The organism is Gemmatimonadota bacterium, from assembly GCA_030747075.1.
Taxonomy (GTDB): Bacteria; ARS69; ARS69; order ARS69; family ARS69; genus ARS69.
This window is the reverse complement of sequence record JASLLL010000008.1, coordinates 1-57,671: the sequence shown is the minus strand read 5'-3', so window position 1 is coordinate 57,671 and position 57,671 is coordinate 1. Positions and strand designations below refer to the sequence as shown.

At 65.9% G+C, this 57,671-nt stretch carries 45 protein-coding genes, 5 tRNA genes, 1 other RNA gene and 1 pseudogene (1 of these 52 running past the window's edge); 9 read left to right on the top strand and 43 right to left on the bottom strand.

Annotation, left to right across the window (positions count from 1 at the left end):
• The 17 genes from recJ to QF819_04325 all read right to left on the bottom strand — a co-directional run.
• A protein-coding gene (gene recJ / locus QF819_04405; protein ID MDP6802399.1) for a single-stranded-DNA-specific exonuclease RecJ crosses the window boundary here: on the bottom strand, positions 1 to 828 show its 5' portion. 831 nt of this gene lie to the left of the window's left edge; 828 of the gene's 1,659 nt are visible here — the first part of the coding sequence; its start codon is at positions 826 to 828; its stop codon lies off the left edge, out of view.
• Between the two features lie 78 nt (positions 829 to 906).
• Positions 907 to 1,273: RNase P RNA component class A (gene rnpB, locus QF819_04400), an RNA gene on the bottom strand.
• Positions 1,274 to 1,280: 7 nt separating this feature from the next.
• On the bottom strand, positions 1,281 to 1,862 hold the full coding sequence (locus tag QF819_04395) for a ribonuclease HI family protein (GenBank protein MDP6802398.1): 582 nt from the start codon (positions 1,860 to 1,862) through the stop codon (positions 1,281 to 1,283).
• Complete coding sequence (locus QF819_04390; protein ID MDP6802397.1) at positions 1,852 to 2,583, bottom strand: C4-type zinc ribbon domain-containing protein; 732 nt, start codon at positions 2,581 to 2,583, stop codon at positions 1,852 to 1,854. Before QF819_04390 ends, QF819_04395 begins: the two co-directional genes overlap by 11 nt.
• A gap of 151 nt (positions 2,584 to 2,734) precedes the next feature.
• Positions 2,735 to 2,812, bottom strand: a tRNA-Val gene (locus QF819_04385).
• Positions 2,813 to 2,889: 77 nt separating this feature from the next.
• A tRNA-Ile gene (locus QF819_04380) sits at positions 2,890 to 2,963 on the bottom strand.
• Between the two features lie 62 nt (positions 2,964 to 3,025).
• Entirely contained in the window at positions 3,026 to 5,329 is a 2,304-nt protein-coding gene (locus QF819_04375) for a hypothetical protein (GenBank protein MDP6802396.1), read from the bottom strand.
• A gap of 114 nt (positions 5,330 to 5,443) precedes the next feature.
• Positions 5,444 to 6,427, bottom strand: a complete 984-nt coding sequence (locus tag QF819_04370) for an NAD-dependent epimerase/dehydratase family protein (protein MDP6802395.1) — start codon at positions 6,425 to 6,427, stop codon at positions 5,444 to 5,446.
• A gap of 32 nt (positions 6,428 to 6,459) precedes the next feature.
• A complete protein-coding gene (locus QF819_04365; protein ID MDP6802394.1) occupies positions 6,460 to 6,942 on the bottom strand; it encodes a carbonic anhydrase in 483 nt (160 codons plus the stop codon).
• Positions 6,943 to 7,064: 122 nt separating this feature from the next.
• Positions 7,065 to 8,249, bottom strand: a complete 1,185-nt coding sequence (locus QF819_04360; GenBank protein ID MDP6802393.1) for an MFS transporter — start codon at positions 8,247 to 8,249, stop codon at positions 7,065 to 7,067.
• 53 nt (positions 8,250 to 8,302) lie between these two features.
• Positions 8,303 to 8,848, bottom strand: a complete 546-nt coding sequence (rfbC, locus tag QF819_04355; protein MDP6802392.1) for a dTDP-4-dehydrorhamnose 3,5-epimerase — start codon at positions 8,846 to 8,848, stop codon at positions 8,303 to 8,305.
• 10 nt (positions 8,849 to 8,858) lie between these two features.
• Positions 8,859 to 10,604 (bottom strand): RNA polymerase sigma factor RpoD, encoded by a 1,746-nt coding sequence (gene rpoD / locus QF819_04350; GenBank protein MDP6802391.1) that lies wholly within the window; start codon positions 10,602 to 10,604, stop codon positions 8,859 to 8,861.
• A 121-nt stretch (positions 10,605 to 10,725) separates the two neighbouring features.
• On the bottom strand, positions 10,726 to 12,510 hold the full coding sequence (gene dnaG, locus QF819_04345; GenBank protein MDP6802390.1) for a DNA primase: 1,785 nt from the start codon (positions 12,508 to 12,510) through the stop codon (positions 10,726 to 10,728).
• 4 nt (positions 12,511 to 12,514) lie between these two features.
• Positions 12,515 to 14,890 (bottom strand): endonuclease MutS2, encoded by a 2,376-nt coding sequence (locus QF819_04340; GenBank protein MDP6802389.1) that lies wholly within the window; start codon positions 14,888 to 14,890, stop codon positions 12,515 to 12,517.
• Positions 14,891 to 15,066: 176 nt separating this feature from the next.
• Entirely contained in the window at positions 15,067 to 15,375 is a 309-nt protein-coding gene (locus QF819_04335; GenBank protein ID MDP6802388.1) for a hypothetical protein, read from the bottom strand.
• A gap of 48 nt (positions 15,376 to 15,423) precedes the next feature.
• Positions 15,424 to 15,669 (bottom strand): hypothetical protein, encoded by a 246-nt coding sequence (locus tag QF819_04330; protein MDP6802387.1) that lies wholly within the window; start codon positions 15,667 to 15,669, stop codon positions 15,424 to 15,426.
• A 1-nt stretch (position 15,670) separates the two neighbouring features.
• On the bottom strand, positions 15,671 to 17,626 hold the full coding sequence (locus QF819_04325) for an oligopeptide transporter, OPT family (protein MDP6802386.1): 1,956 nt from the start codon (positions 17,624 to 17,626) through the stop codon (positions 15,671 to 15,673).
• A gap of 216 nt (positions 17,627 to 17,842) precedes the next feature.
• On the opposite strand from QF819_04325, the gene QF819_04320 reads away from it, so the two are divergent.
• Positions 17,843 to 18,340, top strand: a complete 498-nt coding sequence (locus QF819_04320; protein MDP6802385.1) for an Rrf2 family transcriptional regulator — start codon at positions 17,843 to 17,845, stop codon at positions 18,338 to 18,340.
• On the opposite strand, the gene QF819_04315 is transcribed toward QF819_04320, so the two are convergent.
• From QF819_04315 to QF819_04285, 7 genes and pseudogenes are all read right to left on the bottom strand, one after another.
• A complete protein-coding gene (locus QF819_04315) occupies positions 18,337 to 18,678 on the bottom strand; it encodes a histidine triad nucleotide-binding protein (protein ID MDP6802384.1) in 342 nt (113 codons plus the stop codon). The two genes, QF819_04320 and QF819_04315, sit on opposite strands and share 4 nt — an antisense overlap.
• Positions 18,679 to 18,680: 2 nt before the next feature.
• On the bottom strand, positions 18,681 to 19,433 hold the full coding sequence (locus QF819_04310) for an RsmE family RNA methyltransferase (protein ID MDP6802383.1): 753 nt from the start codon (positions 19,431 to 19,433) through the stop codon (positions 18,681 to 18,683).
• 5 nt (positions 19,434 to 19,438) lie between these two features.
• A complete protein-coding gene (locus QF819_04305) occupies positions 19,439 to 19,897 on the bottom strand; it encodes a hypothetical protein (protein MDP6802382.1) in 459 nt (152 codons plus the stop codon).
• Between the two features lie 43 nt (positions 19,898 to 19,940).
• Positions 19,941 to 21,098 carry a molecular chaperone DnaJ gene (gene dnaJ, locus QF819_04300; protein MDP6802381.1) on the bottom strand — a complete coding sequence of 386 codons (1,158 nt, stop codon included), beginning with the start codon at positions 21,096 to 21,098 and terminating at the stop codon, positions 19,941 to 19,943.
• Positions 21,095 to 21,799, bottom strand: a complete 705-nt coding sequence (locus QF819_04295; GenBank protein ID MDP6802380.1) for a nucleotide exchange factor GrpE — start codon at positions 21,797 to 21,799, stop codon at positions 21,095 to 21,097. The genes dnaJ and QF819_04295 overlap by 4 nt, the downstream gene beginning before the upstream one ends.
• Positions 21,800 to 21,827: 28 nt before the next feature.
• A complete protein-coding gene (gene hrcA / locus QF819_04290; GenBank protein MDP6802379.1) occupies positions 21,828 to 22,865 on the bottom strand; it encodes a heat-inducible transcriptional repressor HrcA in 1,038 nt (345 codons plus the stop codon).
• Positions 22,866 to 22,946: 81 nt separating this feature from the next.
• Positions 22,947 to 23,257 (bottom strand): annotated as a pseudogene (locus QF819_04285) (efflux RND transporter permease subunit).
• A gap of 197 nt (positions 23,258 to 23,454) precedes the next feature.
• On the opposite strand from QF819_04285, the gene QF819_04280 reads away from it, so the two are divergent.
• Both QF819_04280 and QF819_04275 read left to right on the top strand, forming a co-directional pair.
• The gene (locus tag QF819_04280) at positions 23,455 to 24,903 is read left to right on the top strand and encodes a nitronate monooxygenase (protein MDP6802378.1); all 1,449 of its coding nucleotides are present in this window, start codon (positions 23,455 to 23,457) and stop codon (positions 24,901 to 24,903) included.
• Between the two features lie 29 nt (positions 24,904 to 24,932).
• The gene (locus QF819_04275) at positions 24,933 to 26,405 is read left to right on the top strand and encodes a glycosyltransferase family 39 protein (GenBank protein ID MDP6802377.1); all 1,473 of its coding nucleotides are present in this window, start codon (positions 24,933 to 24,935) and stop codon (positions 26,403 to 26,405) included.
• 13 nt (positions 26,406 to 26,418) lie between these two features.
• Here the strand turns inward: QF819_04275 and QF819_04270 are convergent, their stop codons facing one another.
• From QF819_04270 to QF819_04260, 3 genes are read right to left on the bottom strand one after another with little or no spacing between them, the layout of a single operon-like run.
• Positions 26,419 to 27,867 (bottom strand): HAD-IG family 5'-nucleotidase, encoded by a 1,449-nt coding sequence (locus QF819_04270; protein MDP6802376.1) that lies wholly within the window; start codon positions 27,865 to 27,867, stop codon positions 26,419 to 26,421.
• Between the two features lie 26 nt (positions 27,868 to 27,893).
• Positions 27,894 to 28,937 (bottom strand): anion permease, encoded by a 1,044-nt coding sequence (locus tag QF819_04265; GenBank protein ID MDP6802375.1) that lies wholly within the window; start codon positions 28,935 to 28,937, stop codon positions 27,894 to 27,896.
• Positions 28,937 to 29,581 (bottom strand): DUF47 family protein, encoded by a 645-nt coding sequence (locus QF819_04260; protein ID MDP6802374.1) that lies wholly within the window; start codon positions 29,579 to 29,581, stop codon positions 28,937 to 28,939. Before QF819_04260 ends, QF819_04265 begins: the two co-directional genes overlap by 1 nt.
• Positions 29,582 to 29,845: 264 nt before the next feature.
• On the opposite strand from QF819_04260, the gene QF819_04255 reads away from it, so the two are divergent.
• Positions 29,846 to 30,967 (top strand): FlgD immunoglobulin-like domain containing protein, encoded by a 1,122-nt coding sequence (locus tag QF819_04255; GenBank protein MDP6802373.1) that lies wholly within the window; start codon positions 29,846 to 29,848, stop codon positions 30,965 to 30,967.
• Here the strand turns inward: QF819_04255 and hemW are convergent.
• From hemW to galE, 11 genes are all read right to left on the bottom strand, one after another.
• Positions 30,951 to 32,114, bottom strand: coding sequence for a radical SAM family heme chaperone HemW (gene hemW / locus QF819_04250; protein MDP6802372.1), 1,164 nt, complete (start codon positions 32,112 to 32,114; stop codon positions 30,951 to 30,953). The genes QF819_04255 and hemW overlap by 17 nt on opposite strands.
• Positions 32,115 to 32,214: 100 nt before the next feature.
• Entirely contained in the window at positions 32,215 to 34,017 is a 1,803-nt protein-coding gene (gene lepA / locus QF819_04245; protein MDP6802371.1) for a translation elongation factor 4, read from the bottom strand.
• Positions 34,017 to 34,850, bottom strand: coding sequence for a signal peptidase I (lepB, locus tag QF819_04240; protein ID MDP6802370.1), 834 nt, complete (start codon positions 34,848 to 34,850; stop codon positions 34,017 to 34,019). Before lepB ends, lepA begins: the two co-directional genes overlap by 1 nt.
• 93 nt (positions 34,851 to 34,943) lie before the next feature.
• Positions 34,944 to 35,408, bottom strand: coding sequence for a DUF5683 domain-containing protein (locus QF819_04235; GenBank protein MDP6802369.1), 465 nt, complete (start codon positions 35,406 to 35,408; stop codon positions 34,944 to 34,946).
• A gap of 22 nt (positions 35,409 to 35,430) precedes the next feature.
• Positions 35,431 to 35,528 (bottom strand) — tRNA-Sec (locus QF819_04230).
• A gap of 26 nt (positions 35,529 to 35,554) precedes the next feature.
• Entirely contained in the window at positions 35,555 to 35,938 is a 384-nt protein-coding gene (locus QF819_04225; protein MDP6802368.1) for a RidA family protein, read from the bottom strand.
• 71 nt (positions 35,939 to 36,009) lie between these two features.
• Positions 36,010 to 37,842, bottom strand: a complete 1,833-nt coding sequence (gene glmS / locus QF819_04220; GenBank protein ID MDP6802367.1) for a glutamine--fructose-6-phosphate transaminase (isomerizing) — start codon at positions 37,840 to 37,842, stop codon at positions 36,010 to 36,012.
• A 41-nt stretch (positions 37,843 to 37,883) separates the two neighbouring features.
• Complete coding sequence (glmM, locus tag QF819_04215) at positions 37,884 to 39,254, bottom strand: phosphoglucosamine mutase (protein ID MDP6802366.1); 1,371 nt, start codon at positions 39,252 to 39,254, stop codon at positions 37,884 to 37,886.
• Between the two features lie 50 nt (positions 39,255 to 39,304).
• Positions 39,305 to 39,380, bottom strand: a tRNA-Thr gene (locus QF819_04210).
• Positions 39,381 to 39,422: 42 nt separating this feature from the next.
• Positions 39,423 to 39,498 (bottom strand) — tRNA-Phe (locus QF819_04205).
• A gap of 125 nt (positions 39,499 to 39,623) precedes the next feature.
• The gene (gene galE / locus QF819_04200) at positions 39,624 to 40,607 is read right to left on the bottom strand and encodes a UDP-glucose 4-epimerase GalE (protein ID MDP6802365.1); all 984 of its coding nucleotides are present in this window, start codon (positions 40,605 to 40,607) and stop codon (positions 39,624 to 39,626) included.
• 319 nt (positions 40,608 to 40,926) lie between these two features.
• Here galE and QF819_04195 point away from each other — a divergent pair, with 319 nt between their 5' ends.
• The 3 genes from QF819_04195 (at position 40,927) to ispH (ending at position 44,621) form a co-directional block, all read left to right on the top strand.
• On the top strand, positions 40,927 to 41,085 hold the full coding sequence (locus tag QF819_04195) for a hypothetical protein (GenBank protein MDP6802364.1): 159 nt from the start codon (positions 40,927 to 40,929) through the stop codon (positions 41,083 to 41,085).
• Between the two features lie 147 nt (positions 41,086 to 41,232).
• Positions 41,233 to 43,668 (top strand): YfhO family protein, encoded by a 2,436-nt coding sequence (locus QF819_04190; GenBank protein ID MDP6802363.1) that lies wholly within the window; start codon positions 41,233 to 41,235, stop codon positions 43,666 to 43,668.
• A gap of 5 nt (positions 43,669 to 43,673) precedes the next feature.
• Positions 43,674 to 44,621 (top strand): 4-hydroxy-3-methylbut-2-enyl diphosphate reductase, encoded by a 948-nt coding sequence (gene ispH, locus QF819_04185; GenBank protein MDP6802362.1) that lies wholly within the window; start codon positions 43,674 to 43,676, stop codon positions 44,619 to 44,621.
• Between the two features lie 79 nt (positions 44,622 to 44,700).
• Here ispH and QF819_04180 read toward each other — a convergent pair whose 3' ends face one another.
• The 5 genes from QF819_04180 to arsS are packed head-to-tail and all read right to left on the bottom strand — an operon-like array spanning position 44,701 to position 52,167.
• A complete protein-coding gene (locus QF819_04180) occupies positions 44,701 to 46,950 on the bottom strand; it encodes a heavy metal translocating P-type ATPase (protein ID MDP6802361.1) in 2,250 nt (749 codons plus the stop codon).
• A 9-nt stretch (positions 46,951 to 46,959) separates the two neighbouring features.
• Complete coding sequence (locus QF819_04175; GenBank protein ID MDP6802360.1) at positions 46,960 to 48,375, bottom strand: hypothetical protein; 1,416 nt, start codon at positions 48,373 to 48,375, stop codon at positions 46,960 to 46,962.
• Positions 48,372 to 50,003 carry a glycosyltransferase family 39 protein gene (locus QF819_04170; GenBank protein ID MDP6802359.1) on the bottom strand — a complete coding sequence of 544 codons (1,632 nt, stop codon included), beginning with the start codon at positions 50,001 to 50,003 and terminating at the stop codon, positions 48,372 to 48,374. The genes QF819_04175 and QF819_04170 overlap by 4 nt, the downstream gene beginning before the upstream one ends.
• A 35-nt stretch (positions 50,004 to 50,038) precedes the next feature.
• Positions 50,039 to 51,121 carry a membrane dipeptidase gene (locus tag QF819_04165; GenBank protein ID MDP6802358.1) on the bottom strand — a complete coding sequence of 361 codons (1,083 nt, stop codon included), beginning with the start codon at positions 51,119 to 51,121 and terminating at the stop codon, positions 50,039 to 50,041.
• Positions 51,118 to 52,167, bottom strand: a complete 1,050-nt coding sequence (gene arsS, locus QF819_04160; protein MDP6802357.1) for an arsenosugar biosynthesis radical SAM protein ArsS — start codon at positions 52,165 to 52,167, stop codon at positions 51,118 to 51,120. Before arsS ends, QF819_04165 begins: the two co-directional genes overlap by 4 nt.
• A gap of 175 nt (positions 52,168 to 52,342) precedes the next feature.
• On the opposite strand from arsS, the gene QF819_04155 reads away from it, so the two are divergent.
• Both QF819_04155 and QF819_04150 read left to right on the top strand, forming a co-directional pair.
• Complete coding sequence (locus tag QF819_04155; GenBank protein MDP6802356.1) at positions 52,343 to 55,366, top strand: M6 family metalloprotease domain-containing protein; 3,024 nt, start codon at positions 52,343 to 52,345, stop codon at positions 55,364 to 55,366.
• A 203-nt stretch (positions 55,367 to 55,569) separates the two neighbouring features.
• Positions 55,570 to 57,671 (top strand): C25 family cysteine peptidase (locus tag QF819_04150; GenBank protein MDP6802355.1); only part of this gene is annotated, 2,102 nt, incomplete at its 3' end.

Below are 57,671 nucleotides of genomic sequence, written 5' to 3'. Positions count from 1 at the left end.
ACCCAGGCGACCCGCCGCGTTGATCCGCGGGCCGAGAAGGAACGCAATGTGCCACGGTTCCACCTGACCTTCGATCCCCGACTCCTGAAGAAGCGTATGAACGCCGACCTTCGCGCGACGGTTCAATACGCGCATTCCTTCGCGAACGAGCGCGCGGTTCTCGCCAACCAGCGGCACCACATCCGCCACCGTCCCGAGGGCCACCAGGTCCAGATCCGCGGTCGGGTCTGTGAAGTGGCCCGTGCGTGAGTTCAGTCCACGAAGAAGCTGATACACGACGCCGACGGCCGCGAGGTTCTTGTCCGGGTAGGGACAGCCAGGCTGCTTCGGGTCCACCACGGCCACCGCGGGAGGAAGCTCGGGGCCGGCTTCGTGGTGGTCCGTGACCACGACATCCACGCCCGATTCCCGAAGCGACGCCACTTCCTGAACAGATCGAATCCCGCAGTCCACTGTCAGAAGAAGTCCGGGTTTCCGCGCCAACACCTCCGGGAGGACACGCTCGGAGAGGCCGTAGCCGTGGTCCATGCGGCGCGGGAGGAGCCAGTCGACATTGGCGCCGACGGCGCGGAGCCCCAGATACGCCAGCGAAGTTCCGGTGACGCCGTCCACATCGAAATCGCCGAAGACGAGGATTCGCTCGCCGCTCTCTACCGCAGCAAGGAGACGCTCAATCGCGGCCTCGGCCCCGGCAAAAGCAAGGGGTGACGAAAGCGTGTCCAGCGTGGGGTGGAGGAAGCTCTCCGCATCCGTCGGGTCTATCATCCCGCGCCCGGCCAGCACACGAGCGAGAACGGGGCCGCATCCGATCGCTTCTTCGAGGCGCACGACGGCTGTGTCCTCGAGACCCCGAAGTTCCGACCAGTGCTTTTGCATCCCGGGCCTCGCTTCCTGCGCCGGTAAAGGACCGGGGGGAGATCCATAAGCCGAGTTCTGTACGGGTCCGAAGGACCCGTGGTGGCCATTTATCTAGGACCCGGGTTGCCCCGGGCCTCCAGCAACCTACCCGAGAATCATAACGAGGCGGGCGACCTCTCTTCTCCTATGTGGCCTTGCTCCAGGTGGGGTTTACCAAGCCGCCGAAGTCACCCCCGGCGCTGGTGAGCTCTTACCTCACCGTTTCACCCTTACCCCGGCCGAAGCCCGGGCGGTTTGTTTTCTGTGGCACTTTCCTTCGCGTTGCCGCGACTGGCCGTTAGCCAGCACCCTGCCCTGTGGAGCTCGGACTTTCCTCGGCCCTCCGAAGAGGGACGCGACCACCTGTATCTCCCCCACGAGATCTAGTTCCCCGATTTCGCGGCCTTCGCCGCCCGGTCCAGGGCCCGGTTTGCAAGACGGTCGGCCTCCGCGTTTTCCTTTCGCGGGATATGGCGAACTTCCACCGAGTCAAACGACACCAGAAGCCCGTCCACCTTGTTCTTCAACACGGCCAGCGCAGGCTGACGCACGCGATACTCGCCGCGGATCTGCCGAACGACCAGTTCGCTGTCGAGCCGCAGTTCCAGCGAACGCAGCCCCAGCTCGCGCGCGGACTCCAGCCCCGCGAGGACTGCCCGGTACTCGGCGACATTGTTGGTCGTCTTTCCGATGCAGAGGCCCTTCGCGAGAAGTTCCGTTCCATCATCCGCAAGAATCCGGACACCGATCGCCGCAGCCCCGGGGTTCCCGCGGGACGCGCCGTCGCTGTACACGACCGCGCTTCCCGTGCGTGACCCCGTCGGCGCCGGAGCGATCGTCTCCGCAAGCCCTTCCAGCAGCGACTCCACCTCCGCCCGGGCCGCGCCGCCCTCCGAAGACATTTCGTCCAGTCCCTTCCCGGCAAGCAACCCGTTCAGGAGACGCCGGGCGCTGTCAGAAATCAACGGCCTCCTCTTTCTCCTCGACCCAGATGAGAATCCGTCCGCACTGCTCGCAGGTCACCAGCTTCCGACCGAGGCGCACTTCCTGGTGGTGCTGCGGAGGAAGACGGAACCCGCACCCGGTGCACGCCCCCCGACTCAGCGAAGACACAAACGGGGGTCTTCCGGAGCGGCGCAGTCGCATGTAATACGACATGATCGGACGGCTCACCGCGTCGAGAAGAGGAGCACGCAATTCCGACGCTTCGTCATGGATGGTCTGGAGGCTGTGGGTCGTCTCGTCCAGCGTGGCGCGGGCGGCGGCTGCAATCTTCTCCTGCTCCTCCAGCGCGGACTCCAGTTCAGGAAGATCCGTCTTCGCCGCTTCGATCCGCTCGAGCGCGCTGATGCCCCGCTCTTCCAGAGAGTCCGCCCGATCCTTGAGCGCATCCATTTCGTGCTGGTAGGCCTCGGCCTCCACCGCATTTCGCACCATCATCTGCTGCGTCTGGAGCTTGCGGAACTTCTCGTTGTTGAGCATCAGATCCAGCTCGCACTGGCGGTGGCTCACCGTGGCGGACCGAAACTGCTCGTCCACGCGCTCCTTCGCTTCGCGAGCGGCGGCAAGGGGGGCCTCGATGGCTGCCACTCGAGCGGGAAGGACACTTCGGTGCACTTCGCATTCGAGAAGTTTCTTGTCCAGTTCCTGGAGTTCCAGCAGGGCCTTGACCTCTTCGGGTCTCACGGTTTCCTCCTCTGCCTCGTGCGCGCCGAGACCGAAAAAAGGGCGCCCCCGTTCAAGGAGCACCCGGCCAGAGCCATCCGCCAGCGGGATTCCGTGGAGTGGATCAAGGCTACCGGCTGAGTCAATGCTCCTTCTCGGGTTTCCCCGAACCTGGTGGGCGATACTGGACTTGAACCAGTGACCTCCCGCGTGTGAGGCGGGCGCTCTAGACCAACTGAGCTAATCGCCCCCGAGATCGAACTTCCGAACCAAGGGTCCGATCCGCGTTTTCCGGTTCTCTTTAGACCGCCGAAAAACACGGCCCGGTGGGCCCACCTGGACTCGAACCAGGGACCAACCGGTTATGAGCCGGATGCTCTCACCATCTGAGCTATGGGCCCTTCTTTCAAGCCTGAACCGTCGTTTCTAGCACGGTGGGAAGGGAGGGGTCAAGCGGGGGGAATCATCGAAGAACCACGAACCGCCGGAGGCAGATGCCGCGATCTCCCCTTGCAACCAGAAAGTAGACCCCGGAGGTGAGTTGCCCCGGGGGGATCGTCCAGTCCCGGGAGCCTGCCGGAAGCGTCCCGTCAAAGAGCGGATGGACGAGTCGTCCAGCGATGTCATGGACGCCGAGGGAGAGCCGGGAGACCCTTGCCAGCGTGACACGGACCGTCGTGCCGGACCACGCCGGATTGGGGTGAACGCTGAGTCCCGGAGCCAGAGCAGACACCGGCGGCTCCGGAGAGGCAAAGGTGGAGGCCTCCGGGATGGCGGCCTTGAAGGCATCCACGACCTGGATGTAGAGGTCCGGGTCCTCCCGAACACGGCGGGTCTGCTCGATGTGAATGAATGTCCCCGTCGTGGTGGCGGCCGGGGTGCCACACGGGTCTTCCGAACCATTCGTGTATCGTCCCTGCACATTCGTTCCGCCGGTCAGCGTGCAGGAGGATGTGCTGTCTCCGGAGACCGCGGCCGCCATGTCCCCGCCCGCAAGGAGCGAATCCCGGATCGCGAAGAGCATGGCGTGAGACGGGCCGGATCGACCGTTGCTCAGGAAGACATCTTCGCAACTCGCGCTGGAATGCCCGTGCACGCTGACCCCGATAACGCCCGGGTACCCGTCCACGATCTCCTCGTGTGTCGCCTGAAACGCGGTCTCCACGAAGTGCGCCGCGTCGGACACAGGGTATGCCCCGTCTCCACAGGAGTTGCCGGAACCGTCGCAAGGGGAGAGTTCAGCGTTGGCGCAACGATGCGTTCCAGCCATGAGGAAAAAGCGTGCACCCGCTTGTCGATAGATGTCGGCACCTTCGATATGTGTGTTGAAGTCGTAGCGCGGGTGAGGGACTTCAACAGCCATCGGACGAAGCGGCGACTCGGCAACGATCCATGTCCCCCAGCCCCGCGTCACCGGGAACTCTTCGCGAAGAATGTAGTGAACCGCACCCCCGAACCCCGTGTCCGTGTAGCGCCAGAGGTGATAGCCGGGGAAGTCCACACGCGCAAGACTGTCGGCAAGCGTCCACTCTGCGGCGAGCATCGCACGGAACATCCGCCGCCATGCGGCCAGCTCGGACGCGGTGGGCTTCACGAACCCTTCGCTGCCGGAGCCGGGCATGGCGGAGCGGATGGCGGCGACTTCATCAAGAAGGTCGCCGGATGCCTCGGGAATGGGCTCGGGCAGTGTGTACTCCACCGCAACTCCAGAGAGACGCGCATGGACAGACTCGCTGGACAGAACGCCGAGAGGAACACGCGCGTCCCCCGCGCCACCGGGAAGAAGGGCGTTGAACCCGTCTACCAGTGCCGACCCTGACGCCGTCAACGCGACGCCTGTCGTGAGGAACCCGGTCCACTCGTTTGTGCCGTCGGCAGCCAGGTCGAGCCGGAGTTCGTGCGGAAGCTGCGCGACGGGCACGCCGCGCGCCGACCAGGTGAGCCCTGCGTCGTTGCTTCGATAGACCGTGTCCGCAACCGCCGCGAAGACCGTGGATGTGGCGCCGGAACCACCGCATCCGGTCACGACCCCACCCGGTACGGGAGCCCCCCGCGCGGAGAAGGTCCAGGCTCCGTCGTTGCTCAGGTAGACGGTGTCGGCGGCTGCGGCAAACACGGTCTGGATGGCACCCGACCCGCCAATCCCGAACACCGCCACCCCGGGCTCCGGAACTCCACGCGCTTCCCAGGTCACGCCTCCGTCGCCGCTTCGGTAGATCTGCTCGGCAGCGGCTGCGTAGACGATGTTCACCGCGCCGCATCCTCCCACTCCGGAGACGACCTTTCCGGGAGCCGGCGTTCCGGCCAGTGTCCAGGTGGTGCCGGCGTCCTCGCTCACATGGACATGAGACCCGACCGCTGCGTACACGATGTGGGTGGCGCCACACCCTCCGCACCCGGTGACGGACAAACCGGGCGCGGGCGCGCCACGCGCCGACCAGGTGACGCCCGCGTCATTGCTTCGGTAGACCGTGTCCGCGACTGCGGCGAAGACCGTGGAGGTGGCGCCGGTTCCTCCCGCGCCCATGACCACCACGCCGCTTTGAATGTCGATGGAGGCCGTGTTGACCGTCGCCGCGGAAGGAAGAAGAAACGCCAGACCGGTGTCGGGAATGTCCTGCAACAAGAGAAGGTCCGCCGCGGCGCCCGCCCCTTCGAACTCCGTGAGCACTTCGGCGGAAGCCGGAGACGGCGCCAGAAGCCCCGCCCACACAACAAGGAGAGCGACCAGACGAGCCCGAAGGACCTTGCTGCTTCGATAAGCCACAACACCTCCCGGGCAGGCGGACTGTGACCAGTGTACCGACTCCGACCGGGGTGCCACAACCTTGACGCGCGTCGCGCCCGCTTCAAGAGCGGGCCGGGGCTTTCGGCAACGCTGTCACATCGACGACAGCAATCCCTCACTACGAAGCCAGGCGACGCTCTCTTCCAGCATTTCCGTCAGCGTGGGCGTGCGGTATCCGAGTTCGCGGCTTGCTTTTTCAGAACTGCACACCATGTGCGTGGAGGCGAGGCTTGCCTTTTCCGGTGTGATGGCGGGTTCCTTTCCGGTCAGGTGCGATCCCCACTCAAGGGCGCGACCGAGAATCCGAAATGCCCACAATGGCAGCGTGCGTTCCGGGATCGTCCGGCCGAGAATCCGCGCGGCCTCGCGCGCGACCACGGCATAGTCTGCGTCCGCGCCCCCCAGAAGATAGTGGTGCCCGGTGCGGCCGCGCTCGAACGCTCGCAGGTGCGCAAGGGCCACTTCACGCACATGACAGAAGGAACCGCGCCCGGGGGGAAGCCCGGGAAGGTGCCCCCTGTCCACCATCTGAAGCAGCTTCGCCCAGTGAGCGGAATCGCCGGGGCCGAGGATGTTCGCCGGGTTCAGGAAGACGGCATCCAGTCCGCGGTCCATTCCGCGACGAACCTCCTCTTCGGCAAGCGCCTTCGTCTGGAGGTACCGGATGTCGCTGGACGCTGCATTCGACGGGGTCGATTCGGTGATGATGCCGGCGTGCCGGCCGAACGCGGCAATGCTCGATGTATGGACGAAGCGGCCCGCGCCGGAGGCCAGCGCCGCCTCGACGACATTTCGTGTCCCGATCACATTCGCGCGCGTCTGTTCCTGATCGCGTCGCGACCAGAAGCTCACGACCGCCGCCACATGGAATACGGCGTCCACGCCTTCCGGCATGGCGCGCCGCAGCGAGTCCGCGTCCTCCAGCGTTCCTTCGACGGGCGTGACGGCAGCTGCGCGAAGCCGCGTCATCTCGGACGACGGCCGGTGAAGCGCCGTCACCTTCCAGCCGCCCCCCACAAGAAGGCGAACGAGTTCCCCGCCGAGGAATCCGGTGCCGCCTGTCAGAAACGCGTGCATGTGATGAACTCCGCAGGAAGGAGTGGCTGCCGTCAAAGTGATCGGTCGAAGAAGTCCACCACGCCCGTGGAAAGCGAATACTCCGCGCACGCGACAAGTAGTTCGCCTCGCCTGACACGCTCCCCGAGCAGCCCGGTGCGCGTTCGCAACTCTTCTGCGGATGCGCAAGTGTTGGCCCGGGGCGTTTGCGTGGCCCCGCAGTTCGTATGCCCCATGACAACGATCAGTGGCACATCAAACTGCCCGACCGCAAACTCGATGCTCTTGATCACGGAGGGCGCAGCGACATTCCCGGCCACGCGCACGACGAAAAGATCACCCAGTCCCTGATCGAACACGACCTCCGGGGGCACGCGCGAGTCCGAGCACCCCAGAACGACGGCGGACGGGGACTGCGCCGGGGCCACTTCCGTACGCCGCAGCGGAGTGATGACGGACCCGATCCTCCCTTCACCCGCGACGAAGCGCCGGTTTCCGTCTCTCAGTTGCTTCAGCACTTCCTGCGCACGGTCCATGAGCGTCTCCTCTCGCTCGGGCAATATAGCATGCCGGGGGAATGCCGCGCCGCAACCCGGGGCCCGCTTCGTGAACTCCCCCCGGCCAGCCCGATCACTCCAGCGGACGATCCTGCGCCTCCTTATCGAGGCGTCGGCACCGGCAGCCGGATCACCCTGCGGCTCCCGCCCCCGCGGCGAATCAAGAGCACACACACCAGCCCGGCAAAGGTCAACCCGGCGGCCACCCGAAACACCCCGTCCACGCCCACATGCCCTGCCAGCCATCCCCCGGCAAGCGGCCCCAGGAAGAAGCCGAAGATGGTTGCGGACGAAGCGAACCCCATCACCGCCCCCCGCATTCCCTCCGGCGTGCGCCGCCCGACGATCGAATGAAGCGTCGGGACAATCCCTGCCACCCCGACGCCGAGAAGCGCGCGCACGGCAAGCATCGTCCCCATGCCCGCGACATGCGGATGTGCGACCAGCGCGACCGTTGTCACCCCGAGCGACCCCGCCAGCACACCGCGCAGCCCGAACCGCGCCGACAGCCACCCCAGACGAACCGCCGTCAGCAGCGTCGCCAGCGCCACGGCCGCAAACCCGATCCCGGTCAGGAGTGTCGCCCCGTCCGTCCCGAAGAGATCTTCCACGAAAAGGGGGAATACGGGCATCGTCATGCTGGCGCCTGTCATCAGAAGAAGCAGCAGCGCAAGTGCGGCCAGCGTCCTACCGTCCCCGAGGATGTGCCGCACGCCCGCCCGTGCCGTGCCCCGGGTTGCCGTCTCCGCCCGCGGGGGCTCCTTCAGCCAGAGCACAATCATGACCGCCGCCGCTGCGGTCAGCCCCGCGACCAGGAGAAAGATCGACCGAAACGCGAGCACCGCCGCCAGCACCCCCCCCACCGCCGGCCCGATCAGCCGCCCCGCCGACGCCGCCGCCTGAAGCGTCCCCAGTGCCTGCGGGAGGTGGCGCGAAGGTGTCCCCGCCGAGGTGATCGCCAGCGCCGCGGGGATGAACCCCGACACGGCCCCCTGCACAAGACGAAGCACCCAGAACTCCATCGGCGTTCGCACGAACGCCAGCGCGAAGTTCACCAGCGCCAGCCCGGAAATCGCGCGAATCACCATGGCGCGATGGCCAAATCGGTCGCCCAGAAACCCCCACACCGGAGCCAGCAGCCCAGCCATCAGAAACGGACCGGAGAACACGACCCCCGACCATCGCTCCACGGCCGTCCGCTCCACGACCCCCAGCTCCCGCACGAAAAACGGGATGAACGGGATCACGATCGCCATCGCGGAAACCGCGAGAAGCTGGGCCGCCATGAGAACGCGGAGATTGGTCCGCCAGACGGGGGTCCCCTCCCCGGGGGCGTCTGTCACGGAAAGAGCGGCCCGTCGTAGTCAGCCAGTCGGGGGTTGCTCTGGTCCCGATCCGACAGAACCGGCGCGTCCGTGGGCCAGGGAATCGCCAGATCGGGGTCGTCCCACGCGATGCCCCGCTCGGTGGACGGCTCGTAGTAACTCCCGCACCGATACACAACATCCGCGATGTCGCTCGTCACGCAGAACCCGTGCGCAAACCCCACCGGCACGAGAATCTGCCGGTGGTTCTCGTCGGTGAGTTCCGTCGAGAACCACTTTCCGAAGGTGCTCGACGACCGGCGCAGATCCACCACCACATCCCAGACCGAACCGCGGGCGCAGCGCACGAGTTTCGGTTGGCCGGGCGAAATCTGGAAGTGAAGCGCACGGATGGTGCCCTTCATTGACCGGGAGTGGTTGTCCTGTACGAAGTCCGCCTCCACGCCCGCTTCACGAAGCGCAGAGTCTCGAAAAGTCTCCAGGAAGAAACCGCGGTCATCCCGAAAGACCCTTGGCTCCACCAGGAGCACGCCATCCAGTTCCGTGGATCGAAAGTTCAACGCGTCCTCCTCATGGCATTTCGATATAGCCCTGGAGCTTCCGCGCCCGGGACGGATGACGCAACTTCCGCAGCGCCTTCGACTCGATCTGCCTCACACGCTCTCGTGTCACATTGAAGATGGCGCCGACCTCCTCCAGCGTTCGGGGACACCCGTCACCCAGCCCGAAACGCAGCCGCACGACTTTCTCTTCCCGATGTGTCAGCGTCGACAGCACATTCGACATCTGCTCCTGAAGCATCGCAAACGCAGCCGAGTGCGCAGGATTGATGGCCGCGGTATCCTCGATGAAGTCTCCGAGGTTGGAATCCTCGTCTTCACCGATGGGACGGTCCAGCGAGATCGGCTCCTGTGCCGCCTTCAACACCGACTTCACCTTCTCCACCGGCATATCGAGTTTCTTCGCCACCTCTTCCGGCAGCGGTTCCCGGCCGTACTCCTGCACCAACCGACGGCTGGCACGCACCACCTTGTTGATGGCTTCGATCATGTGAACGGGAACACGGATCGTCCGCGCCTGATCCGCAATCGCACGCGTGATCGCCTGGCGGATCCACCATGTGGCATAGGTAGAGAACTTGTAGCCGCGCTTGTAGTCAAACTTGTCGACCGCGCGCATGAGTCCCGAGTTCCCCTCCTGAATAAGATCCAGGAACTCCAGACCGCGGTTCGTGTATCGCTTGGCGATCGAAATCACGAGGCGCACATTCGCTTCGATCATTTCCTTCTTCGCCTGATCGGTCATGCGCTCGCCGGCCCGGATGGAATCTCGCAGTTCGTGAAGGTCCGACGCCTTGCACATGGCCTCCTGCTCCACGCGTTTGATCTTGCGTCTCTCGTTGCGGATCTGCCGGGCGTATTCGTCCAGGTCCTCGATCGACAACCGCGCCTTCTTCTTCGACGGCGACTTCTTTCCCCCGTTCGCCTTCAGCAGAAGATTGATCTCCTCCGCCGTGATTCCAACGGCGTCCTCCACGCGCCGGATCTCCTCCTCCGACTCCCGCACGCGTGCCTCCAACCCCTTCATGCGCTCGGCGAACCGCTCCGCCTGGAACGGGTTGAGGCGCAGCGCGAGAAGTTCCAGGTTCATCCGATCGCGAAGCGTCGCGCGGCGCTTGTCGTATCTTTGCCGTTCCTTCTCCGTCCAGGATGCGCGAGGCGGAGACTCCGCCAGTTTCCTCAGTTCGTTGTGAACCCGACCGATCTTCCTCACACACTGGGCCGCCGCCTTGCGTTCCTTCTCTCCAGGAATCGCCGCCGCCCCGAAAGACCCTGCGTCCACTCGGACGAAGTCCTCCAGTTTCATCTTCTCGCGCGTGACCTTGGCGGAGGTCGCCTGAAGTTCCTTGATGGAACTCGCGCTTCGGAACACGGTCTGAAGCACCATGATCTGGCCCTTCTCGATACGCTTCGCAATCTCCACCTCTCCCGCACGATCCAGAAGCGGAACACGGCCCATCTCACGCAGGTACATACGAACCGGGTCGTCGAATCGGACGGCCGACGCGGGGAGCACCGTATCCGCCGCCTTCTTGCGACCCTTCTTCCGGGCGACGCGCTCCCGCCCTTCCTGCACGGTGTCCGCCACATAGAGCTTCAGCTTGTTGAGCGACTGGTAGATGTCGTCCATGTCCTCCAGGGATGCGTCGTCAGCCAGGCTTTCGTTGACCTGGTCGTATGTGACGAACCCCTGCTTGCCCCCCAGCGACTTCAGTGTCTCCAGGGTCTTTGCCTGACGCTTCTTCTTCGTTGCCATCAACCGATATCCTCCGGGTAGGTTTCGACTTCGTGTTCGGGTCTTCGGTCTTCTCCTCCACTGACGGTCTCGCTGCTCAGTCGCCGGCGAAGCCGGTCGGCTGAAGCGGCCAGGTCCCCCACTACCTCTTCTCCAGCGCTGCAATCCTCCGTTTCACTTCCGCGTGTCGGCCCATGATTTCGCGGACCTCCTCTTCCTGCCCGCAAGCCTCTGCGCGGCGCACTTCATCCAGAAGCCCCGAGGCTTCTCTCTTCAGCGAGCGCCGTTCCAGAACGCGCACGCAATCTTCCGCCTGTTGCTTTGTTTCCACGGCGTACTCCGGAGACACGGACAGCCGCCCCACAAGCTCCGCTGCGGCCTTGCTCTCCCGCAAGGCGTCCAGGAGATTCTCCACGGAGGGTTCCCTCCCGCCCGCGGCGATCTCCCCGGCCTCTTCCACCACATGACGAACGAGGTCGTCTTCAAAGTCCGATGGCGCAAGTCGTTCCAGAAGCGACTCCGCAAGACTCACATCGTGAAGCATGATCCCGAGCAGTGCGCGTTCCGGCTGGGAAGGCCGGGAGGGCGGCGCGTCCGGAGTCTCCCGACGAACAGGAGCGGCCTCGGCAGCCTCTCGCGACCGACGCTTCTCGGCGGCGCGATCCCGTGGCCGCGACTCCAGAAGGCCTACGGGAATCCCCGTCCGGCGGGACAGATCCTGCAGGTACACGCGGCGGCGAAGACGGTCTTCAATGCCGTCGAGCGCGTCCAGCACGCGACGCACCGCACGATCCCGGGCAGCACCCTCCGCAAAGGCGTCCTGGCCCAGAAGCGCTTCCACCGCACCGGGTGCCTCCTCCAGGCAACGCCGGAACTCCCCGACTCCGCTCTGGCGAACCATGCTGTCCGGGTCTTCGCCCGGGGGCATCTCCGCCATGCGGACCTCCAGCCCTTCGGCCAGAAGCGGCCCTGTGCCCGCGTGTGCGGCACGGCGACCGGCCTCGTCTCCGTCGAACACCACCGTCACGCGCTCCGCGTTTCGCGCCAGCACCTTCGCATGCTCCGCCGTGAACGCCGTGCCCAGAGACGCCACCGCATTCTCGACACCGACCGCCGCCAGCGCGAGAACATCCGTGTACCCCTCCACGAGCACCGCTTCCCGCGACTCCCGGATGGAGCGTGCGGCCTGCGGAAGCCCGTAAAGCGTGCGCCGCTTCTGGAAGAGCGGGGTCTCCGGGGTGTTGAGGTACTTCGGCTCCCCCTCGCCAAGAACCCGCCCGCCGAAGCCGATGATCTTCCCGCCGGGCGCTTCGATGGGGAACATGAGCCGGTCGCGGAATCGGTCGTAGTGGCCGGATTTCCCGTCCCGGGCGATCGCCAGCCCGGCCTTCGCCAGAAGATCCCCGGACAGCCCTTCACGCGCCGCCGCCTTCAGGAGGCAATCCCACGAATCCGACGACGCCCCCACGCGGTACTTCGCGAGGACTTCCTCGGGCAGCGCCCGTCGCTCAAGTTCCGCACGCGCCGGTGCGCCCTCGCGAGATGCGAGCACCTTCCGGAAGAGCGTCGCGGCGACCTCGTGTGCCCGGAACATGGCGTCGCGCTCTCCCGGCTTGCCCGGTCTCCCCTCGTAGCGGGAGAGATCCACCCCCGCGCGGCGGGCCATCTCGCGAAGCGCTTCCGGGAAAGACGACGACTCCTCTTCCATGTAGAACTGGAACAGGTCTCCGGTGACATTGCATCCGAAGCAGTGATAGATGCCCCGATCCGGGTTCACATGGAACGAAGGCGTCTTCTCCGAGTGGAACGGGCACAGCCCGACAAACGCCCGCCCGGAACGCTTGAGGTCCACATACTGGCCCACGAACTCGACAAGATCCACGCGGTCGCGGATCTCTGCGATGACATGGTCCGGCACGGTCGGCACGATGCTAACCCCCGTTCAGTACGGCGATGGTAACGCCGGTTCCGCCTTCCGCCGGTTCTCCCGTGCGAAAGCTCTTCACGCGAGCGTCCTGCTCCAGTTCCGCCGTGATGGCGGAGCGCAGTGCGCCCGTCCCTTTCCCGTGGATGATCCTCACCCACGACCCGCCCGAGACGACCAGTCCGTCGAGGACGCGATCCACTTCTCCCACGGCCTCGTCCACCGTCTTTCCCCGAAGGTCGATCTCCGAGACACTGTCCGAATCCTCCCGGCGCACGACGGGCACCGACTGCCGCTTCTCCGCGCGAGTCCGCGCCCGCAGCTCCAGATCCGCCAGCGGGACTTCCACGCGAAGAGACCCCACCGCCACATCCACCTTTCCCGACGAACCGGGTGCGCCCAGTGCGGTCCCCTTCCACCCCACACGGGAAATGAGCACCGGCGTTCCCTCCGTGATCTCCTCTGCGCGCGCCGGGCGTTCCGGTGCCCGACCGGCTTCCACTTGCCGGGAGAGCCGCCGCTCCAGGTCTCCTTCCATCTCCCCCAGTCGCGTGCGAGCGCGTCCGGCAGCCTTCTCCGACGCGGCGTCGGTCCGGGCCGCCCCGAGGATTTCGCCCAGTTCCGCTTTTGCCTGCTCCACCAGACGGCGAGCCTTGTCCAGCGCGTCCCGCTCCAGTTTCCGACGCTCCTGCCCAAGCCCCCGAAGCCGCTCCTCCGCTTTCTCCCGGGCGATGACCGCGCGTTGCTTCTCCGCGTCGAGATCCGCCTGTGCGTGGGCCAGTTCCGCCCGCCGATCCCTGAGATCCTGCAGCAGCCCCTCCACCGCCTCCTTCTCTTCGCCGAGCATCCGGCGTGCCGCATCCACCAGCGGTTCCGGAAAGCCGAGCCTTTGGGCGACAGACAGCGCCTCCGAAGACCCGGGAACTCCCTGCAGGAAGTGATAAGTGGGCGTCAGGCTCTCCCGATCGAACTCCAGCGATGCGTTCTCCATCCCCGCCGCCTCGTGCGCGAACGCCTTCAGCGATCCATAGTGGGTGGTCACCACCGTCCGTGCGCCGCACTCCGTCAGGTGCGTGAGAACCGCCTTCGCGAGGGCCGCGCCTTCTTCCGGGTCCGTGCCGACACCGATTTCGTCCAGCAGCACCAGCGTGTCTCCGTCCGCCTCCGACAGAACCTGGTTCACATGCGCCATGTGTGAGGAGAATGTCGACAGGCTGCGCTCGATCGACTGCTCGTCCCCGATGTCCGCATGAATCCGCCGGAAAACCGGAAACCTCGTCCCTTCGGCGGCAGGAAGTGGAAGCCCGGACTGGTTCATGAGCGCAAACAGGCCCACGGTCTTCAGCGCAACGGTCTTCCCGCCGGTGTTGGGCCCGGTGATCACCAGCGTCGGGGCGTGCCCGCCTCCCAGTGCGAAATCCAACGGCACGACCACCCCGTCTGTCTCCCGGAGCGCCAGAAGGAGCAGCGGGTGCGCCCCCCGGACGACCTCCAGGGCGCCATCCTCAGACGGCAGCGCGGGGACGCATTCCAGCTCCCGCGAGAAGCGACCCGACGCGTGGATGAGATCCAGAGCACAGAGGCAGCTCTCGTTCTCCTTCAGTTCCGGGAGAACCGCCCGGACCCGCACGGTGATCTCGGTGAGAATCCGGCGAACCTCCCGGGCTTCCGAGCCGCGCAGAGCCGCCAGCTCGTTGTTCATTTCCACCGCCGCCGAGGGCTCCAGATAGATTGAAGCCCCGCTGCCCGACTGGCCGTGGATGACCCCGTTCAGTTTTCCCGAGCGATCCCTCCGAACGCTGAGGACAAAGCGCCCGCTGCGCAGCGTGACCACGGGTTCATCTCCCGCTCCCGTGAGAGACCGCACGATCCCCCCCAGTCGCGAGAGCAACCGCTGCCGCACCACCTCCTGCTCCCGGCGAAGCTTGCGAAGCGCCGGGCTGGCCCCGTCCAGGACCTCTCCGGAGGAATCCACGCATCGGTCGATCTCCTCGCGCAGCGGCCCCTGCGGCGAAAGGCGGGCCGCGCGATCCGCCAGGCGCGGGGTGTCCTCCCGGCGTTCATGCAGAACGCGGGCCACTCGGCGCGCGACATGGAGATTCTTCCCGACCCGCGCGGCTTCCTCTCCCGTGAGCACAGCGCCGTCCGGGCGGATTCTCTCCAGAACGGACTCGATGTCCTCCAGCCCCTGCAGCGGAAGCCCCGAGTCCGCCATGAGGCGCAGGACCTCTGTGACGCACACCAGACGCTCTGCAACCTCCCCCGGGTCCGGGGAAGGAGTCAGCGCGCCCGCGAGACGGCGCCCCCCGTCGGACAGGGCCATGCCCGCAAGGAGGGCACGAATCCGGTCAAACTCCAGTATGCGCAGCGTATGAGCGTTCATGGTCCCCGGGGAAGACACGACAACCCGGGCTGCCGGTCCGAGGACGGGCGGTCCGGGCGTGTCAGGTAACTTGCTATGGGTCAATGGCTTGGGGGGTTTCGATCCGCCCGAAACCCGCGAGCTTGACAAAGGTATGGCGCAAAGAGCCGCTTGTCAAGCCCCCCGCGCCATCGTGGTCACGGAGAGTCACGCGTGTCGGTGGTTTCTCCGTAGGCGGGGATCTCGCTCTCCGGCTCCACACCCAGCGACTCCGCGATCCGGGTGATGTAGTGAAAGTACGCGATCACCTGGGTGGCGTCGTGGATGGCGACATCGTCGAACCCGGCATCTCGCAGCGCGTCAAGGTCTTCGGGCCCCGTCGCCGCCATGTGGTGCGTGAGCTTCGCCGCATGAGCGCACAGCGCCCGGTCGGCCTCCGAAAGCGGTGCCGCGCGCCAGTCGCGCGCTACCGCGTGCGCAAGTCGCTCCGCCTCGCCTTCCGCCACTCCCTCCTTCGCGACCTCTGCCCGGAGGTCGTGTGCATGGGCGCGGGTTCAGTACCGGCAGCCCACTTCGCTCGCGACCACCGTGGCGAGCATCTCCCTTCGGACGCGCGAGAGCGGCGACGAGCCGAGCATGATCGCCGCGTAGTGGCGAATGCTGGCGGAGAGCACGCGGGGGTTCGCGCTCATGATCCGGACGATGTTCCAGACGCGCCCGGAACGGCGCCGTGCGTCGTCGAACTCCTTCTTCAGAAGACCGGCCGCTTCGTCATCCTCCACCTGGGCGATCCAGGGCATCTCAGCCCCCCTTCCTGGATGACCGCAGCACGGGCACGGCAAGCGTCGCGGCCATGCCGAGGAACGCCGCCGTCGCCCAGTGCCAGACATGGGGCGCTGGCTCATGCAGCCCCGGGAAAGGCACGAACTCCTTGAATGCGAAGCCCGCAGCCAGCACGCCCACCAGCGCACCTCCGGCAATCAGTCCCGATGAGTACAGGACGCCCCGCTCGCGCCGCTCCGCACGGTCCTCCCCGGAGAAACGCTTTTCCACGACCAGCCGGATGAGCCCCCCCGCGATGATCGGAACCGCAAGATGCACAGGAAGATAGAGCCCGACGGCGAAGGCCAGTGTCGGCAGCCCCATGATCTCCACGCAGAACGCCAGGAACATCCCGGTGAAGACGAGTCCCCACGGGAGACTCCCCTCCAGCACGCCGTCGATCACGAGCCGGATCAGGTTCGCCTGGGGAGCCTTGAACGCGCCCGAGACAATCCCGTCGCGGAAGAGCGTCAGCACGGTGGACATCGCCAGCGCGGCGGTCACGACGCCGATGACTTCGCCGATCTGCTGCTTCCGGGGGGTCGCCCCGACGAGATGTCCCGTCTTCAGATCCTGCGAGGTGTCGCCCGCGATCGCCGCGGCAATGCACACCAGGGAGCCGATCGTCAGCACGGTGATCTTCGCGTCGAGTCCGATCGCGGTCCCGCCGAAGAGCAGCGCACAGACCAAAACGGTGGCGATCGTCATGCCGGAAATGGGGTTCGACGAAGATCCCAGCAGACCGACAATGCGCGAGGAGACGGTCACGAAGAAGAAGCCGAAAACCACGACGCAGACGCCCGCCACGATTCCGATATGCCCGCCCAGTACCTTCAGCGGGAGGAACGCGGCCAGAAGCGCCATCGCACCGGCGGCCGCCGCGACCCAGGTGATGGGAAGATCCCGTTCCGTGCGCGGGACATGAACCTCGCCCGATCCCCTGGACCGGAGGTTCTGGACCGCCATCCGGAAGCTGCGAACGATGACCGGCGAGGACTTCACCAGCGTAAAGAGACCCCCGAACGCCACCCCGCCCGCGCCGATGTAGCGCAGATACCGGCTCCAGATCTCGAAGGGGCCCATGTCGCGGATGAGGGCCGTGGTCTCGGGAGCGACCGGCGCGTTCACGCTATCGCCAAACAGGTAGATGAGAGGGATCAGCACTCCCCACCCGACCACCCCGCCCGCCAGCATCACCGCCGCGATCCTCGGCCCGATGATGAACCCCACGCCAAGCAGTTCAGGGGAGAGGCTGCCGCCGAAGGAGGTACGGTACCCGGAGCCGTGGATCTGAACATCCGGCTCCTCCGGCCACAGGCGAAGGAACTTGGTCGCGGCCATGTAGAGCGCTCCGACCCCCATTCCGGCGAAGAGCTGCCGCGCCTGCGAACCGCCCGCCTGCGACGCGACCAGAACCTCCGCGCACGCCGTCCCCTCCGGGTAGGTGAGCCGCCCGTGCTCCCGCACAATGAGATACCGACGCAGCGGGATCATGAAGAGAACACCCAGGAGCCCCCCCAGGAGCGCCAGCGGGAAGATCGGCCAGAAGCCGGGCGCCAGGCCCCACAGAAAGAGCACCGGCAGCGTGAAGATCACCCCCGCCGCCAGCGACTCCCCGGCGGAGCCGATCGTCTGGACGATGTTCGTCTCCAGGATCGTCCCCCGGCGGAGCACACCAAACACGGCGACGCCAATCACTGCGGCCGGGATGCTGGCCGAAACCGTCAGCCCCACCTTCAGGCCCAGATAGGCGTTCGCGGTCCCGAAGACAATCCCCACGAGAATACCGATGAGTGCCGCCTTGGCGGTGAACTCCCGGGGCGACTGCGAAGCCGGGACGACCGAAGGAAAGGACGCTCCCTCCGGCAGTTCCTCGTAGGCCTCCGGCGGCAGAGTCATCTGCGTGCGGCTCTCGGGCGCGGGGGATTCGGGCATCTGTGTCCTCCTGATGGGTGAGGCATCGGGGAAAACCGTTCGCGGGGGACTCTATCCCGGGCGATGACAGGCGGGCCAGCCCGGATTTTCCGCTCCGCCCACCGCGAGATCCCCGTAACCGCCCCCGGTCAAGGACCCTTGACGACCGCTTCCCCCGGGCACTAGTGTCTTCGGATCGAATCGCCCTTCCCCGGCAACCCCTCCAGTGAGGTACCCATGTTCTTCTCCACATCGTGTGAATACGCGCTGCGGGCGCTGACCCATCTGGCCCTCTACGGGAAGGATGCCCCGGTCCAGGTGAAGGACATCGCGGAGACGGAGGGCATTCCCCGACACTTCCTTGCGAAGATCCTCAATCAACTGACCTACAAGGGTATGGTGCGGGCGCTCAGAGGTCCCGGAGGGGGGTTCCTGCTGACGAAGCCTCCCCACGAAGTGCGGGTGGTCGAAATCGTGGATGCCATCGACGGGATCGACAACATCCGGAACCGGTGCGTCGTGGGGCTGGATGAATGCCGCGACGACGCCCACTGCCCTATGCACGACATCTGGAAACGCTTCCGGGAGACCTTCCTCGGGAATGTGGAGGAACTCGCGCTTTCCGACATGGCGGACACCATGGAAATGAAGCGCAACCTGCCCCCCACAGAGGAGGGCGGGGATCGGCCCGCGTCCGTCCAGCCGGGAGTCCCGGAACCGCCGTCGGAGGACTAGCCCGGAGGCCAGGTCATCGGGCGGCCGCCCAGCACATGGATGTGCAGGTGATCCACCGTCTGCCCGCCGTGGACGCCGCGATTGATCACGACCCGGTACCCCTCGTCCAGCCCGCGCTCCCCCGCGAGCCTTTTCGCAACCAGAAGCATCCGCGCCAGGAGCGCCCCGTGCTCTTCATCGGCGTCGTCCAGGCTGGCGAGGTGCTCTCTGGGGATGACCAGCAGATGCGTCGGCGCGGCGGGAGCGATGTCCTTAAACGCCACGCACTGGTCATCCTCGTGGAGCTTCGTGGAGGGGATGTTCCCCGCGGCGATTTCGCAGAAGATGCACTCGGCCATGCTCAACCCTCCCTGTGATGGGGGCCGCCGCGGGCCAGCGCCGCCACCGCAAGCGCCACCGCGACGATTCCCGCAGTCTCCGTCCGAAGGCGCGTGTCTCCCAGCGTGACGAGCGTCGCCCCCCGCTCTACAGCAACTTCCACTTCACCGGGAGAGAACCCGCCCTCCGGCCCGACGAAAATGCCGACCCCGACGGCCGCATCCCCCGGACCCAGCGCCTCGGCCACGGGAACCGCCCCCCCGGCAGCGTGCGCCAGAAGAACCACCCCGGCGGTCGAGAGATCCGCGAGGGCCGCTGCGAACGAACGAAACCGATCCACTTCGGGGACCGTCACGCCGCCGGACTGAACCGTGGCGGAGCGCGCGATCCGCTGCCACCGCCGCGCGCGGGCGGAATCGTCACGCGCGCGCACCACCGACCGTTCGCACTCGATGGGGATCACACGGCCCACACCGCACTCGACCGCCTTTTCGACTGCGGTGTCCATGCGACTTCCCTTCGGAGGGGAGATCGCCAGCGTCAGGAGGGCGCCCGGCCCGGGGACAGGCGTGCGCGTTTCCACCACGCGCGCGCAAAGGCGATGCCGCCCGGCGTCTTCGGTCTCCAGAAGAAACTCACGCCCCGCCCCGTCCGTCGCCAGGAAGCGATCCCCCGCGCGAAGACGAAGCGCACCCCCCGCGTGACGACGGGCCTCGCCTTCCAGCAAGGCCCGATCGCCGTCGATGGCCGACGCGGGAACGAAGACGCGGTCCACGCAGGCTAGAACGCGAACCCGACGAGGGGAACGCGAAGCTCCCGCACGGATTCGTCACGCGCGAAAGGTGCCAGCGGCGTACCGGAATCCGGCCGCACGACCGCCAGTTCCACGGTCGGCACCGCCACCGCCCAGTGTCCATCCTCCAGATCGAGGAGGGCCACCGGTTCCGGCCGGTGCATGATGTGGTAAACGCCGTATCCGAACCCGAACATCGTCCCGCCGATGAAGCCCCATCGCGCGGAGTCGGAGTGAATGTCCTCGCTGATGAGCTCGATGGCAGCCCCGAGAAGCCACCCGGCCAGCCCGCCATACGCGGTGGACTTGAAGACGGAGACCATGGGGTTGGCGTCGCCCTCGCGAACCTCGGTGATCCCCGCCTGCGCGGGAGAGAAGGTCACGAACATCATCGTGACAAGAAGAGCCGCCGCTACCGTGACGCGGCGAGAGATTCGAGTGTTCATTCTGTTCCTCCCATGTGAAGTGTCGAAGCGTAGCGTAGCCGGATCAGCAATAGGTGTCACGAATCCGATCGAAGAGTCCTCCACAGGGGGCGGGTGTCTTTTCGTTCATGATCTCCCCGAGCTTGTCGAGGATGAGCTTCTCCTCACGGGAGAGTTTCTTCGGGGTCCAGACGCGAACGCGCACATGCTGGTCTCCCTTCCGCGAAGAGTGCAGGTGCGGGAGGCCCTGTCCTCGAAGCCGGAAGACCTGATGCGACTGTGTTCCCGCCGGAATCGTGAGACTGGCCACTCCGCGCAGCGTAGGCACTTCCACATGCCCTCCGCGAACCGCCATCGGGAAAGAGACGGGAACATCGCAGACGACATCGTCGCCGTGCCGCTCGAAGAGTTCGTGCGGCTTCTCTTCAATCACCACGATGAGATCGCCCGCCGGCCCGCCATGCCGCCCGGCGTTCCCCTTGCCGGGGATGGGGATGTAGTTCCCCTCGGCGACTCCGGCAGGAATCTCCACGGAGATCGTCTCCCGAACTTCGCGGCGCCCCTCACCCCGACACGCCGGGCACGGATCTCCGACGGCGCGACCGGTTCCGCGGCACGCGCCGCACGGAGCCACCTGCACGAACTGCCCGAGGAGTGAGCGCTGAACGCGACGAATCTGGCCACTCCCGCCGCACTGTCCGCAGGCGGTGGGGCCGGCACCGGCTCTCCCGCCGGACCCATTGCAGTCGGAGCAGGAACCCATGCGCTTCAAACGGATCTTGCGCGACACGCCCTCCACGACATCTTCCAGCGAAAGCACAATCCGCACCTGGAGATTCCGTCCTCGGCCGGGTCCACTACCCCTGCCGAACACATCCCCAAACCCCCCGCCGGACCCATCCTCAAACCCGCCGAAGTCACGCATGAAGGCGCGAAGTGCGTCGGACAGATCAAAGCCCTGTCCGCCGAATCCGCCGCCGCCCGGCTGGCCGGAAACACTGGCGTGCCCGAACTGGTCGTACCGCTGCCTCTTCTCGGGATCGTGAAGAACCTCGTACGCCTCGGTGGCCTCCTTGAACTTCTCCTCCGCACCGGCGTCACCCGGATTCCGGTCCGGATGATGTTCGAGCGCCTTCTTCCGATACGCCTTCTTGATCTCCTCGACCGAGGCACCGCGTTCGACTCCGAGTACTTCGTAATAGTCGCGTTTCGTCGGGCTCATTCGTCTGCCGCCCCGTCTGCCGCCGCGTCCGCCGGCGCGTCTGCCGCCCCGTCTGCCGCCTCGTCCGCCGCCCCGTCCGTCGGCGCGTCCGCCTCGGTGCTTGCGCGCGCCACGATCACCTTGGCGGGCCGAAGAACTCGCTCGCCCGCGCGATACCCCGGCTGGACTTCGGAGAGCACCGTGTTGGGTTCACAATCGGAGGACGGCTGCTGGGCGAGAGCCTCGTGGACGCGCGGGTCGAAGGGTGCTCCCCCGGTCACGATTCGTTCCACCCCGCGTCGGTCGAGAATATCCCGAACTCCCCGCGCGATGAGTTCCATCCCTTCCAGAAAGGCGGCGGGCACTCCCTCTTTCGGCTGGTCCAGCGCGCGCTCCAGATTGTCCGATATGTCGAGCAGCTCACAGAGCACCTCCGCAACAGCCCGCTCCCGAATCGCGATGCGATCGCGCTCCGTCCGCTTTCGGAAGTTGTCGAACTCCGCGAGCGTCCGAAGGGAGCGATCGCGTGCCTCGGCAAGTTCCGCCTCCAACCGCGCGACGGCTTCCTCCGGAGTCTCGGGGGGCGCCTCCCCGGCCGGGGTCTCATCCTCTCTGTCCGGAGCGTCCGCGAGATTCTCCGCGGAGTCGCTCTTCGCGGGGGTCTCCACCGCGGCGGGCTCTTCCTTCGCGCCGGGTGCAGTGTCCGCATTCTTCTTCGCCAACTCTTCCTCTTTCCCGCCGGCAATCCGGCTACTGCGGCACCAGGATCCGCCCGACGGTCTGCGCCACATGATCCACGATGGACACCACGAACTCGTACGGCATCCGAGCCGGTCCGATCACACCGACCGACCCGCCGAACTCACCAAACCGATAGCTCACCGAGACGACACTGCAATCCCGGAGTTCCTCCACTTCGTTCTCCTCGCCGATCGTGATCGAGACGCTCCGCCGGTGCCGCGTCGGTTCAAAGAGCCCGTAGAGCGTCTGCCTCTGTTCCAGCGCGCGGAAGACTCCGCGCAGCCTCGACGGATCCTCAAACTCCGGCTGCGACAGCATGTTCGACGCACCCCACATGTGGAAGTGCTCGTTGGATTCGTCGTTCTCCAGTTCCCGCGCCCCGGCATACACCGAGGACGCCACGCGCAACCCGCGAAGCATGACGCGCACCTCTTCGTCATCGCGAAGGGCAACAAGGTCCGCCAGCGTCCGGCCCCTGGCGACGCCGTTCATGATCTGAAGCGTCTGACGCATATCGTCTTCGCCGATGTCGTCCGGCATTCCCGCAACGACGGTGCGCTCCAGCCCGGAGGCCATGCGGAATACCACCAGGAGGCGCCGCTCGTCCACCTGGTTCAGTTCAATGCGATCCACGCGGCTCTTGTCATACCGTGGGGACAGGACCACCGACAGTTGCTCCGAGATCTGCCCGAGAAGCGTACACGCCTGATCGAGCAGCGTTTCCAGACTCCCCGCGCGGCCCTCCCGAAGCGAGTCCTCCACCCGTCTCCGCGTGGCGCCGGGAAGCGTTCCTCGCCCCATGAGTTCATCCACGAAGACGCGGTACCCCGCGTGCGTCGGAAGCCGTCCGCCGGAAGTGTGGAGGTGCGTGAGAAGCTCCATTTCCTCCAGATCCATCATGCAGTTGCGGATCGATGCGGGCGACAGCCCCAGCCCGCAGCGCCGGGCCACCCAGCGCGAACCCACCGGCTGGGCCGACTCAATGTGCCCACGCACAATCGTCGCAAGGACGATCCTCTGCCTTGGATTGAGCTTTCCAGCGGCCATCAAGCCTCTCCCCCATGCGGTCTGGCACTCCCAAGGGTAGGAGTGCCAGCCGAGAGAAGATAGGGGCTTCCGCCCCCGAGGTCAAGGGGCGGAAGTCTCCGGTCCCTGTGGATGCGCCACAAACCACCGATAGAGCGCCGGAATCACCAGCAGCGTCAGCACGGTCGAGGTCGCCAGCCCCCCCACGACCACCGTGGCCAGCGGTCGCTGAACCTCGCTCCCCGTGCCCGTCGCCAGGAGCAACGGGATGAGGCCGAGAGCGGTGGTGCGGTCATGAGCACGGGCCGAAGCCGCAGACACGCGCCTTCAACGGAGGCCCGATCCACCGGCACTCCTTCGGCACGCAGCTGGTTCATGGAGGTCACGAGAACCATGCCGTTCTCCAGTGCAATCACGGAGAGTTCGAGAGTGGCGGTTCCGATCGCAAGCCGGCACTACACATCGAGCGGCTTCCCGTTCCCCCCGCTTGATCCGGGGACTTGTGGCGCCCCTTTCCGGTCCGTGATAGCCTCCGCGCGAGGTCGGAGGCGGGTCTTCGTCCTCTGCGCAATCCCTCTTTCCGGTCCACTCTCGCTACCCGGGAGAATGCATGCCTCGCATGTCGCTGCCGACGATTATTCAAGGCGGAATGGGGGTCGGCGTTTCAGGCTGGCGCCTGGCCCGCGCGGTATCCAAAGCGGGGCAGCTCGGTGTCGTGTCCGGGACCTGCCTGGATCTGGTGATGACGCGGCGGCTTCAGGTCGGCGATCCCGGCGGTCACATTCGCCGGGCGCTGGGGCACTTCCCGATTCCGGACGTCGCCCAGCGAATCCTCGACCGTCACTTCGTGCCGGAAGGGCTGCAGAAGAAAAGACCCTTCGGTTCCAAGCCCATGCCAGCCATGCGGCCCGGCAGGCATCTCGCCGAGCTACTGGTCACCAGCAACTTCGTGGAGATCTTTCTGGCCCGGGAAGGCCATCGGGGCCCGGTGGGGATCAACTACCTGGAGAAGGTCCAGCTCCCGACGCTGCCGTCACTCTACGGAGCCATGCTTGCGGGTGCGGCGTGGATCCTCATGGGCGCGGGCATTCCCAAGACCATCCCCGGCGTGATCGACCTTCTCGCGGACGGGCAACCCGTCGAGCTCAAGATGGATGTTCGAGGTGCAGCACGGGACGAAGACTTCTTCACCCGATTCGACCCGCAGGAGTTCTCCGAAGGAACGGTGGCGCCGATCGAACGACCGAAGTTCGTCCCCATTGTCTCTTCCGCCACTCTTGCGTCGATGCTGGCGAAGAAGTCCACCGGGCGCATCGACGGGTTCGTGGTGGAAGGACCGACCGCGGGCGGACACAACGCCCCGCCCCGAGGGCGAATGCAGTTGTGCGAGGAGGGTGCGCCAGTCTATGGCCGGCGCGATGTCCCGGATCTTCAGGCCATCGGTGCGCTGGGGTTGCCGTTCTGGCTCGCCGGATCCTGGGCAGACCCGGAGAGCGTGGCAGAGGCGCGTCAGGCAGGCGCCGCCGGAGTTCAGGTGGGGACCGCCTTCGCATACGCGGAGGAGTCGGATCTGGACCCGGAACTGAAGGCGCGCGTCCTTTCGGCCAGCAGGGCCGGGCAGGCGAAGGTCTTCACGGACCCGGTCGCCTCCCCCACGGGCTTCCCCTTCAAAGTCATGCAGATGGAAGACACGCTTTCGGACGGAGTCGCGTACGAAAACCGGACGCGCGTATGCGATCTCGGATACCTGCGCCATGCGTACAAGACACCGGGGGGATCCGTGGGGTGGCGATGCCCTGCGGAACCGGTGGAGGACTATGTGCAAAAAGGCGGCGATGCGGCAGACACGCACGGTCGCGTGTGTCTCTGCAATGCGCTCTTCGCGAACATCGGCCTTGCGCAGTTGCGGGCGGATGGCGGCCGGGAGATGCCGTTCGTCACCTCCGGAGACGATGTCGCCACGGTTGCGCGCTTCCTCCCGCCGGGTGCGGAATCCTACCGCGCCAAAGAAGTAATCGAGTCACTCCTGAAGCCGGTCAGGACGCCGGACCTCGGCTGACCCGAACCCGCGGCGGAGCGTGGTGAGCGATGCAGCCTGCATCCCATTTCGGCCGAAGCGCTCTCGGGGTGTTCCTCGTTCTAGCCGGAATCTACCTGGCCACGGCTTCGTTCCGAATCGACACCATCGACACCGGAGTCCGGCTGGAGGTCGCGCGCAGCCTGGTCCGTGAAGGCACCCCGGCAGTCGAGCCGATGCGTATGCAGACTCCTTTCGGCATCGTCGGCTCCTTCCCCGGGCAAGGCGGCCGACACTTTGCGGTATACGGAATCGGACAGTCGCTTCTGATGGTGCCGTTTGTGGCACTTGGCGGAGAGCACGACGCCACGCTCATCCCCATCATCAACCTCCTTGCGACGGCGCTGACCGCGGCGATGCTCGTCTTGCTGGCGGGCCGCCTTGGGTTCTCCGAAAGAGCGGGAGTTCGCGTCGCCCTCCTTTACGGCGTGGCCACGCTGGCGTGGCCCCATGCGAAGTTCACTTTCGAGGCGCCCCTTGAGTCCGCCGCCGGAGTCGCCGCGCTCTTCTTCGCGCTGAGAGAAGGCCGACGAAGTGCCGTGCTGGCAGGGCTGGCATTCGGCGCCGCACTGCTCGTCCGGCCCACCGCTGTACTCTTCCTCCCCGCCCTTGCGTGGCTCATCGCGACGGGGCCACACGGCAGGGGCCGCGCTGGGGCATTCGCACTCGCAGCCGCACCCGCAGTGGCGGTCGTTCTCGGATACAACGCCCTTCGATGGGGGGACGCTCTTTCGGTGGGATACGATCGGACGGAGTTTCGGTACTTTGCGCCGCAAGCCCGGGCGTTTTTCGGACTGGTGGCCAGCCCCGGCCGGAGTTTCTTCGTCTACAATCCGGCGCTCGTGCTCGCGTTCTCCGGTTTCCGCGGTTTCCGAAGGGCCGCTCCTCGCTTTGCTCCGGTCATCCCGCTGATCGCGGGGGCGTATCTCGCCTTCCTAAGCTTTGTGACCGTCTGGAGCGGCGACTGGACATGGGGGCCACGCCACCTTCTGCCTGTCGTACCGGTACTCGCGCTGGCGACGCTGCCCCTCCTGGAGCCGGGACGAATCCGTCGCAGCCTGCTCCTTCCTCTCGTCTCGCTGTCAATTGCGGTGCAACTTGTGGGGGTCTCTCTCAACTACGAGACCTACTACATCTGGTACAACCAGTGGGTGAGGCAAACCGGCGCGACAGAGACCGCCGACGACATCCACTTCGCCCCGTCTCGGTCGCAGGTCTATGTGGAATCGCGGCTTGCGTGGACCTTCTTCCGAAGCCTGCGCGAGAGGATGATCGCCTATGAGCCTTCGCGCGACGGAGCCCCCTATGCGCCGATCCTCCAGGGATCCCCCCGCGTCACCAGGAGAATGCCCGACTTCTGGTGGGTCTGGTTTCCGCTGGTCGGAGTTTCCCGGGTGGCGATGTTCGCGTTCGGTCTTCTCTGCGTGGCGTCCGCGGCCGCCGGGATGCTCCTCCTGCGCGAAAGGCGTGTGCGTGGCCCGTGAGAATGGCTCGCTCTCAGAGAGGGTCGTGCGGCAAGCTCCCGCGCGGGGCCCGCAGGAATCCGAACGGCGTCTGGAACAGGAAGTTGGACGCGCGGCTCGTGTAGACATCCGCGTAGCGCTCCACCTGCCTGGCGAAGAGGCTCTTGTCGTTGCCCGCGCGCAGAAGCGGCCCCCAGCTGGACCCGCCGATCTTCCCCGACGCCACCGCCAACGGCGCGATCTGCTCATCCAGTTCCGCGATTCGCCCGCGCAACTCCGCGAGCCTGCGCTCCACGGAGGACCGTGCGGCCCCGGGCGGACCGTACTTCCTCTTCCCGCGCTGCGCCGCCAGCCGAAGCCCGTAGAACTCGGTTTCGGCCTTCTCCTTTTCCGCCATCATGGCGGTCAGCTTCTCCTGCGATGGGCCGAACTCGTGAAGTTCCCCGACTTCTTTCTCCAGCTCTCTGAGTATCAGCGCCGTTCGCCACCGCAGCACCGCCTTCGACACATGGACATCGCTGAAGAGATGGTCCCCGACATAGAGGATCTCGTCTCCGTCCAGGCCCAGGTGCTCCTCGACCAGCGGCGCGTTCCCCCCGAAGAATACCGCGTGCTCGTTCAGCGTACGCACATCCGTCGCAAGAAGGCTGCGATCTTCATCGACCACCTCATACAATGGGTTTCGTCCGGTAAAGAACTCCGGCTTTCGCGCGCAGACGATGACCATGTCGAAGAGGTCGCGCCAGGTCGTGCCGTTCGGAAGGAAGCGGTCGAACGCCCACGACATCATCGAACGAGTGTAATCCCACTCGGAGTTGGTGATGAGCAGGAGTTTCTTGCCCGCATGGCGCTGATCGAGAAGCGCGAGCGGAAGGTCTTCGTCGAGCGCGACATATCGCTCCGGGTCCGCAATGATCCCGGCCTTCATCTTCCCTTCCAGGTGGGCCTCGTCGAGAGCGGCGCGGACGATACCGTGGAGATCGTCGTATCCCATGGCTTGAGGAAGGCGCCCGGCATCCAGCAACTCCACAAGCTGGCCGAAAATACACGCTTCCGACAGCGAGAACAGCGTGTTGAGAAAGCTGAAGCGCGAGCCGGACAGATCCACCGGGACGCGGGAGTAGGTGCGGCGTTGCTCGTCGAAGTCGAGGAACTTCGTTCCGTGCGCGGCCCGGATGACATAGCCGAACCGGTTCGCCTTCACAAGATTGCCGAGTTCGAGATCGATGGTGAGACCGCGGGTCACGGATTCCGGATTGAACTCCAGTTCTCCGACCGGCCACCCCTTCGCCAGAAGCTTCTCCCGCGTATAGGCGTGAGCCTGCCGCTCCCACTCTTCCGAATGGTAGTGAATGAGCGTGTAGTCCATGTCGTAACCGACAGCCCGAACGGCGCGCAGGTTCAGCGTACGATTGACGAAGACTCCGCGCTCCGGAGGAGGAGGAGACGGACGGGGGGCCTTGCGTTGTTTCCGGCGATCCATGCAACCCTCCGCTTCTGTGCGGGACTTTACTGCATGACCTGAATCGCGAACACATTCTGCAGGAAGAAGAGCGCAATGTACGAGACCACCCCCGCGATCACCGGCGTGGTCACCCATCCGGCTGCGATCTCTCCCAGTACGCCGTACCGAATCCCGCGTCCGCCCTGCAGAATCCCCAGCCCGAGTACCGCGCCAATGACCGCCTGCGAACTGGACACCGGCACCAGCGGGATCGCCGGAAGCCCATGGCTGATCAGCCACGCCGACAGTCCTTCGCTGGAGAAGAGATAGAGCACAACCGCCTGGGACAGCACGACGATCAGCGCCATCTGCGGCGTCAGCTTCAGCAGGCTGCCGCCCACGGTCTCCATCACGCGCCGCGAGTAAGTGAACACTCCGACCGAGATGGCCACCCCGCCGATGAGGAAGAGTTGCTGCGTACCGGTCAGCGTGAAGACGCCCCACAGAGTGAGATCCTCGAACGGCGCCACCGGCACGAAGACCCCCATGACATTGGCGATGTTGTTTGCGCCGAGACTGTACGACCCGAACGCGCCTGCCCCGATCAGCCCCCACCGGACGACCATGTCTTCCCAGAGCATATGGATCGGGAAACGCTGGAAGAGCGTCTTGAACACGGTATGGAAGAGCATGGCGAACAGGGCCGCCAGCAGGGGACACGCCACCCAGGTCGTCACGATCCGCGTGAGTGCGCCCGTATCCGTCGGGGATCCCGAGAAGAAGTTCCACCCGATGATCGCGCCCACAATGGCCTGCGAGGTGGAGACCGGCAGTGAGAGGCGAGTCATCGCGAAGACGGTGAAGCCCGCCGACAGCGCGACCATGAACGCGCCGCCCAGCGCATTGACGGCCCCCAGTTTCCCCAGCGTATGGGATGCCCCCGCGCCACCGACCACCGCACCGACGATCAGGAATGCGCTGCAGATGAACGCGGCCGTCGTGAACCGGACCATGCGCGTGCCCACGGCCGTGCCGAACACATTCGCCGCGTCATTCGCCCCCAGAGACCAGCCGAGAAAGAGCCCGCTGGAGAGAAAAAACAGCAGCACTAGACGGTTCTCTTGATGGCGTAGATGGAGAGTCGGTCGGCCACATCTTCAGCCGCATCGGACACCTGATCGATGTTCAGCGCGAAGTAGCGCAGGTGGATCTTGTGCGCCAGATCGACATCCGCCACGAAGATCTTCCGTTTGAGATCCATGGCGAGCCGGTCGCCTTCCTTCTCGTGGAAGTAGGCCTTGTGCAGGTGGTCGTTCACTCCGTGGGGGTCCCGGAAGAACTTTCGTGCGGCCAGCACCACCGCTTCCGCCGTGTGCTTCGCCGCCTCCGCGAGGTCCGTCCACTCCCTGGTCAGACCGGGGATCATCTCCGGCCGTTCCACAAGGAACAGACTCAGCGTGTTCTTGGCGATATTGAGGATGTCATCCATCGTTTCCAGAAGCCCCAGCACATCTCCCCGGGACTCTGGTATCAACGAGTGACGATAGAGGTGCCCCTCGATGGACCTGCGCAGATCATCGGCGCGGTTTTCCAGCACGCCGATGGCCTGATAGCGCGTCTCGAACCGCTCCATGTCTCCCGAAAGATAGTCCGCCACGCCCTGCTGGAAGACCAGGGCGCCCTCGCTGACCGCATCCAGAAAGTCGTCCATCTGCGCGGCCAGTTCCCTGGTCTGCTTGAAGAGAATCGACATGGCTTTCACTCCTCGACTGAAACACAGCCGACCCGTTTCTGAATGGGCGGGCGACGGCAATGTCCCCCGATGACGGACCACAATACTGTTCCGGTGACTGTATGATAAGAGATCTTTTCGGGGGGGCTCCACGAGGGAGGGCACCCGAGGGCGTCGAGCCTATGCCAGTCAGGCTTGCCGGATGAAGCTCAAGGAATGGTACGATGTGTGGGGGCAGGTCAACACTCCACATCTCCTTCCATGAACCGGGAGTATTCAGACCTCATGCAACGCGCCGCACATCGACTACTCATCACGGCGGTTCTCCTCCAGGCGGCCTCGGCGGCACCCGGCGGGGCCACCGACTGGCCCGCGGATTCGGGCGTCGAGATCGGGCGCATGGGCGAACCGGGAGGACTCCCGGGCGGATTCGAGCCCAGCGGCGCGGTCTGGCACGCCGGACGCAATCGCCTGATCGTGGTGGATGACGGCGGCATCGTCTGCGAACTGAATCCGGCCGGAGGACTGGTGTCGTGGGATCTGGGCGGGGACCTGGAGGCCGTGACGCTTGCGGATCCTGCGGGGTCCATCGTCTTTGTCGGCGTCGAAAACCCGGACGGAGTCGTGGAGTTCGATTTGGCAACCGGGGCGCCCACCGGGAACGCATGGGATCTGACGCCCTGGCTTCAGGGGCCGGGCAACCAGGGGCTGGAAGCCCTGACCTTTGTGGACGGCCTCTTCTACGCGGGTCTCCAGGACAACGGGGACCTCTTCATCTTCGACCTGCAGGCGGGCGGGAGCGTTCAGCACCTGGGAACGCGAGCGTCTCACGACGGGCGGGACGACCTTTCGGGAATGCACTACGACGCCTGCACCGGCGTCCTCTACGCCATCCACGACAGCCACGATGTCATCGTGGAGACCCTCGCCGACGGCACCTTCCTGCGTGAGTACGATCTCGCGGGAGACAATCAGGAGGGCGTCGCGCTGATCGGTGAGTCCGGGGATTCGACGACAACCCTCTTTATCGCGGAAGACGCCGGTGAAGTGTGGCAGTACGGAGGCTATCCGGTGGACCCGTGCTCCCCTTCCGTCGGGGCGGCGATCGGAAACGAAGCCGCGCCGAGTCCGGCGGCCGGGATTCGCGGGTGCACCCCCAACCCGACCCGAGGGGGTTCATGGATCCGCTACGACCTCCCGCGCGCGTCAGAAGTCGTGCTGGGCATCCACTCCGCGTCCGGTCGAATGGTCAGAACGCTGGAGGACGGCACACTTCCCGGCGGTCGGCACCGAAGCCGGTGGGACGGCCGGAACGACGCGGGGCGACCCGTGGGCGCGGGCGTTTACTTCTGTCGGCTTCGTGCGGACGGGACCACCTCGGCGCGACGCATCATCGTCCTGCCGTAGGGCGCACATCCGTCAGCAAGTCCTCAAACACCGAGTCCGCCAGCAGAAGTCCGCGTTGAGTCAGGCGAAAGCGCCCGCCCCCCGTCGCAAGCAACCCGGCGGCCCGGGCGGTTTCCAGCACGGCGGTGATTCGCTCGCGCGCAGGCTCCGGGAGACGGGCCAGTCGTGCGGTGGCGTCGATCCCCTCCATGAGTCGAAGGCCCAGGTAGAGATCCTCGGCAGCCCAGGTCCCCTCGTCCAGAATCTCCCGTTCCGCGGTCGCGTCCTCTCCCGATTCGATTCGCGCAATGTACGCATCGAGATCCGCGACATTCGTCCAGCGCGCGTTCCCCGCGTGGGACGCGGCACTGGCGCCCACGCCGATCGCGTCCAGACCGCGCCACGCATCGGCGTTGTGTCTGCACTCGCGGTGAGCCCGAGCGAAGTTCGAGATTTCGTAGCGCTCCAGTCCGTACCGGCCGAGGACTTCGCCCGCGTCGTCGAACATGTCCGCTCGTGTATCTGAATCCGGAAGACGCACGCGCTCTTCTCGCAAGTGACGAGCGAGCCGGGTTCCTTCCTCCGGTGTCAGCTCATACACGCTGACATGCTCCGGGGCGAGCGCGGCCACCTCCTCCACTTCGGCCGCCCACGACGCGGCATCCTGCCCCGGCGTCCCGAAGATGAGGTCGATTGCGATATTCTCGAACCCTGCGGCACGCGCCGCTTCGTATGCGCGAAGGCTGTCCCCGGGGGAGTGCGTCCGCCCCAGCGCACGAAGCCGAAGGGGACGGGTGGCCTGAAACCCCAGCGTCAGGCGATTCACCCCGGCTTCGCGGAACCCCGCGATCCGCGACGCGTCCAGGCGGTCGGGGTTCGCCTCGAGGCTCACCTCTGCATCCGGTTCCAGGCCAAACGCCGCGGCCGCCGCACGGACGACACGCGCCACTTCCGCCGGTTCCAGCACGGCGGGCGTCCCTCCCCCGAAGTACACGGACGAGAGAGTCCTCCCCGCGAACGGCACGCGGTCCGCCGCACGCCCGATCTCCGCAACCAGCGCATCCACATACCGTCCGCGCAGCTCGGCGCGGCCCACGACGAAGTAGAACGCGCAATACGGGCACTTCGAGCGACAGAACGGAACATGAATGTAGAGTCCGATGCTCAAGAGCCTCTCCCGCGACAGGATTCGTTCAGCTTCCGCCGTTCGAAGAGTACACGCTGTCCGCCTGAGCACACGCAGGGGCAGCGATCGACGGGAGACAGCGCTACCGGTCGATCTTCAGCACCGAGAGAAATGCTTCCTGCGGAACGCGGACGGTGCCCACCTGCTTCATCCGCTTCTTCCCTTCCTTCTGCCGCTCCAGGAGTTTCCGCTTCCGGGTAATGTCCCCGCCATAACACTTCGCGGTCACATTCTTGCGAAGCGCGCGCAGGGTCTCCCGTGCGATGATCTTCGAGCCCACCGCCGCCTGCACCGCCACCTGGAACTGGTGCCGAGGGATGACTTCCTTCAGTTTCTCGACGAGGCTCTTCCCCCACTCGTAAGCCTTGTCCCGGTGCACGATAATCGACAACGCGTCCACCGGTTCCCCGTTCAGCAGGATGTCCAGCTTGACCATTGGAGAGACCTGGTAGTCCGAAAACTCGTAGTCGAAGGATGCATATCCGCGGCTGATCGACTTCAGCTTGTCGTAGAAGTCGAAGATGATCTCCGCAAGCGGAAACTCGAAGTGGATCACCACACGCGTCGGGTCGATGTACTCCATCCCGCCATGGGTGCCGCGTCGCTCCTGTCCGAGCTTCATCATGTTCCCGATGTAATCCGTCGGCACGACAATCTCGGCACGAACCATCGGTTCTTCGATTCGGTCGATGTCTGCGGGGTCTGGAAGATCGTTTGGGTTCTCGATCTCCACCATCGTCCCGTCTTTCCCGTACACGCGATAGGGAACCGTCGGAACCGTACCGATGAGTCCGAGATTGAACTCGCGCTCCAGGCGTTCCTGCACAATCTCCCGGTGCAGCAATCCCAGGAACCCGCAGCGAAACCCGAACCCCAGCGCAACGGATGTCTCCGGTTCATAGTGGAGCGACGCATCGTTCAGGCGCAGGCGGTCCAGCGCGTCACGGAGATCTTCGTAGTCCTCCGTGTCAATCGGGTAGAAGCCGGAGAACACCATCGACTTCGCCTCGGCATAGCCCGGCAACGACTCAGACGCGGGATTCGCCGTGTCGGTGATCGTGTCTCCCACCTTCGTGTGCCCGATGTTCTTCACACCCGCAATGACATAGCCCACATCCCCCACACCCAGCGTCTCGCACGGGACCATTCCGAGACGCAGCGTCCCCACTTCCGTGACGAGATACTCGCGGGCGTTCGAGAGAAAGCGAATCGTCATGCCAGCGCGCAGCTTCCCGTCCACAACGCGAACATAGGCCACCGCACCGCGATACTGGTCGAAGGCCGAGTCGAAGATGAGCGCACGAAGCGGAGCGTTCGTCTCTCCCGACGGGGGTGGGATCCTCTTGATGATCTCGGGAATCAATGCGTCCACGCCCAGACCGTCCCTGGCGCTCACGCGAAGGACATCCCCCGGGTCTCCACCCAGGAGGTCCAGCACCTGCGCGGCCGCGCGTTCCGGATCCGCGCCGGACATGTCAATCTTGTTCAGCACCGGAATGATGGTGAGATCTCCCGCAATCGCCAGATGCAGGTTCGAGATGGTCTGCGCCTCCACGCCCTGACTGGCGTCCACCACAAGAACCGCTCCCTCGCAGGCCGCCAGGCTCCGCGACACCTCATACGAGAAGTCCACATGCCCGGGAGTGTCGATGAGGTTGAGGACATACTCGTGGCCGTCGGGTCCGGGATGGGTCATGCGAACCGCGTGAGCTTTGATCGTGATCCCGCGTTCCTTCTCCAGGTCCATATCGTCGAGAACCTGCCCCTGGGCCTCCGCCTCGGACAGCGTGTGCGTCAGCGCAAGGAGTCGATCGGCAAGCGTCGACTTGCCGTGATCAATGTGCGCGATGATGCAGAAGTTCCGGATCTTCAATCGATCAAGCATCACGACTCGCCCGCAACCTCCGACGCTTCGTCAGCCGGAGACACCCCCGCCGACGCTTCGTCAGCCGGAGACGCGACCTCCGCCACTTCGTCAGCCGGAGACACGCCCGTCGAGTGGTAGATCTCCGAATAGTCCGTCGCGATCCAGTCCCCGATCCGAGTGATGCGCGGCTTGCCAAACGGCAGCGAAAGCACGGTCCGGAGCACTTTGTTCCGGATGCCGCCGATGAGGGCCGGAGGGTCCGATGCACTCCATGACCAGTACAACACGAACGCACGGCCCACGACGCGGTTCTTGTCCAGAAACCCGAAGTAGCGACTGTCCGCGCTGTTGTGACGGTTGTCGCCCATCATGAAGATGGCGTCATTCGGAACCGTCACCGGCCCGAAGTTCGGGTCCGAGTGCAGCGAAGGCTTCAGCGCTATGTAGGGTTCGTGCAGGGGTTCATCTTCGATGTGGAGAACATCGTCGCGCAGTTCCAGTGTCTCCCCGGCGACCGCGACGCACCGCTTGATGTAGTCCTTGTTCGACACCGGCGCCTTGAAGACGATGATGTCCCCGCGCTTCGGATCGCGGAAGCCCGGCAGGCGAATCTCCGTAAAGGGAATCTTCGCGCCGTAGGTCAGTTTGTCCACGAGCAGGAAATCACCCACCAGGAGCGTGTCCTCCATCGAACCGCTCGGGATGCGAAACGCCTGGAAGAAGAAACTGCGGATGAAGAGCGCAATGAGCAGCGCCCAGAAGATGGTCTTACCATTCTCCCAGTGACGGTTGGGGGGACTCCCGGAAGCGGAACCCCGACCGCGCTTCCCCCTGTTCTTGTGTCCGGCCATGCAGCCTCCCCCGCTTCTCCCGCCTTTGCGGCGGATGATCATTGTCTGCGCTGCTCAATGAGCCACCGCGCGGTTCTCCCGGCGGTCTGCAAACTAAAACGCGATCCCCACCGCAATGGTTCCCTCGTGGGGGTCCACTTCCGCGAACAATGTGCGACTCTCCTCCAGATCCTCCTCAAAGTCTCCGAGGTGAGCGTCAATGTATGCGTCCACCGCGCTGTAGAAGGCTCCCAGAATCGACCAGAAGACCAGGTTCCTCCGTCGGCTGAAATGCTCCTGCGCGCGATCCTCCAGCCACGCTTGCGTCCCGGCGTCCGCGGCGTTCACCGCGCGAGACTGAAAGTCCGTCGCGCGGCGGGATTCCACCAGAATCCCGGTGTACAGATACGCCTGCACCGCAAAGATCACGGATGCCTTGACGGGCCGGTCATTCGTCATCTGCCCCCATGCGGGCACCACCGCGCTGCGCACTGCGCGGGCGAAGGGGCTCGGCGGTTCCACGACCTCCGCGGCGGAAGAGAGTGCCGCCATGCTCAGCACCCATGCCGCAACGGCCATGGCACCGCCCCACGCGCGGAAATGGCGGGAATGCGTGGGAATCGAACCCACCTCGGATGGTTTTAGCACCCGACGGAAGGATTTGAAGTCCTCGAGGTTCACCAGAACCTACCCATTCCCGTCCGGTTCCTTCCTGTGCGCACCAGTCAATCCACGGTGGCTACGGCGTCGATTTCCACCGCAACCCCCATCGGAAGCCCCGCGACCGCGACGGTCGCGCGCGCGGGTCGTCCGGTGGAAAAATGCCGCCCGTACACTTCGTTCATCGCCGGGAAATCGGCCATGTCCTTCAGATAGACCGTGGTCTTCACGACACGGTCCAGCGAACTCCCCGCCGCTTTCAGCACGGCCCGCAGATTCTGGATCACGCGTTCGGTCTGCGCCTCCATCCCGCCTTCCACCAGCACGCCCGACTCCGGATCCAGCGCGATCTGCCCGGCGGTGTACACGAACCCGCCCGCACAGACCGCCTGGCTGTAGGGGCCGATAGCGGACGGCGCGGATTCCGTTGAGACAATGCGTCGGTCCATGAGCAGGCTCCCCCTTCCGGTGCGGCGACCCGGCAGGATAGGGCCAGACGCCCTGGAGTGCAAGGAGCGGACTACTCTACGGTCACGCTCTTGGCGAGGTTGCGGGGTTGGTCGACATCGCACGCCCTGAGGACGGCCACATGGTAGGCAAGAAGCTGAAGCGGGATGACCGACAGAATGGGCATGAGGCAGGGAATCGTCTCGGGGATCAGAATGGTGTGATCCGCCTTTCGCGTGATCTCCGTCTCCCCTTCCGTCGCGATGGCGATCACCCGGCCGCTCCGCGCACGAACCTCTTCGATGTTCCCGATGACCTTCTCGTAAGCGCGGTCACGCGGTGCGATAAAGACCACCGGCATGTTCTTGTCGATCAGCGCGATCGGGCCGTGCTTCATCTCGGCCGCCGGATAACCCTCCGCGTGAATGTAGCTGATCTCCTTCAGTTTGAGCGCACCCTCCAGCGCCACGGGGAAGTTGTAGCCGCGCCCGAGGTAGAGGAAGTTGTCGTGCCCGGCGTATTCTTCCGCGATCTTGAGAATCTCGTCGTTCTTCTCCAGGATTCCCTGAATCCGTTCCGGCAGGAGCTGCATCTCCGAGATGAAGCGACGCCCCACCTCGCGGTCCAGCCCGCGCAGGCGGGCAAACGCCAGCGCCATCAGCGCCAGCACCGTAATCTGCGCCGTAAATGCCTTTGTGCTGGCCACGCCGATCTCCGGACCCGCGTGAATGTACACGCCGCCGTCAGACTCCCGGGCGATGGTTGACCCGACGACATTGCAGATCCCGAGTGCGTTTGCACCCTTCATCTTGGCTTCGCGCATGGCCCAGAGAGTATCCATGGTCTCTCCGGACTGGCTGATGGCCACGGAGACCGTGTTCGGCGTGATGATGGGATTCCGGTAGCGGAACTCCGATGCGTACTCCACCTCGACCGGGATTCGTGCCATCTCCTCCATCATGTACTCGCCAATGAGCCCCGCGTGCCACGAGGTCCCGCACGCGGTAATGATGATGCGCTCAACATCACGCATCTCCTCGATGCTCATGTTGAGTCCGCCGAGGTGCGCACTCACTGTGGGTTCGTCGAACCGCCCGCGCATGGCATTCCGCACAGTCTCCGGCTGTTCGAAGATCTCCTTCAGCATGAAGTGCGGATAGCCGCCCTTTTCGATCGCGCTCAAGTCCCACGCGATCTCCTCAATCTCCTTCTGCACGGAGACGCGGTCGAGGCTTGTTGTGGCAAAGGTGTCCCGCTCCACAACCGCCATTTCGTGATCGTCCAGGTAGATCACCTGCCGAGTGTGATGAAGAATGGCCGCCACATCCGACGCGACGAAGTTCTCCTTCTCGCCGATGCCCAGCACCAGGGGACTTCCATTCCGCGCGGCAATGATCCTGTCCGGATCCTCTGAACTGACGACCGCAATCCCGTAAGTTCCTTCGACACGCTTCAGCGCCCGGCGAACGGCCTCTTCCAGGTCTCCGTCGAAGTAGTGCGCCACGAGTTGTGTCAGAACTTCCGTGTCCGTCTCCGTCTCAAAGACATGGCCCGCTTCCACCAGTTGGCGTTTCAGCGTCTCCCAGTTCTCGATGATCCCGTTGTGGACCACCGCGATCGTGCCGGATGCGCCGGTATGCGGGTGAGCGTTGCGAGTGGTGGGGGCGCCATGCGTGGCCCAGCGCGTGTGCCCGATGCCGACCGTGCCGGAGAGATCCGCGCCGTTCCCGGCGATCAGCTTCTCCAAGTTTACGATCTTCCCGGCCGTCTTGCGCGTGGTGATGCCGCTGCCGTTGAGAATACTGATTCCGGCGGAGTCGTATCCGCGATACTCCAGCCGCTTGAGCCCTTCCAGCAGGACGGGAAGCGGTGAGTTGGATCCAATGTATCCTACGATTCCACACATGGGCCTGACTCCAGGTTCAGTCTACACACCCACCCGCTCCACTACGACCCCGAAGAGGACGGCCGCACTCCTTCCACAATCTCCCGCGTCCGGCGAACCAGCGCCTCCACAAGATCTTCCGTGCGAGCCTCGGCAAGAAGCCGGAGAATGGGTTCCGTGTTCGATTTCCGCAAATGCACCCATTCGTCCTCGAAAACGAGCTTCAGGCCGTCCGTCGTGTCTGTCCGGGCGTCCGGGAATGCCCGACCAAGAGCCGAGAGCGCCTGATCCACATCCACCCCATCGGCATCAATCTTCGCCTTCTTCATCACCGTGGCGGGAATCCTCCCGGCAAGCGCGGAAAGTGGCGCGCCCGCCCGGGTCAGCGCGTCCAGAAGGAGCGCAATCCCCAGCAAGCCGTCGCGGCCGGGATTGACGGAAGGGGCGATGACACCGCCGTTTCCCTCTCCGCCGATCTGCGACCCCGTTTCCAGCATTTTCTCGGTCACATGGACTTCCCCGACAGGCGTTCGCAGCACGCCGCGCCCGTGCCGGGCCGCCACCTCTTCGATGGCCATCGTGGTGGACACATTCACGACCACATCTCCACGGACGCGCGGCAGCACCGAGTCCACCACCACCGCCAGCGTGACCTCTTCCCCGATCGGCCTTCCCGTTTCGTCTACGGCAGCCACGCGGTCCGCATCCGGATCCAGCGCGAAGCCGGCATCCGCACCGCGATCAGCCACGGCAGCGGCCAGTTCGGTGAGGTTCTCCGGAACGGGTTCGGGGTTCCTGGGAAACCGACCGGTCGGCTCCGCGTAAAGGAAGGATGCCTCCACGCCGAGCCGCGCAAGCAGGAGTGCGGCGATCTCCCCTCCCGCACCATGCACGCAATCTACCACCACGCGAAACCCGCGGCCGCGAATGGCGTCCACATCCACCAGCGGGGACTCCAGTATGCGGTCCACATGGCGAGCCGTGAACTCGTCGCGAAACTCGAACGACCCGATCCCGTCCCAGTCCGCCCAGGGAGGGTCGCCTGAGTCGATGCGCCGCCCGAGATCCGCCCCTTCCGATGCAGTCAGGAAGATCCCCCGTGACGACAGGAACTTGAGCGCGTTCCAGTCCGCAGGATTGTGGGATGCGGAGATCTGGACGCCGCCCACCGCCCCCAGTTCCCGGACCGCCACCTCCACCGTGGGGGTGGAAACGATCCCGAGATCCGTGACATCGTTTCCGGCAGCCATCAGCCCGGATGCGACGGCTCGCAGGCACATCTCTCCGGACACGCGCGAGTCCCGGCCCACGACGACGGTCCCGGACCCCAGGAATGCGCCGAAGTGTGCCGCCATCCCGGCCAGACGCACGGGGTCCAGTCCGCGCCCCACAATGCCGCGCGCTCCCGAAACGGAGAAGATGAGACCGTCCAAGAGTCCTCCAGGAATCTGCGGTTTCCGGGGCAGTCGGCCCGGGGAGGGAATGGAGCTGGTGAGCGGAGTCGAACCGCTGACCTACGCATTACGAGTGCGTTGCTCTACCAACTGAGCTACACCAGCATGTCCAGACCCTGCACGCGGCCGTTGCGGCGGACGACGGAGTGGTGAGCCGGCCCAGAATTGAACTGGGGACACCAGGATTTTCAGTCCTGTGCTCTACCAACTGAGCTACCGGCTCGTGCCTGCCTCCGAATCGTCCCGAACCCTGCCTGCCGGAACCTGCCGTACTTTGCCAATCTGCATTCAGGCGGGAATGCAGGCTAGAGTATCGTCCCGTCCGTTGTCAATCGCGAGCGAACGCGGTCAGGCCGAATCTCCGTACCCCCCGGGGTGCATCGACCGCCAGCGCCAGGCGCTCTCCAGAATGTCCTCCAGGCTCGCGTGGGCCGGAGCCCACCCCAGAACCTTCCTGGCCCGCGCGGAATCCGCCACCAGAGCGGGAGGATCTCCCGGGCGCCTTGCCTCCACCCGCGTGCGGAGCGTCTTCCCTGTGACTGTCTCGGCCACCTGAACGACCTCTTTCACGGAAAACCCGGCCCCGTTCCCCAGATTGAACGCGCCGCCCTCTCCCCGATCCACGGCGTCCATGGCGCACAGGTGTGCATCGGCGAGATCCAGTATGTGGATGTAGTCCCGGATGCAGGTCCCGTCCGGTGTGGGGTAGTCCCCGCCGAAGATCGCCAGTTCCCCGCCTTCCGCCGCCGCGTCCAGAACAAGCGGGATGAGATGCGTCTCCGGGTCGTGATCCTCCCCCCTCTCGGCGGAGGCTCCCGCAGCGTTGAAGTAGCGGAGCGAAATCACACGCAACCCCTTGAGGCGACGATACCACTGGAGGATGCGCTCGAAGGCGAGCTTCGACTCCCCGTAGACATTCGTCGGTTCCGTGGGGAAGTCCTCCGTGATGGGCGTGCGGTCCGGTTCCCCGTAGGTCGCCGCGGTAGAGGAGAAGACAAAGCGATCCGCGCCGGCCGCCATCGCCTCTTCCACCAGGTGGATTCCGGCCGTCACATTGTTCTCGAAGTAGTGGCCGGGCTTCTCCATAGACTCCCCGACGAGGCTGGACGCGGCCAGGTGCATGACGGCATCCAGTCGACGGCCGCCCAGTGCGGCCGCCAGAGCGGCCCGGTCGCGCAGGTCCACATTCAGAAAGTCCGCATCCGGAGGAACCGCAGCCCGGTGCCCGCGACTGAGGTTGTCCAGAACGACCGGGTGATGGCCCGCCTCCAGAAGGCGCTCTGCCACCACGCTCCCGATGTATCCGGCGCCGCCAGTGACCAATACTTCCATGTTCTTGCACCCCCTGGGAGGTCTTGCCGACCGGCGCCTCCAGACCCGCGGCAGACTCTATGGGCGAGGCTCATGCGCTGTCAACGAACGGCCGAAGGAAGAGGCGGAGGGAAGGTGCCTCGGGGTGCCTTCTTGACAAAGAGGAATCCGGGCTGATACCATCGGGACGCTTCGCAGCGGCAGTCTTCGCATCGGCGGAACCGCCCCAGCAGCAGCCAGCAGAGGCCTCAGAGTTTTGGGGCCGGCAACATGCCAGGCGAGAATGGTCTATATTTCAAAGGATCGCAGCTTCGCAAAGGACATCGCGGAACGGTGTGGAATGAGTTCCATGCAGCATTCCGTGGCCCGCATCTATGGCCGCCCCGACGATATGGTCGAGTGCGACAAGATGCAGACCTGGTACTACTATTCCGAGCGTGTCGCTTTCGTCTTTGAAGACGACAAGATCTCTCGGATAACGGAGCTGAAGTCCTACTGACAGCGGGCGCCCCCCCGCAACCATCCTTCTCCTGTCGGTTCCCCCGAGCCCGGCGCGTTTGTGCGTCCGGGTTTTTTTGTGGGCGAAGACGACACGGAGGGTGAACACGCAGTAGAACCTCCCGGGTTCCCGGTCTAGTATGCGCCCATGAGACGATTCCTTCTTCGCCCGACGCCGCTGTACCTTCTGCTCGCGGTCGTGTTCCTTTCCGACGCGGTCTTCTCCGGGCGGGCCTACCTCTTCCGCGATGTGCTGACCTTCTTCCACCCGTGGCAGTTCGCGGTACGGGAAGCCCTGCGCAGCGGGCAGTTGCCCTTCTGGAACCACGACAGCTTCTGCGGGATTCCGCTCCTGGCCAATCTCCAGAGCGGCGTCTTCTATCCGGTGAACTGGCTCTACGCGGCGCTTCCGTTCGATGCGGCATTGACCGCCGGCATGGTGATCCACCTGGCGCTGGCAGGAATCGGGATGCACGGATTCCTGCGCCGGGCCGGAGCCCCGTCCGGCGGCGCGTTCCTCGGCGGGGCGGCCTTTGCGTTCGGCACCTGCTGCCTTTCGCACCTGGAGTTCCCGATGAAGCTGGGGGCGGCGGTCTGGCTTCCATTTGCGTGGAGCGGGCTGTGGGACGCCATGCGCCGGGGACGACGATCCGGCGTGGCGCTGACGGCCGGGAGCATCGCGCTGTCGGTTCTGGCGGGATATCCGCAGATCACGCTTCTGGGGCTTCTGTCCGCCGGATTGCTGGCGGTCGCGCTGGCCGTGGGTGTGACGCGAAACCCGGATCTGCCGCGCGCGGAGCGGCTCCACCGGTTGGGGGCACTCCCGGTCGCGGGGGGGATCGCGGGGCTGATTTCGGCAATACAACTCCTTCCCGCGCGGAGCATGGCCACACTGTCCGCAAAGGCGGCTCCCTACGCCGCCGACGCCGCCCTCACACGGTCGCTCCCGCCGAAAGGCCTCCTGGCGGCCTTCGACCCGTTCCTGTTCGGGTTCCCGGGTTTGGACCGGTACTGGGGAGGGGAGATCGTAGAATACTGTTTCGGCGCGTTCTTCGTGGGGCTGCCGGCGCTGGTACTCGCGGGCGGAGCCATGGCGACGGCGTTCCGCCCGGCGAAGCCCACGCACGAGGCGGCCCGGTTTGACCGCGCCGTCGCGCTCTTTCTGACGGCGGGCGTGGCTCTGGGTGTCCTGCTGGCGCTCGGACGGCACACGCCGATCTACCCGTTTCTTCATGCGCATATCCCCGGTTTCGGCCGGTCCCGGTGGCCGTCGACCGCCGTGTTTCTCGTGGCGATTCATCTCGCCGGACTCGCGGGAGCGGGAATGACGCGGTTCCTCACGGGCGAAGCCCCCATGCGGCGAGCCGGATGGGGAGCGATCGCGCTGGGTGTCGCGGGGGGCGCGGTCGCCTGGGCGGCGCAAGGCCCGGGGTTGGAGACGATCCGTGCGTTCCAGCTCTCCGGCACACCGGGGTATCAGCATGGGCCGTACAGCGCGTTCGCGCCGGAGTGGATTCGCGCGCTCGCCGTTCGATCGGGACTGGTCTTCGCCGCCGGCGCGGCCGCCATTGCCGCCGCGCGACATGCTCCATGGCGAAGCCGCGCGGCCGGGTTCTGGATGGTCCTGGTGGTGCTGGAACTGCTGCTTGCATGGCGTGCCGTCGACGCGCCCGTCGCCCGCGGATTCTACGACGCTCCTGCCGCAGGCACCGCGGCCCTTTCTGATGAACTCCGCCATCGCCGAATCTACATCCCGCGCGGGACTGACCAGCTGGGGAACTTCCTCTACGGATGCCGAAACCCGGACGCCTTCGCCTGGGCGAAGAACGCGCTGCTCGGCAACGCGAACATCCCCGCGAGGGTCGCGCAGGCACGGGGGGCGGAACCGCTGAACCCGAGGCGCCACGAAGCCTTCGCGCAGGCGTTTGCCTCACCGCATACGCCATGGGAGGTCAAGGAGCGCATCTTCGATCTGTGGGATGCGGCGCTTCTGATGGACGCGCCGGATGTCCGCCCGCTGTCCATTCCGGGCATCACGGGGGAAGGGCCGCCGCTCGACCGGAGCCGCCACGAACCGCAGCTGGGGAGGGCCACGGTTCTTTCCGACTGGCGCGTTCACGGCGAGGGGGAAGAGCGCGCACTGCTCGGCGAGTTGCTCTCCGATGAGCATGACCCGTCGCGGATCACGCTCGTGGAGGCGGGTTGCGGCGGCACGCCGGACCTGCCCCCGGAGGGCGAAGTGGCGCACACCGGCGAGGCGGGACCCGCGCCCCCCGCGAGACGACAGCTTGCGTGGAGGAACGAGCCGAACGCCATCCGCATCACCGGCGACGGCGGATCGGGTGGAATGCTCCGCGTACTGGAGAGCTGGGACCCCGGCTGGACCGCGGAAGTGGACGGCAGACCTTCGCCGGTCCATCGCTCGGACTTCCTCTTTCTGGCCACCCCGATCCCCGAGGGTGCGCGGGAGATCGTGTTCCGGTATCGTCCGCCCCGGTTCGGCACGGGCGTTGCGCTGTCGCTGGCCGGACTGGCGGCGATGGCGTTTCTTCTGATCAGCGGACGGCAGACGAGACAGGATTGAGCAGCATGACCGCACGCGACACGCCGGTTCTGGAGATCATCGTCGCGCACAGCGCGGGAACCTGCTTCGGCGTGGAAGACGCCATTGAACTCGCCGAGGACAAGCGCCAGCCCATCCTCGGGCAGCTCGTCCACAACCCGCTCACGGTGAAGAGACTCTCCGATCAGGGAATCCCCATTCTGGAGCGGTATTCCGACCTCGACGAGTTGGAGGGGCGCGGTACGAAAGAGGTCATCATCACTGCCCACGGGTATCCCAGGGAACTGAAGGAGGCGCTCGCGGCGCGCGGCATTGTCTACCATGACGCGACCTGCCCGGTGCTGCTCAAGTGGGTCTACGGGAAGATCCTCCACTTCGAGGAGCGCGGCTATCGCGTCATTCTCATCGGCAACCCGGACCATGCGGAGATCATCGCCAGCCGTTCGTATGGAACGGACATCCATGTGGTGTACTCCCCGGAGGATGTCGCTGCGCTGCCCGACGATCCGGGCCGGACGGTGGCCGTCTGTCAGACGACGATCACCCGCGAGAAGTTCGAGTACCTCGTCGGCGAGATTCGGGCTACGAAGTATCCGGACCTCAAGGCGATCGACACCCGGTGCAAACCGGTGAAGAACCAGCAGCGCGCCATCGAGCGCCTGGCGGAGTGGGTGGACGCCATGGTGATCGTCGGCGGGTTCAACTCCTCGAACACGACCAATCTGGCGCGCATCTCCCGGATCCGGCTTCCGGAACGGACCTATCACATCGACGACGCCGACATGGTAGAGGCAGGCTGGCTCGACGGCGTGGAGCACCTGGGCATCGGCGCGGGGACCTCCACGCCAAAGAGCCAGATCCGTGCCGTACAGCAGCGGATCGCGGAACTCTTCCCGGGGCGCATCGTCTACCGCACGGAGGATCGGCGGGGAGAACTCCAACGCGACGACTTCGGAGAGGACGACGAAGTCTGACCGCAAGAGGAGCCATGGCGTGAGCGCAAGGAAGCGCACCTGGCAAACCGGCAAACGCGCCGCCGGGCACGCCCGGTGCCTATCCCCGCCAGCGCGCGAGTCGCAGGGAGTTCGACACCACGCTGACCGAACTGAGCGCCATGGCCGCGCTTGCGAAGACAGGCGGCAGGAGCACGCCCGTCCACGGGTAGAGAACGCCCGCGGCAATCGGAATGCCGACCGTGTTGTAGCCGAACGCCCAGAACAGATTCTGCCGGATGATTCGCATGGCAGCCGCGGAGAGGTCGATCGCGGCGGGAACGCCGCGCAGATCACCGCGCACGAGAGTAATGTCCGCCGCCGCCATCGCGATGTCCGTACCGCTCCCCATCGCGATCCCCACATCGGCCTCCGCCAGCGCGGGCGCGTCGTTGATGCCGTCACCCACCATGGCGACGACGGCCCCTTCCGCGCGAAGTTCCCGCACAACCCCGATCTTGTCCTCGGGCAACGCTTCCGCCTCGACCCGGTCCACTCCGACCGCTGCGGCCACGGCATCCGCCGTCCCCCGACGATCGCCGGTCAGGAGAATGACGCGTATCCCGCGTGCGCGAAGGGCGGCGACCGCTTCGGCGGACCCCGCTTTCACGGGGTCGGTGACGAGAATCGCACCCGCCGCCTCTCCCCCGATGGCGACGAACACCATCGTGCGTGCCGCGCGATCGCCCTCGGCGGCGACCGCGGCGAGCGACGACCCGTCCACGCCGTTCTCGTCCAGGAAACGGGCCGATCCCACCAGCACGGGAATGCCGTCGACCGTCGCGGCAATGCCACGCCCCGCGTGCGCGCGCACGGAGAGCGCCTCTCGAACCGGCGCGTTGCGCGCTGAAGCGAACTGCGCGACCGCCTCCGCCAGCGGATGCTCGGACGCACGCTCCACCGCCGCCGCGCAGGAGAGAACGCGCGCCTCGTCGTACCCCGCGAGGGCGTACACGGATTCCACCACCGGACGCCCTTCGGTCACGGTGCCCGTCTTGTCGAGAACCACCGTATCCACACGATGGGCCATCTCCAGAACCGCGCCGCTGCGCACCAGAATCCCGCGACGGGCCGCGCGACCGGTCGCCACCGAGACTGCGGCGGGCACAGCCAGCCCCATGGCGCACGGGCACGCGATGATCAGCACGGTCACGAAGACATGGAGCGCGTGCAGAAAGGCCGGGGCCGGGCCGAACGCCCACCAGAGCGCGAACGCCACGACACCGATCCCCAACACTCCGGGCACGAACACACCGGCAACGCGGTCGGCCAGTCGCTGGATGGCGGGTTTCGAAGTCATCGCGCGTTCCAGCATCTGTACGATGCGCGCAAGCGCGGTGTCCTCGCCGACGCCGGTCGCGCGAAGAAGGACGCCGCCCGTACCGTTTGCGGTCCCGCCGGTCATGGAGTCGCCCGCGGTCTTCGCGACGGGAAGCGGTTCCCCGGTGAGCATCGACTCATCGACGGAGGTGGTCCCTTCGGCCACGACGCCGTCCACGGGGATCGACTCGCCCGGACGCACGCGCACGAGGTCACCCACGGCCACTTCCGCCAGCGGGATATCGCGTTCGGTGCCGTCGATCACCACGCGTGCGGACAACGGCGCAAGCCCGGCCAGGTCCCGCACCGCGGATGACGCGCGACGCTTTGCGCGGTCTTCCAGGATTCGTCCGAGCATCACAAGCCCGATCACCCACGGCACCGCGCCGAAGTAGACCTCCAGCGGCAACCCCATCGACGCGATCCATCCCGGCGCCGCCGTGACCACCGTGGAGTAGAGGAATGCCGCCCCGGTCCCGAGTGCGACCAGCGTGTTCATGTCGGTCGCGCGATGACGCGCGGCACGCACTGCGCCTCGCAGGAACTCACTGCCGGAGCCCAGGTAGACAGGCGCGGTCAGCCCGAACAGCACCCATCGTGCGGTCGCTGCGGTGGCCTCATCGCCCCCCATCCAGCGGGCAGCAACGACGGTGGTCGCGACCGCGGACGCCATCGTGAACGCAAAGCGCCACCACACGCGACGAACCGCGTCCGTGGCTGCGGACTCCGCCACGCCATCCCCGAGACCCGCGCCGGCGTCGTCCCCCCCGGTGCGCGGCGCGGAAACGGTCGCCGAGAACCCGAGCGCGTGAACCGCCTGAACCACCGCCGCGTCATCGCCCGGCGCATCCTTCCACGCAACCTCCGCCTTCTTCGACAGGAGATCCACCGTCGCTTCGGCCACGCCGGGAACTGCGCGCAATGACTTCTCCAAGGAAGACACGCATCCCGCGCAACGCATCCCCTCGATATCGAACACGATGCGATCCATGCGCCCTCCCTACCCCGGGATGTTGAGAAAGGCCTTCAGCGAAAGCACCACGACGAACTGCCCCGACCCCAGGAGAAGAACGGCACGGTCCGGCCACCGCCTGGCTTCCGCCGACAGGCCCAGCACGAGAAGCGGCATGAAGAACACCCAGATGCGGCCCGTCTCGCCGAGGATTCGACCCGACAGGTCCAGCGCCAGAAGGACGACCAGTGCCGACAGCACCCAGGGCGCCGAGTGATCCCCATCCTCCCGTGCATCCGCGGAAGAGCGAGCGAACTTCGCGCATTCGCTGCGGGCGGCCATCATCGCCAACGCAATCAGCGGCCAGCCCGCAAAGAGCGCAAAGTCCCACAGGTTCCAGCCGACCCATTCGGTGAAGGTCCGCCCGAGCACCAGCGTCTGGATGCGATGCGCGGAAGCGGCGGCTTCGTGATAACACGCGATCCAGTCGAGCCCGCGTGCGGCCGCCCACGCGGGCACGATCGCAAGCCCGGCGAGTGCAGCAGCCATCCGGCGAATCATGGCCGCCATGGACGGAAGTGCCTCCCCGCGCATGTGCCGCCAGTTCATCGCTCCGGCGGCGGCCAGGCCCATCGCAACGAGTGCCGGGATGGCGGTGAAGGATACGAAGAGTGCCGCACCTCCCGCGAGCCCCGCGCCAAACAGAAGCGCGACCGGACGAGTGCCGGAGGGACTGGAAAGCGCCGCGAACTTCATCGCGGCCGCCGTCAACACAAGCAGGAGCAGGAGGTGGTCTGTCTCCGGGGTGAAGAGCAGATACGACGGCAGCGTCGCCATGCCGAGAATCGCCGCGCCGGACGCCCCCGGGTGGCGCCCTCCGCCCGCCATCGCAAGAACCGGGACCACACACAACGCCCCCAGAAGAAGGAGCAGCGCACCGGCACAGGCAGCGCCTCGCTCCGGATTCCCGGCAAGACGGTTGACGGCGTGGAAGAACAGCACGCGCCCCGGCGGTTGCGAACCGCCGTGTACGACAAACCGCCCCTGCTTCCGGTGATACGACTTCAGGAAGTCGCCGACATCTTCTATGTCCCGCGAGATCGTGTGGTAACTCGTGAACGACGCGTCCTGCACGCGGCGCGGAATGTGCGACAGCCCTCCGGGTTCGGCCGCGGTCAACACGGCCATCTGAAGCGCAATCAGCGCGACCGCCGCCCCGGTGTCCACGGCGCGCTTCCCACGCGACGCCCCCGCCCAGCTTCGTCGCACGCGCACCGCGAGAAGCGCCGTCCCCGCAAACAACACCCCGCACACGGCCACCATCGACGGCGACAGCCCCCCGGCCCGACGCGCCCACTGCCAGGTCTCCGGCCCGCGAAGCCCCGGCCAGAGATCGGTGGACACGAGAAGGGCCGCGGCCAGCGCCGCCAGGATCGTCGTCCATGCCCGCGGGCAGAGCTTCACTTTGCGCCCCCCGGTGCGGCGTCGGACGGGGCCGCCGCCTTTCGCCAGATCTCAATCCTCGGGTGGTCAAACACGCGCATCAGCGGTTCCGCACCCCCGTCCGAGAGAATGACCGGCCCGAGACGCGGCTCCGACTCAAACACGGCGACGCGCCGGAACGGAAGCCGCCCCGCGTCGAGATCCGCGTAGAACGCGGCCTCCACGGGGCGAAGTTCGGGTGCGGCCGTGAACTCCGCGCGATGCCCTTCGGAGAGCGCCAGCACATCGCATCGATCCAGTATTCGCGACAGGTGTCGGGCGCGCTCGGTTTCGGTCCTTCGCTCGTGCCCCGTGTAGAAGCGATTCCACAGCATCTCCACGCGGTGCCGGGGCCGACGCAACTCCGGCACCGGCGACCCGAGCGGAGGTCCGTATCCGGGGGGGTCCTCCAGGGCGATGACCTCGTCTCCCGTCACATTTCGATCGAGCCACCGCGCGGCCGCCACGCGCGTATCCGGCCCGGCATAGACGGCCGTAAACGCAAGCCCCGCCGCCATCGTCGAAAGAGCGAGCGCCGCGGGTGCCGAGACGCGAAAGCGCTCGAACCGCTCGCCGAACATGCGCGCCGCCTCCGCCGCGAGGATCGCCAGCGCCGGCAGCGCGGGAAGCAGGAAGCGGACGGTCTTCACCCGTGCAGCCAGCAGGAGAACGACCAGCGGCACCAGCATCAGCAGCAGCCGCTGGTCACGAGCCTTGCGACGGCGCACGCACAGCACCGTGCCCGCGGCCGCCGCCAGGGCAGGCAGAATGCCCACCGCGTACGGTAGGATCCGCGTCGCCTCCCACCATCCGGGAATGGCGCGTGCGTAGGGCAGCGTCCAGTCGTGGAAGTCAGGCGAATAGGCGCGGCGGAGGTTCCCGATCAGCGTCGTGTGTTCGCCCGCACCCGCGCCGGGGTTCCCCCCGCCAAGCCACGGCAGGAGCGCCGGGTTCAGCAGGAGAGCGACCGCAGCGGCGACGCCCGCGCCGATGGCGATCCGAAGAGCCGCGCCTTCCCGGCGAGAGAGGGCGGCGTGCATCAGCGGGAGCGCCAGCAGCACGCCGGGCGACTTCACGGAGGCCGCAAGCCCGAGCACCACGCCGCCCGCGACCGCGCGCGCCGCCGACGGGCGCTCCGCAAGCCGTTCGGCCGCCCACAGCCCCGCGACCACGAACGCCACAAGAGGCGCTTCCACCGTTCCGAAGTGAGATGCCTGCACGAGTGCCGGGAATCCCGCCGCGAGCGCGGCCGCCGTCAGCGCGGTTCCCCTTCCCCATCGCAGGCCCCACTGCCGAATCAGGAGGATCGCCCCGATGCCCCACACGGCAGAGATCCACCGCGCGAGCAACACCGTCCCCGCGAAGGCATCTCCATGCACGGCGTCCACGCACCGCTGAACCAGCGGAAGGAGACACTGGCGCGCCGCCACCAGAAGCCACAGCGGGAGAATCCCGTAGGAGGTAATGCCGGCGTTCGGAACCCCGCCGTCCGCGACGCTCCGCTCCAGGAGAATCGCCTTCCCCACGACAAAGAGACGCTCGTCGATGTGGAACGACCAGGGCAGCCCCCAGTCGAGGCCATGAAAGCGAATGGTCGCGCCGAATACCACGACTGCGGCAAACGCAAGGCGGGATCGCTTCAGGATCAGCTCCCGGGAAGGGCCTCTCGAAGGAGGCGAATCCAGTTCCCTCCGAGAATGTCCGCTATCTCGCCGTCGGTAAAGCCGAGATCGGCCAGTCCGCCCGCGAGGCGAGGAAGGTCCGCCACCGTATCCAGACCTTCCGGCGAGGATTCCGCACCGAATCCACCGTCGAAATCGCTCCCGATGGCCACCGCCCGGTGCGTTCCGGCAAGTTGCGCCACATGGTGGGCCGCCTCGGCGACGCGCCGCATCGGCACCCGCTTTGCCGCGTCTCCCGTCGCGAGCATCCGGTTGTAGGGCACCATTCCGATGATCCCGCCTCGTGAGGCGAGCGCCGAGATCATGGAATCGGAGAGTTGCCGGTCCCCCGGGCAGAGTGCGCGCGGATTCGAGTGCGACGCAATCACCGTGGCGTCGAAGAGCTCCAGCGCTTCAAAGAACGACTCCTCGGCCGCGTGGGACAGATCCAGCACCATCCCCGCGGCGGAGAGGGCGGGGAGCAGTTCGCGCCCCTCGTCCGTCAGCGGCCCCGGCGCGCCGGTGCCTCCCGCGGCCCTCGTTCGGCGCCACGACAACCCCACGATGCGTACGCCCGAGGCAAACCAGGCGGCCGCCTCCCCGGGAGAGCGAATGGGATCCGCGCCCTCCATGAGCGGCACGATCCCGACATCCCCCGTGCCGTCGTCCTCCCATCCGGCCAGCACCGCGTCCAGATCCGCCACGCTCCCGATCATTCGGAATCCGGAACCGGCCTCCCGCCCCAGCTCCCGATAGAAGTCCAGCTGGCCCTTCGCGAACTCCTCCGCTTCCTCCGCGGTCCTGTACACCGTCCCGGGGGGAATCTTCTCCGCGTCCAGTTCCGGAATCGACTCCAGCGCCGACTCCGGCAGCAGAAACTGCGTTCCGAAGACGACCGCCACGCGCCCGGCGCGAAGCTCCGGCAGCCCGACCATGCACTCGCCGCCGAAAGGGCCGCGCGAGGAGTCGCGCTCCTCCCGCCGGATCTCCAGTGCGGACCGTCGCGGATCCCGGCCGGCGAAGAACCGGTTGAAGGCCATGTCGAGATGCCCGTCCACCACGGTCATCCGCACGCGGTCTCTCCGCCGCAACTGGACCCGCGTCCCGCAGTACATCCAAAGCAGTGGCGGCCCGTGGCAACGCGCCGTCCGCGATGGTGCGAGGGGTCGAAGTCGCGGATGTGCCGCCCCGCCGACTTCTCTACGGGCAAGTCCAGCATCTGGTTGAAGTCGCAGTCGAAGAGAATGCCGTCCCACCCGACCGAGACCATCGTTCGACACATGGCCGACGAGGCCGCGCAAGGATTGAACGCATCCACCAGCGTGGACATGTACCGGTCGTACTCCCCACTCTCCAGAAGGGACTCCAGAAACCGGCTGAGGGGGAGGTTCGCCAGCGTGACGACGGCGTCGACCCGAATGCCGTGCTTCTCACAGAGTTCCTTTCGGAAGACCGCTTCCGTCGCGTCCTGCGGACAGGGAAGCACCGGGCCCGCCGGATTGCTGGCGATCACAAGCCGAAGCCGACCGCCGCGCCCGTATCCGGCATCGTTCAGCTTCCGAAGAGCCTGCATGGATGCTTCGAAAACGCCGCTCCCTCGCTGCTCGTTCGTCGCGGTTGCGTCGACCGACGGGAGGCTGGCCACGATCTCCACCTGATGCTCCGCGAGGAACTCGATGAGGCCCCCCTGCGCGGCAAGATTCAGCACCGTGAGATTGCAGCGATCGATCACGCGTCGCCCCAGCGCGCGGGCCTCCTTCACCAGATAGCGGAAACTCGGGCAAAGCTCCGGCGCACCGCCCGTGATGTCCAGCACCGGGATGTCGGATCGCGCGAGCGCACGCACACAATCCCGCGCGGTGTCCCGGCTCATGATCTCGGTTCGGTCCGGCCCCGCGTCCACATGGCAGTGCCGACAGGTCTGGTTGCAGAACCTCCCGACATTGACTTGCAGCGTCTCCACCCCTGAGACGGTCAGCGGAAAGAGCCCGGATTGCTCCAGCTTCGCTCGAAATGTCGAGTGCCCGTTTGCCCTCTCCAGAATGGCTCGCTGCCGCGTTGCCGAGGCCAGTTCGGACTGGCGGGCTACCAGAGAGGTCCTCTTTGATGCCAACGCTTGCCTCCTTTCCCGTCTCTTCGCAAGAGCTCACTATTCTCGCACGAGAAAACTCATCTCCATTTTCAAAAACATCCGCGGTCCCCTGTCCACTATACTGGTTGGGCTCCTGACATCGAGTGCCGCCCGTCGATCGGGACCCGACCAGACACCCATAGAGGAGATCAACCCCATGCTTCGCAATACCCCCGGTCTGGCCGGACTCCGCACCTCCGCGCTGTCTGCTCTGGCCCTTTCCTGTATCCTGTTCGCGCAGGCCGCCGTTGCCGGCCCGCGCATCTGTGCGTTCCCGACTGACGGCAGCCCGCTTCCTGAGCATGTGAAGGAAGCCCGCCTGCGGTCCGACGGTCCCATCGAAACCCCCGGAGGCTACCGTGCGCTCCTGGAGCGTACGCTGCAGAATCGACGCCAGCTTCGCGACGGGATCGTAAGCGAACGCGAAGCCACCGACAATGGCGGTCTCCGGATCACCGGAACGAAGGACTTCCCGGTGTTCCCGTTCCTGTACTCCAACACGGGAGCCGCGCCGTTCACGCAGGCCAGTCTCGAAGACCAGCTCTTCACCGGCCCGTGGCCCACGGGCACGATGAAGGAGTACTACGAAGAGATCTCCTACGGTCTCTTCTCGGTGGATGGCATGGTGGACAACTGGTACACGCTTGCGAACAACGACGGGTACTACGAAGGCGTCAACAACGGGCTTGGCGCAGACGCGGAACTCGGCGAACTGATGACCGAAATCCTGAACGCACGGGACGGGGCCATCAACTTCGGCCAGTACGACAACGACGGTCCCGACGGCGTTCCGAACTCCGGTGACGATGACGGTTATGTGGACTTCATCGCGTTCATCACCCCGGATGTCGGAGGAGAGTGCGGCGCAACCGGTGGCGACAACATCTGGTCTCACAAGTGGTCGATCTCCGGTTGGACCGGCACCTACTACGAGACCGGCGACGCAGCGAGTGCGGCGGGCGTTGCGAACATTCGCATCAACGAGTACTTCATTGCCGCCGGGCAGGCGTGCGCGGGCGGGCAGAACGGCATGGGCGTCTACTGCCATGAGTTCGGCCACGCGCTCGGCATCGCGGATCTCTACGACACCAACGACGGCAACGGAGCTTCCAGCGGCATCGGCCACTGGGGACTCATGGGTGCAGGAAACTGGAACACGCCGGATCACCCGAGCCACATGACCGCGTGGTCGAAGGAGCGCCTCGGCTGGCTCCACTACTACAATGTGACCCGGGACAACCAGGAACTGTGCCTCCCGCCGGTGGAGACCCACCAGGTGGCGGCTCGCGTGTGGACCGACGGCGACACGACCTCCGCCGAGTACTTTGTGGTGGAGAACCGGCAGCAGATTGGGTTCGATGTGGATCTGCACGCACCCGGGCTCGTCATCTACCACATTGACGACGACACCTACGATGCAAACGACAACTCCAACTCCGTGAACGCGGATGAGACGCACAAGGCGATCGATGTCGAGTGCGCCGACGCGACAAGCGCGAGCCACGCCGCGAACGCGGATGACCTCGACGCCAATGTGAATCGCGGAGACGCGGACGACCCCTGGTGCCCGTCGACGCAGGTCACCTTCGACGGAGCGTCGGTCCCCGACACGCGCGCCTACTCGGGCGCCGCAACCGGTGTGGCCGTGCGGAACATCGACTCCTGCACGGGCGGAGCCACGGGCGAGCCCGGCTGGATCTGCGCGGAGTTCGAGGTGGGCGTCACCACCACGGCGGACCTGTGCATGCACGACTGCTCGACCGACGGCTGTGCCGAGATCACCAATTGCAGCTACTGGTGGGGCAGCCCGGACCTGTGGATCGACAACAATGACGACGGAACGGATGACTACCCGGCTGACGGCGTGGCCAATCATCTGTGGTTCCGCGTTGAGAACACGAGCGGCGACACGCTGGCAGGCGTGGATGTCGAGCTGTACTACGCGGATCCGGCCATGGGCCAGCTGTGGCCGTCCACGGGCACGCTGATTGACACCTACACGATCCCGGTCATGAACCCCGGGGACATCGTGGAAGACTATGTGGTCTTCAACTATCCGGTGGCTCCGCCGCTGGTGGACCACTACTGCATCGGCGGAGTCGCCGTGCACAGCCTGGACCCGCAGAACAGCGAGTACCCGCCAAACGACAACAATGTCGCGCAGGTGAACCACCAGGTCCTGGTGTCGCGTGCGGGCGGAATGCGGTCAGTCGGCTGCCCCGGCCTCTTCGAGAGGACATCGAAGATCCGGCTGCTCCCGGGCGACAACCCGACCGGCGACGGCGTCTACGCCAGTGTCCGGCTGGGAACGCCGCCGCGCTTCGACGATGTCCAGGTCCCGTCCCACTGGAATGTGACCTACAACCCGGGTCCGTTCTGGGTGCCCAACGGTGGAATGGACTGGCAGATCGAGGTCCAGTCCCCGAATGCGGCGCACGGCGAGACCGCGCACATTCCGATCACGCTCTGGGACGAGCAGCGCCAGAAGCCCGTCGGCGGCGTGATCCAGGACTATGTCATCGACTGCATGAACCCCAAGCCGGTGTCCGGGCTGACGATCAGCTGCATGGACCCCGTGGTCGACGACCTCGGCGGCCCGAATGTCAAGCTCGACTGGGATCCGGTCGACTTCGATGTGAGCGGCGGTGCCGAGGCGATCAAGTTCTACGAGGTCTACCGCTCGGACAACATGGGCGGCGCCGAAGCGCTTGTCGCGCAGGTCGCGATCGACGCAGAGCCGTCCGAGACGGACTTCCAGTGGTATGACGAGGTGTGGTGGACTGAAAACCACATCTACACCTACCGCATCCGTGCCATCGACACGGCGAACTCCGCAAGCGGGTTCTCCAGTGCCGTGGATGTGGACTGCCAGTCCTCCACTGGAGTGGGCGAACTGGGTGGCGTGGTAGTCGCCGGAACCAGTGTCGTGCCGAACCCGTTCAACGAGTCGGCAACCATCTCCTACTCCATCACGAGCGCCGGTTCGGTGGCGCTGGATGTCTATGACGCGAGCGGACGCAAGGTCCGGGGTCTCGTGCACGGGCAGCATGTCGCCGGGACTCACGAGATCGTCTGGGATGGACGGGACGACTCCGGTATGACCGTGGCGAGTGGCGTGTACTTCTACCGCGTCGCGGGACCGGATCTGTCCGCGACGAAAAAGCTGGTACTCACCCGGTAACGCCGCGTCACGATCGGCGAACTTTGACGAAAGCCGGCCCTCGGGGACTTCCCCGGGGGCCTTTTTCGTGGCTCGCGTCCGGGGGCACTTGAAGGGACATTGCCGAATGCGATATCCTTCGGTGTCTGTGGCTCTTCCCCCCCCTTTGTCGTCGGTCTCTCGCCGGACCGGACGCGACCCCTTGACTCCGTTCGGAGGAATCGATGACTCCCTGGTCCCCTCGCCGCGCCTTCACCTCGATTGCCGCACTTGCTGCCTTCTTCTTCGCCGCCGGGGCATCCGCCGCGGAGTGGACACCCATTTCTGAAGACTCGGTGCCCGGAGCCGAACCCAACATGGAAATCGTCCAGTCCGGCCCGGATCGAGTGGTGCTTACCATTGAGGTGCCGGGATTCGAGTCGTCCTCCGTCGATGTGAACGGCGCACCCCACGCACGCATCGTTCTTCCGGGTGCCGCCCCGATGCTCGAACGCGGACTCCCCGGCCTCCCCGTGGTGACGCAGAGCGTCATCGTGCCCGATCGCGCGGCCGTCGAGTTGCGCGTGATCGACAGCGAGTGGAAGACCATCTCCACGCTGCCGGTCGCTCCCTCCAAGGGACCGATCCCCCGCAACACGGACCCCGATTCCGTGCCGTGGGAGTTCGCGCCCCTGTATGCCGATGGCGGCATCTTCCCCGCGACGGAAGCGGACCTCTCGGACCCGTTCGTCGTGCGTGACTTCCGTGGAGCCACCGTTCGCATTCATCCCTTCCGTTACGATGCGGACCGCGGCGTTCTTCTGGCGTTGCGTCGCATGACCGTGGAAGTCGTCACCACTGCCGGAGTCGCGGAGAACCCACGGACCGCCTCCGCGCCGGTAGCCATCGACCCGCAGTTCGATCGCATCTACCGGCATCTCTTCGGGAACTACCCGGCCGCACTCGGGCGTTATCTTCCCATCGACGAACCGGGGCGAATGCTGGTCGTCGTCAATGACGCGTTTCAGTCGCTGGTCTCCCCCTTCGCCAACTGGAAGATCCAGCGCGGGATTCCCGTGGAGGTCGTGACGACCACTTCGGTCGGAGGGTCCGCCGCCGGGATTCGCGCGCACATCAACACGCGCTTCGCGGAACCGGAGGGGCTGACCTATGTGGTCCTGGTCGGTGACATCGCCGAGGTGCCAACAAACGCGGGCACTGTGGAGGCGGGTGCGGACAGCGATCCGATCTACGGAATGGTCGCCGGGTCGGATTACTATCCGGATCTCTTCGTGTCGCGGATCTCCGGCGAGACCGTGCCGCAGATCCAGATCCAGATCGACAAGATCCTGCGCTACGAGATGACTCCCGACACCGGCGGCGCGGCAGCGTGGTACCACAAGGCCACCGGCATCGCGTCCGACGAGGGATCGCCCACCGATATCGAGCGCTGCGACTGGCTGCGCGCGGACCTCCTTGCGTACAACTTCACGGATGTGGATCAGATCTATCAGGGCCAGGGGGGATCGACGGCAGGGATCACCGCCGCTCTGAACGACGGCCGGAGCCTGGTGAACTACCTTGGACACGGGTCCGGCACCAGTTGGGGAAGCGTTTCCTTCACGAACACGGATGTTCACGCGCTCTCCAACGCATGGGCGCAGCCGTGGATCATCGATGTCTCGTGCAGCAATGGTGACTTCTCGCTCAGCGAGTGCTTCGCGGAAGCGTGGCTGCGCGCGGGTTCGCTCGCCCAACCAAAAGGAGCCATCGGCATGTACTCCGCATCCACGCTGGCGTCGTGGGTGCCGCCGTGCGTGATGCAGGCGGAGGCGGTCGATCTTCTCTGCGCCGACGCGGAGAACACGCTGGGTGCGCTCTACTTTTTCGGTGGAATGAAAGTGGTCGATGATTACCCGTCCGGCGAGGGGCCGAAGCTGATCGAGCAGTACAACATCTTCGGCGACTGCTCGATGGTGGTCCGGACGGATGTCCCCATTGCGCTGGCGGCAACGCACGGCGTGGGGATTCCGCTCGGCGCGACCTCGTTCGATGTGTCCGTCTCCGGGGCCGTGGGCGCCACCGTCTGCATCTCCGCCGACGGGACGATCTACGGGACCGCCGTCACGGATGCATTCGGCGACGCGAGTGTCGTGTTCGATGTCCCGGTGACGACACCCGGCGACATGACGCTGACCGTGGTCGACTACAACGCGATCCCCTATATCGCGACCGTTCCCGCGTTCGTTCCAGCGGTGGTCACTCTTTCGCCGTCATCCATCGACGCGAATGTGGCGACGGATGTGACGGTGACGGTGATGGAGGCGGACGGCGTGACCCCGAAGCC

Excerpts from the sequence above, each read along its gene's own strand:
- QF819_04370 (MDP6802395.1), bottom strand. The coding sequence starts at position 6,427 with ATGCACGCGTTTCTGACAGGCGGCACCGGATTCCTCGGCGGGGAACTC.
- QF819_04365 (MDP6802394.1), bottom strand. The coding sequence starts at position 6,942 with ATGGACCGTGCGCAGGAAGTGCTGAAGCAACTGAGAGACGGAAACCGG.
- QF819_04360 (MDP6802393.1), bottom strand. The coding sequence starts at position 8,249 with ATGGCGGCCCAGCTTCTCGCGGTTTCCGCGATGGCGATCGTGATCCCG.
- rpoD (MDP6802391.1), bottom strand. The coding sequence starts at position 10,604 with ATGGCAACGAAGAAGAAGCGTCAGGCAAAGACCCTGGAGACACTGAAG.
- QF819_04340 (MDP6802389.1), bottom strand. The coding sequence starts at position 14,890 with ATGAACGCTCATACGCTGCGCATACTGGAGTTTGACCGGATTCGTGCC.
- QF819_04330 (MDP6802387.1), bottom strand. The coding sequence starts at position 15,669 with ATGCCCTGGATCGCCCAGGTGGAGGATGACGAAGCGGCCGGTCTTCTG.
- QF819_04325 (MDP6802386.1), bottom strand. The coding sequence starts at position 17,626 with ATGCCCGAATCCCCCGCGCCCGAGAGCCGCACGCAGATGACTCTGCCG.
- QF819_04320 (MDP6802385.1), top strand. The coding sequence starts at position 17,843 with ATGTTCTTCTCCACATCGTGTGAATACGCGCTGCGGGCGCTGACCCAT.
- QF819_04315 (MDP6802384.1), bottom strand. The coding sequence starts at position 18,678 with ATGGCCGAGTGCATCTTCTGCGAAATCGCCGCGGGGAACATCCCCTCC.
- QF819_04305 (MDP6802382.1), bottom strand. The coding sequence starts at position 19,897 with ATGAACACTCGAATCTCTCGCCGCGTCACGGTAGCGGCGGCTCTTCTT.
- dnaJ (MDP6802381.1), bottom strand. The coding sequence starts at position 21,098 with ATGAGCCCGACGAAACGCGACTATTACGAAGTACTCGGAGTCGAACGC.
- hrcA (MDP6802379.1), bottom strand. The coding sequence starts at position 22,865 with ATGGCCGCTGGAAAGCTCAATCCAAGGCAGAGGATCGTCCTTGCGACG.
- QF819_04280 (MDP6802378.1), top strand. The coding sequence starts at position 23,455 with ATGCCTCGCATGTCGCTGCCGACGATTATTCAAGGCGGAATGGGGGTC.
- QF819_04275 (MDP6802377.1), top strand. The coding sequence starts at position 24,933 with ATGCAGCCTGCATCCCATTTCGGCCGAAGCGCTCTCGGGGTGTTCCTC.
- QF819_04270 (MDP6802376.1), bottom strand. The coding sequence starts at position 27,867 with ATGGATCGCCGGAAACAACGCAAGGCCCCCCGTCCGTCTCCTCCTCCT.
- QF819_04260 (MDP6802374.1), bottom strand. The coding sequence starts at position 29,581 with ATGTCGATTCTCTTCAAGCAGACCAGGGAACTGGCCGCGCAGATGGAC.
- QF819_04255 (MDP6802373.1), top strand. The coding sequence starts at position 29,846 with ATGCAACGCGCCGCACATCGACTACTCATCACGGCGGTTCTCCTCCAG.
- lepA (MDP6802371.1), bottom strand. The coding sequence starts at position 34,017 with ATGCTTGATCGATTGAAGATCCGGAACTTCTGCATCATCGCGCACATT.
- lepB (MDP6802370.1), bottom strand. The coding sequence starts at position 34,850 with ATGGCCGGACACAAGAACAGGGGGAAGCGCGGTCGGGGTTCCGCTTCC.
- QF819_04235 (MDP6802369.1), bottom strand. The coding sequence starts at position 35,408 with ATGGCCGTTGCGGCATGGGTGCTGAGCATGGCGGCACTCTCTTCCGCC.
- QF819_04225 (MDP6802368.1), bottom strand. The coding sequence starts at position 35,938 with ATGGACCGACGCATTGTCTCAACGGAATCCGCGCCGTCCGCTATCGGC.
- glmS (MDP6802367.1), bottom strand. The coding sequence starts at position 37,842 with ATGTGTGGAATCGTAGGATACATTGGATCCAACTCACCGCTTCCCGTC.
- galE (MDP6802365.1), bottom strand. The coding sequence starts at position 40,607 with ATGGAAGTATTGGTCACTGGCGGCGCCGGATACATCGGGAGCGTGGTG.
- QF819_04195 (MDP6802364.1), top strand. The coding sequence starts at position 40,927 with ATGAGTTCCATGCAGCATTCCGTGGCCCGCATCTATGGCCGCCCCGAC.
- QF819_04190 (MDP6802363.1), top strand. The coding sequence starts at position 41,233 with ATGAGACGATTCCTTCTTCGCCCGACGCCGCTGTACCTTCTGCTCGCG.
- ispH (MDP6802362.1), top strand. The coding sequence starts at position 43,674 with ATGACCGCACGCGACACGCCGGTTCTGGAGATCATCGTCGCGCACAGC.
- QF819_04180 (MDP6802361.1), bottom strand. The coding sequence starts at position 46,950 with ATGGATCGCATCGTGTTCGATATCGAGGGGATGCGTTGCGCGGGATGC.
- QF819_04165 (MDP6802358.1), bottom strand. The coding sequence starts at position 51,121 with ATGACCGTGGTGGACGGGCATCTCGACATGGCCTTCAACCGGTTCTTC.
- QF819_04155 (MDP6802356.1), top strand. The coding sequence starts at position 52,343 with ATGCTTCGCAATACCCCCGGTCTGGCCGGACTCCGCACCTCCGCGCTG.